The following is a 43,629-nucleotide window of genomic DNA, read 5'->3' as shown; positions in this document are numbered from 1 at the left end:
TCCCCATACCAGAAAGCCCGATTCGAAAGAGTCGGGCTTTTTGCTGTCCGTGAGATTTTTATGTCGATGGTAAAAAATAAATTTGTATTTAATTCGAATTAAATTATGCGTCATCAGGTCTTATTGCCTAGTGCGATAACTTTAACTTGGGTTAATATTCAAGCACTTAAATATTGACCTCTATTTTTGATTAAAGGCACTTTAATGCAAAATTCCTTACCAATTTATCCTATGCCAGAATTTGAAAATAAATGCTGCCCACCTGAATTATTGGCAGAAAAAGTTCAGTTACTGAGGCGCCCATTGGTTTTTACTAATGGCTGTTTTGATATTTTACATCGTGGACATGTGACTTATTTGGCTCAGGCTCGTGCTCTGGGATTAAGCTTGGTCGTTGCATTAAATACGGACGAGTCTGTTCGTCGCCTAGGAAAGGGGCAAGATCGTCCGATTAATTCATTGGCGCATCGCGCTGCGGTTATTGCAAGTCTGGGGGCTGTTGATTTGGTTACGTGGTTTGATGATGATACGCCGCTCAATTTAATTACCGTGATTCAACCTGAGGTGCTTGTTAAAGGAGGGGATTGGCAAGTAGATCAAATCGTGGGCAGCCGTGAAGTGTTACTACGGGGCGGTAGCGTGCATTCGATTCCTTTTTTATTTGATACATCAACAACCCAAACACTAAAGAAAATCAGAGGTGATGAATGAGTTTAAATACAGAAAATGTGTTGTTTAACGTCGTTAAAGATATTAGGCATTTGGGATTTTTTAGTACCGATTTTTTACTACAAGTAGCTGTTTTATTGTCATGCTGGGGTTTCGCTTTTTTGGTCGTAAATAGAACTAAAAGGCGTGTTGCGGCGAAAAATTTTCGTTGGAAGCTGGCTAATGATGGTATTCAGCGTTTATTGTTTCCAGTTTTAGCGCTTATTTTTGTTACTCTGGGCAATATTACATATCAATTATTTGAAGGACAAACGAGTTCATTATTACGCTTGGCTAATCTACTTATGGTTGGTTTGGTTAATATTCGTATCCTTGTTTATATTATTCGGCGGACGTTTGAAGGGGCAACATGGGTTCAGCGTTGGGAGCGATATATTTCAGCGTTTATTTGGATTGGCTATGTGTTGCATGTCGTTGGTATTTTGCCGCAAATATTAGATGCTTTAGATACTATTAGTTTTGATGCTGGAAAAGTTCACATTTCGATTCTCACCGTCATCCAAGGTTTATTGTCTGTTGGTGCGACTTTATTAATCGCAATGTGGATTGGGCGTTTAGTTGAACAACGTGTGATGGCCACCGATGTGATGGATATGAATGTTCGTGTGGTCCTTGTTAAAGTAATGCGATCATTGCTGGTGGTATTGGCCGTGCTTGCTTCTTTATCTATGGTTGGCATTGATCTGACTGTTCTATCTGTTTTTGGTGGTGCATTAGGTGTTGGTTTAGGTTTTGGTTTACAAAAAATTGCTTCTAATTATGTTTCAGGTTTTATTATTCTGTTAGATCGCTCAATTAAATTAGGGGATTTAATCTCAGTTGATAATCGGCAAGGAATTATTAGCGGCTTAACGTCTCGTTATATTGTTTTAAAAGCACCAGACGGTACTGAGGCTTTAGTTCCTAATGACACCTTGATTTCACAAACGGTGGTGAACCAGTCATATAATGATCGTTCTGTGTGGGTTGGCCTGCCTATTCAAGTGGCATACAATTCAGACCTTGATCAAGTGATGAATATCATGACCGAGATTACAAAAGATGAGTTGCGGATTTTAAAAACGCCTGCTCCGGGTGCGTTTGTTACTGCATTTGCCGATAGCGGCATTAATTTAACATTAGGTTTTTGGTTAGCTGATCCAGAAAATGGTCAGATGGGTTTAAAATCTGATTTAAATATGAAAATTTGGCGAGCATTTAAAGCGAATAATATTGAGATTCCTTATCCTCGCCGTGATATTACGATTTTGCCAGGGTCAATTTTGCCAAATTAAGATATGTAATGCTGTTTTTTTGATTGATGCTGAGTAAAATCTAGATTCTTTTTTAAAGTGAAATGGCATAAACATAGTACGAGGAATACAGTATGGAATGGCTTAATGGAATGATTGCTTTACCGTGGTGGGGCTATGTATTGGTTGTTCTCACGCTAACGCATATTACGATTGCATCAGTTACTATTTTTTTACATCGGCATCAAGCGCATCGTGCGCTGGATTTGCATCCATTAATGAGTCATTTCTTTCGTTTCTGGCTGTGGTTAACGACGGCGCAAATTACGAAAGAATGGGCGGCGATTCATCGTAAACATCATGCAAAGTGTGAAACGATTGAGGATCCGCATAGCCCACAGATATTGGGAATTAAAAAAGTATTTTGGCAGGGCTGGGAGTTGTATCGTGCTGAGGCGGCCAATTTGGAAACATTGCAAAAATATGGGCATGGTACGCCAGATGATTTTTTAGAGCGTAATTTATATTCGCGCTATGCATCGTGGGGGCCTACTTTAATGGCTGTCATTGATGTATTACTGTTTGGGGTCAATGGTATTTGGATTTGGGCGATACAAATGTTATGGATTCCAGTGACGGCAGCTGGGATTATCAATGGCTTTGCACATTACTGGGGTTATCGTAATTTTGAAACTGAAGATGCCTCGACGAATTTAATACCCTGGGGTATTTTGATTGGTGGTGAAGAATTGCATAATAATCATCATACGTTTGGTACGTCAGCTAAGTTATCCTACAAGTGGTTTGAGTTTGATATTGGTTGGTTGTATATCCGGATGATGGCTATTTTGGGTTTAGCAAAAATTCGAAAAGTCGCACCTAAATTAAAAATGGCTGACATTCGCCCTGAGCTCGATGAGCACGTAGTCCAGGCGATTATTGCGAATCGCTATGCAATTGCCGCGCATTATGCTCGCACTTTAAAGCAAACTGTTGCCGCAGAAATTGAACATTTATCGGTAACGGCGGCATTACCCTCAATGAATTTTGATATTACAAAGCGGATGAAGCTTTGGTTAAAGCAAGATGCAAAAGATACTTCGGCGAGCGATAAAATTCATTTGGAATTAATTTTGGCGCAAAGTAAAGTGCTAGATCAGGTGTATCAAATGCGACAAGAATTAACGCGTATTTGGGAGCGATCAACATTGAATCGTCATGAATTAATTTTGCAGTTGCAAGATTGGTGCGTGCGTGCCGAAAATAGTGGCATTCATTCATTACGTGATTTTTCTTTGCGATTGCGTGCGGTTGCTTAAAGAGTTTTTTAAAGCGTGTCATCATTGATTGAAGGCGAACCGTAGGTTCGCCTTTTTATATTTATTTTGGAGAAAAAAATGTCATCTATTCAGCGTTACCATGTTGGCCCTCGTCTTTGTGAAACCGTGGTGCATAACAATACCGTTTATTTAGCAGGGCAGATTGCTGAGGATTTAGACAAAGATGCCTTAGGACAAACGGTTGAAGTTTTAGCCTGCATTGATCGCTTGTTGGCAGAAGTAGGCTCAGATAAGACCAAAATTTTGCAGGTTACAATTTTTATCACTGATATGGCTGATTTTGATGCGATGAATTTAGCTTGGAGTGAGTGGGTCCCTCAAGGGCATACGCCAGCCAGAGCAACCGTTCAAGCTAAGTTAGCTGATCCCCGTTACAAGGTAGAAATGACGGTGATCGCAGCACTTTAAATTAGTTATTGTGCATAGAATGTAAGCCAATAATTGGGTAGTGTGATTCGGGTATTTCATGGTCTAACGAGGTTGCAGATGTCTCGAATTATGTTGGCGTACTTAGCAAGTTGGCAGCAATGTGATATCAGTGCTTTGCCGGTAGAAAAGTTAACGCATCTTTGCTATGCCTTTGCCAAGGTAGTGGATGGCGAAGTGATTGAGCAAGATGCTACTGACCCACAGCTTAGTGATGAAGCGTATTGTCAGAAAATATGTGCACAATTGCAGCAATTGAAACTTAGAAATCCAGCATTAAAAATCTTGATATCGATTGGCGGTTGGGGGGCAGATGGTTTTTCTGATGCCGCGTTAACCGAGACATCACGTGAGCAATTTAGCCGGTCGACACTGCGCTTTATGCAGAAATATCAATTTGATGGTGTTGATTTGGATTGGGAATATCCAAGCAATGCAATGGCAGGCATTAAAGCGCGACCAGAAGATCGGCAAAATTTTACTTTAATGCTGAGCTCATTACGGATTCATTTAGATGATGCTTCAGCGCAAATGGAACGTAAAACTCCTTATTTACTGACCATTGCGGCAGGAGTTGGCGCTTATTATTTAGAGGGCGTTGAGCTCGAGAATGTCGCGGTGCAGTGTGACTTTATTAATTTGATGACTTACGATTTTTATAATGGTTGGGCCACTCGTGCTGGTCATCACGCTAATTTATTGACCTCCGCGCATGATCGAACTGGTGATAGTGCTGACCGAGGGGTGCAGCTGTTTCTTGATCATGGTGTTGCTGCAGAAAAAATGGTATTGGGTTGCCCATTCTATGGCCGTAGTTTATTGGGTGTGGCAAGTCCAGGTTTAGGGGCAGAGGGGCGTGCGCAATCGAATGGTACGCATAGCTATTACGAAATTGCGAATGAGCTTATCCCTAGCGGTCGTTTTACTCGGCATTGGGACGAATCAGCACAAGCGCCATGGTTGTTTGATGGCGATGAATTTATTAGTTATGAAGATGTTGAGTCGATAGCCCTGAAAGGACAATATGTGAAACAGCACGGCTTAGCTGGCGCTATGTTTTGGGAATACACTGAAGATCAAAGTAACGTCTTATTGGATGCATTGTGGCAATCTTTACAACATTAATTGGTGGTATATACCTTTAGCCATTGTTTTGTAAGGATTTGCTTCATATACCTATGGAGTGATGATTGTGCTTAGCATACCGTCTGATGCAGTGATTGCGACGCCTTTTGGGCGAATTGGTTTGAGCTTGGCAGGGGACTCTTTAAGCGCCGTGGATTTTCTGGTTGCCGAAACCCCATTACAAGCGGGTCATCACCCCTTATTGCAAGAGGCAAAACGGCAGATTTTGGCTTATTTTAATGAGCCTAAATTTGTTTTTGATTTGCCGTATCAACTCAATGGTACGCCGCATCAACTGAAAGTCTGGCAGGCCATCGCAGAGATTCCGGCGGGTGAGGTACTGACTTATGCCGAGATTGCTCGGCGTTGTGCTTCAAGTCCGCGAGCCGTCGGTGGCGCTTGTGGCCGTAATCCCATGCCATTGTTGATTCCTTGTCATCGCGTGGTGGCAATGCATGGTCTTGGTGGTTTTAATGCCAACCGAAATGGCCTTGATTGGTTGCCAATCAAGCGCTGGCTATTACAGCATGAAGGTGTGATTGATGGCCAATAAAGCGCCTTTGCCAATGATCGCCGACAGTGAGATGGCGTTGATTAATCAGTTTTTAGACGCGATTTGGCTTGGAGACGGTTTGGCGAGCAATACGATTGAGAGTTATCGTCGAGATTTACTGATTTGGGCTGCTTGGTTAGCCAGTGAGCGTGCGCACAGTTTATTGAGTGCTGATCGCGATGCGATGCAGGCATTTTTAGCTCGGCAATCTCGCGATATGAAGGCCTCGACCTTGGCTAGGCGAATGGCCAGTTTGCGTAAATTTTATCGGCAAGCTTTGCTCAATGGGCAAATTACGGTAGACCCAACGGCTGAATTAACCTCGCCGCGTCGAGTTCGACCGCTCCCCAAAGCGTTACCAGAGGCGAGTATTGCGGCTTTATTGGCCGCTCCAGACGTCAATCTTGCGGCGGGTTTACGTGATCGAGCGATGCTTGAGCTAATGTATGCCACTGGATTGCGTGTGACTGAGCTGGTTGAGTTATCGGTAAATCAGCTTTTCCTACGTGAAAAATACATTCGGGTTGTGAATGGTAAAGGGGGAAAACAGCGTTTGGTGCCGATCGGCGAGTGGGCCGCACAATGGCTCGATCGTTATCTAACTGAGGCGCGTTTATTTTTATTAAAAAATGCTGCGCAAGCTACGTTGTTTTTAAATCAACGTGGTGAGCCACTTACTCGACAAGGTTGCTGGTTTATTATTAAGCAATATGCAGTACAGGCGAATATTCCGGCAGAGCTGCTTAGTCCACATGTTTTACGGCACGCATTTGCCACTCATTTACTGAATCATGGTGCTGATTTGCGAGTGGTACAAATGTTATTGGGGCATTCTGACATAACTACTACACAAATTTACACGCAGGTTGCATCAGCTAGGTTGAAAACACTGCATCAAACTAACCACCCGAGAGGGTAAATGATTTAATGTTTTATGCTAATCGGATAAGCTTTTAAGATTGCCAATCGGTGGCACTTACATTGGAGCATTAAGATGGATACAAGCTTGATTAGCAAATACCAAGATATCCTCATGGGATATGTCGCTGAGTTTGGTGTAAAAATTCTCGCCGGCATTGCTTTTTGGGTGATTGGGCGCTGGCTGATTGGCATGGTGGTGCGGTTTATTCAGGCCGGATTAGTTCGGCAGAAAGTGGATGCGACTGTTTTGCGCTATGTGGGCTCTGCAGTGACCGTGTTGTTGAATGTGTTGTTAGTGATTGGTATTTTGGGTTACTTCGGCATTCAAACCACGACTTTTGCGGCTTTACTTGCTGCCGTGGGTCTTGCAGTAGGGATGGCGTGGTCAGGGTTGTTGGCTAACTTTGCTGGTGGTGCATTTTTAATTGTATTGCGACCTTTTAAAGTCGGAGACATGATTACTGCGGGTGGGGTTACGGGTGTTGTACATGAAGTGGGGTTATTTTCTTCAACGATTATGACGCCAGATAATGTGCTGACTTTTGTCGGTAACAATAAAATCTTTACGGATAATATTCAAAACTACACCGCAACTAAATATCGTCGAGTGGATTTAAAAGCGCAGCTCTCAGGTGCTGCTGATGCAGAAAAAGCGATTGCCTTACTGAAAGAAGCGATCGCGAAGATTCCAAATGTGATGGTTGAGCCTGGTGTTGAGATTGAAGTGCTTGAGTTTCAACTCGTTGGCCCAGTACTGGCCGTGCGCCCATATTGCCATAATGATCATTACTGGCAAGTTTATTTCCAAGCAAATAAAGCGATTTTAGATACCTTGGCCACGTTTCCAGCGCCAACGCCATCGCATTTGGTGGTGGTTCAACAAAAAGAAAACACGGCACAATAAAACAATTTGCTACGACATAATAAAAAAACCCGCAGACTTTAATTCTGCGGGTTTTTTTATTACAAGAGAGCAGGTATTAAGCTGAAACCTTTTCTCGCTCAGGTAGATTGAGCAATACCTTGCCATCGCTATCAATATCAATGGTGACTTCCCCACCACCAGCTAAACGTCCAAATAGCAATTCGTCTGCGAGTGCTTTGCGAATGGTATCTTGAATCAACCTGGCCATTGGGCGCGCGCCCATTTGCGGATCAAAACCGTGTTTGGCAAGATAGTCTTTGAGTGCATCGGTGAAATGCGCTTCGACTTTTTTCTCGTGCAATTGCGCTTCAAGTTGCATAAGGAATTTTTCGACCACTTGCAAAATAATGCCATGCGTTAATGAGGCAAAAGGAATGATGGCATCAATACGATTTCGAAACTCTGGCGTAAACAGACGCTTTATTTCCTGCATTTCATCGCCAGCTTCTTTTTTATTGGTAAAGCCGATGGTGGATTTACCCAGCATTTCGGCACCGGCATTGGTGGTCATGATGATGACAACATTACGGAAATCAGCTTTACGGCCATTGTTGTCGGTCAGCGTGCCATGATCCATCACCTGCAATAAAACGTTATAAATATCGGGATGCGCTTTTTCGATTTCATCCAGTAATAAGATCGAGTAGGGATGTTTATTTACGGCTTCAGTGAGTAAACCGCCTTGTTCATAACCCACGTATCCCGGCGGCGCGCCGATTAAACGGCTAACGGCATGCCGTTCCATATATTCCGACATATCAAAACGAATGAGCTCGATGCCCATCGTATAGGCTAATTGACGGGCAACCTCAGTTTTACCAACGCCGGTTGGGCCAGAAAACAAGAATGAGCCGATGGGTTTGAGTGGATTACCTAAGCCCGCTCTGGCCATTTTGATTGATGTGGCGAGCACTTCAATGGCTTTTTCTTGGCCAAAAACGACATTGCGTAAATCACGTTCGAGTGTTTTTAGCGTGTCTTTATCATTGCTCGATACCGATTTAGGCGGAATTCGAGCAATTTTGGCAATGATGTCTTCGATTTCACCTTTACCAATGGTTTTCTTTTGCTTAGAACGCGGTAATATTTTTTGCGCGGCACCGGCTTCGTCAATCACATCAATGGCTTTATCCGGTAAATGACGATCATTGATATATTTTGCCGATAATTCAGCGGCAGTGCTCAGCGCGGCTTGGGTGTATTTCACGCCATGGTGCTGTTCAAATTTATCTTTCAAACCTTTTAAGATTTCAATGGTTTGTTCAATACTTGGTTCAAGCACATCGATTTTTTGGAAGCGACGTGATAACGCATTATCTTTTTCAAAAATACCGCGATATTCATTATAAGTTGTGGCACCAATGCATTTTAACGTGCCATTGGATAAGGCTGGTTTGAGTAGGTTTGAGGCGTCCAGAGTGCCACCTGAAGCCGCACCTGCGCCAACGAGGGTATGAATTTCATCAATAAATAGGATGGCATTGCGCTCGTCTGCTAATTGTTTAATCACTGCCTTGAGGCGTTGTTCAAAATCACCACGGTATTTTGTGCCAGCTAAGAGTGCACCCATATCTAGCGTATAGACCGTGGCATCGGCCAAAATGTCAGGAACTTGCCCCTCGACGATGCAGCGGGCTAAGCCATCGGCAATCGCCGTTTTGCCAACACCGGCTTCGCCGACTAAGAGTGGGTTATTTTTGCGGCGACGGCATAAAGTTTGAATCACCCGTTCAAGCTCAGCATCACGGCCAATAAGTGGGTCTATTTTCCCAGCTAAGGCCTGCTCATTCATATTTTGGGTGTAGCTTTGTAGGGCGCTGCCAGAACTGGCCTCTGTTTCGCCGTCTTCATTGGGCTCGGCGCGAGGCGCTGCTGGTTGGCTCGTGGTTGATTTACTTATGCCATGGGCAATGTAATTAACCACATCAAGACGCGTGATGCCTTGTTGATGTAAAAAATACACCGCATGGCTGTCTTTTTCCCCAAAAATTGCCACCAGCACATTCGCTCCGGTGACTTCTTTTTTGCCTGAAGATTGCACATGCAAAATAGCGCGCTGAATGACGCGTTGAAAGCCAATCGTGGGTTGAGTTTCCACTTCGCTGCTGCCAGATACCACAGGGGTATGCTCAGTGACAAAATCACCAAGCTGGCGACGCAGCTCTTCTAGGTTGGCGCCACAGGCTTTAATGACATCAATGGCTGAAGGGTTGTCGAGTAGAGCGAGTAATAAATGCTCCACAGTAATGTATTCGTGGCGCTTTTGTCTGGCATCCATAAACGCCATGTGTAGGCTTACTTCAAGTTCTTGGGCGATCATTGACTCACCTCCATAATGCATTGCAACGGATGCTGATGCGCCCGAGCATACTGTGTAACTTCAGCTACTTTCGTTGCCGCGATATCTTGAGGATAAACCCCACAAATACCACGACCCTCTGTGTGGACTTTCAGCATAATTTGGTTGGCCTTTTCGCTGGGCATCACAAAAAATTGCTGTAGTACATCAATCACGAAGTCCATTGGCGTGTAATCGTCATTGAGTAGCACCACTTGCCACATCGGTGGTGGGGCAGTACGAACTGCTGCGTCTTTGAGTTCGGTATCGTTCTGATGCTGGATCGCCATTGTTTTATCTTAGTCCCTTATTATTCTTTATTTTGGCGCTCACCACGATTTTTTCAAGCGTGAATGCAATACCACAGTGTGCCGCGTATCTATTATTTATGCTTGACCTTATGTGTCAAAGTGGCGTAAAAAGTTATACATGTTTGTTTTGGGATGCCCACGACAAACCGGTTTACCGATTTTGTACTTTAGTACGATCGGCAATTTATTTTATTTTTGTTATTCAGGATGTCCTCAACATGGCATTAGGTACTGTTAAGTGGTTCAATGATTCTAAAGGCTTTGGCTTTATTACTCCAGACGAAGGCGGCGAAGATCTTTTCGCTCATTTCTCTGCGATCAACATGCCAGGCTTCAAAACATTGAAAGAAGGCCAACGTGTCTCTTTCGATATCACTCAAGGTCAGAAAGGCAAGCAAGCTGGTAATATCCAAGCTGCTTAATTTTCGCTTTAAGTGAAAACAAAAAACCCGCCTCGGCGGGTTTTTTGTTGGAAAAAATATTTGGCGTTTGAACGTAAAAAACCCCTGCCATTGACAGGGGTTTGAGTGTCAAACACGCATTGTGTTTACATGCGAGCGATCATGGCTTTACCAAAGTCTGAGCAAGACACTTCTTGTGCATCATCCATCAAGCGCGCGAAGTCATAAGTCACCACTTTGTCTTGAATCGTTTTGCCCATGGCTTCGATGATTTTATCCGCCGCTTCATTCCAACCCATATGACGCAACATCATTTCAGCCGACAAGATAATTGAACCTGGGTTCACTTTATCTTGGCCAGAATATTTTGGAGCAGTGCCATGAGTCGCTTCAAAACAAGCGATATTGTCTGACAAGTTAGCACCCGGTGCGATACCGATACCGCCAACTTCTGCTGCCAGAGCATCAGAAATGTAGTCGCCGTTCAGGTTCAACGTTGCGATTACATCGTAGTCAGCAGGACGCAACAAGATTTGTTGCAAGAATGCATCAGCGATCACGTCTTTGATGACGATACCGTTTGGCAATTGCATCCATGGACCACCGTCGATCTCAACCGCGCCGAATTCATTTTTAGCGAGTTCATAGCCCCAAGTACGGAACATGCCTTCGGTAAACTTCATGATGTTACCTTTGTGGACCAAGGTAACACTGCGACGGTTGTTGTCGATAGCGTATTGGATGGCTTTGCGAACCAGACGCTCAGTCCCTTCTTTCGATACCGGTTTGATGCCGATCGATGAAGTTTCTGGGAAACGGATTTTAGTTACGCCCATTTCTTTTTGTAAGAATTCGATGACTTTTTTCGCGCCTTCAGACTCAGCATCCCACTCGATACCGGCGTAGATGTCTTCGGTATTTTCACGGAAGATGGTCATGTCAACGCGCTCTGGGTGCTTCACTGGCGATGGTACGCCTTGGAAGTAGCGAACTGGGCGTAAGCAAACGTAAAGATCCAAGTTTTGACGCAATGCCACGTTCAATGAACGGATGCCGCCGCCCACTGGCGTTGCCAATGGGCCTTTAATTGAAACCACGTATTCTTTTAAGGCATCGAGGGTTTCTTGTGGCAGATATGAGCCATCAGCGTACAATTTAGAGGCTTTCTCGCCGCAATAGATTTCCATCCAGTGGATTTTACGGTCGTCGCCGTAGCACTTTTTCACAGCGGCATCGACAACATCGATCATTACTGGGGTGATATCCACGCCAATACCATCACCTTCGATAAATGGGATGATAGGATTGTTTGGCGTTGCTAGGTTAGGAACGATCTTTTCGCCCCCTTGTGGGACTTTGATTAGACTCATCGGGCACACCTGTGAATTCAGTGGTTGAAAACGTTCACCGCAAGCTTATTAAAATTTTTGTCGCGGTAAAAACCGAACTATTATCACAGGTTTACCGCCATTCTGCCAAGATTTACTAGACAATTGTTGCCATGCCTAAATTGATTTTATTTAACAAGCCTTACGGTGTTATTTGCCAGTTTTCACCTAGCCCCCCGCACCAATGTTTGGCTGATTACGTTTCCGTGAAAGCTGTCTATGCTGCCGGTCGTTTAGATACCGACTCGGAAGGGCTGCTATTACTTACGGGTGATGGTGCTTTACAGCACAAAATTACCGACCCAAAGCATAAACTCGTTAAAACCTATTGGGTGCAAGTCGAAGGCATCCCCGACGATGCTGCGCTGGCGGCTTTGCGCGCGGGGGGCTTGGATTTGGGTGATTTTAAAACGCTGCCCGCCGAGGCACGTCTGATTGAGCAACCTGAGTTAATCTGGCCACGCGTGCCGCCGATTCGTGAGCGTGCCGCGATTCCAACATCGTGGCTAGAAATTAAAATTGCCGAAGGCAAAAATCGTCAAGTACGGCGGATGACCGCGAAAGTAGGGTATCCAACGCTGCGTCTTATTCGTTATGCGATAGGGGCTTATACCCTCGATGATATTGAATTAGGCAAGTGGGTCGAAATGAGCGTGCCTGCGGTGCATGTTCCGACACCTAAACCGGCCGGCAAACCAAAACAACGCGGCCGCCGTGGCCCGAATAAGGTGCGCTAATGCTGCAGAAAAAAATCTTTCGACGCAGAGACGCTGAGACGCAGAGTAAACGCCAGCTGGGTATGTGTTTCTGCATTGTCTCGCTGATTCCTGATGAAATTAGTGTTCATCTTTTTCTCCGCGCCTCTGCGTCTCTGCGTCGGATTTTCAATGCGAGGCCGATCAATGGCTAAACCCATCGCCCCGATTCCGCATAAAGACGGCATCGCGCCGAGTTTTGTTGGTCTGCCACAAGGCGACTGGCCGCTGGTGCAGGACTTTTTAATTGCGCGTTTTCCGCACGTTGCTGCGGACGATATTCGTGGTCGTTTACTGCGCGGCGAAGTTGTCGATGAAACTGGCACGCCTTATCGTGTCGACTCACCGTACCGCGCCGGTACGGTGCTGTGGTATTACCGCCCGCAGCCCGAACCGCTCACCGTGCCGTTTACTGAGACGATTTTGTATCAAGACGATATTTTGCTGGTGGTGGATAAACCGCACTTTCTGCCGGTGACACCGGTTGGGCGCTACGCGTTAGAAAATTTGCAAACACGCTTGCGGCAGCGTTTGGATAATCCTGACATTACCACCTTGCATCGGCTGGATAAAGAAACCGCAGGCGTGATTTTGTTTTGCCAACAGCCAGCGCATCGCCATGCTTATCACGCGCTATTTGAATCGCGGCAAGTGCAAAAAACCTATGAAGCCATTGCTGGGTTTCGCCGTGATTTAGTCTTGCCGTATGTACATCACAGCCGCATCGAAAATCGCGACGACGCCTTTACCGTGCAGGAAGTAGCGGGCGCACCCAATAGTGAAACGGCAATTGAGCTGATTGAACAACGTGGCGAATATGCGCATTACCGCCTTGCGCCACACACTGGGCGTAAACATCAGCTGCGTGTGCATCTGGCGGGCTTGGGGATTCCGATTGTGAACGATGCATGGTATCCCGAGCTGATGCCCGATAAAGGCAACGATTTTTCATCGCCGCTGCAATTGTTGGCCAGAACGATTGAATTTATCGATCCCGTTACCGGCGAGGCGCGGCAGTTTAGCAGTCAGCGCACCTTGGTTTGGCCAGCGCCGTCGATGATGTCGTAAGGCGCAATGATGCGCGTTCTATCGACGCTCAGGTTTTAGCTATTTTTTAAATAGCGATACAACGTCGGCTCGGAAATTTCGAGGATATGGGCGGTTTTGGCGACAAAACCGCGAATCGAAAACAAACCTCGTTGTTCTAAATCTTTAACGACCTGCGATTTTTCTTCGGCAGACATCCGCGATGGCGTGATTGGATATTGCTCCAGTACGCTTTGCAAAATATCTTGACCCACATCATCGACCGACATCGAGAGTGATTCTTGATGGCTTTGCTCCGGCTCATTGGGCATCAGTTTACGCAGCGCTTCTTGCACATCGAGCAGTCTTTTATCATCGGTATTGATGCACAGCATCGCGGCCGGCTCGCCATCCTCACCTTTAATAATCAGCGTTGAAGAGCGCAGTAACACGCCACGATGGGTTTTGCTACGGTAATTGAGTTTGTAGCTCTCGCCATCAGACTGCCGATATTCTTGCACCATGCGCAAAGCCAAATCCGTCGCGGGTGCGCCCACTTGACGCCCAGAAAGGTGACCATTACTTATCGCAACCAAGGAGGCATTGATATTGGCAAGATCGTGAACCACGACTTCAGAGTCTTCACCTAATACACCGGCAATGAAGTTCACGAGTAACTGGGCATCAATCTGTATTTTCATGGTGTAAGTGACTAAATGAAATTTATCTTGCTAAGATTCTAACAATCTTTTTAATAAAAAACCAATCAAAACAATGACTTTAAGTTAAAGGTGACGCGGTTTGTTTTTATTTGATGGCGCTGCGTGGCCTGTTTTAGATAAAAAACCACATTTTCTGTCAAAATATATCGAAATATATCCATTTAGAGATAGAATTGATAATAAATTATCATCATGATCGATTTTTGTTGAAAACGATCTAAGACTTGATATGGGTCAAATGTATTCGGTCTTAATCGCATTATCTTGATACTAAGAATCGGATTCAGAATAGGCCATCCATAAGATGGCATGGCGCTATCGATTGTTTGCTGCTGTTGTCGGCTGAACGCCTGCACTAGAGCGCAAGTTCTTTGCCCTTCATTCAGGTGCTGATGAATTAACAACGCTTTAATTTTTGTAAAAAGAGGCTCTAACAATGTATGACACCAGCCACGCTATATTTCACGGGGTATTTTTTGAGAATTTCTTATCAATCACCCACTATCAAACACTGATTGCGATTGCACTGTTGCTGGCGTCGTTCTGGGTATTAAAGCAATTACAAAACAAAAAAATTGATTTCTCTAAGCGCATGTTGGTGAGTTTAGTACTGGGCTCAGGCTTGGGTTTGCTAGTGCAAGCGTCGGTTGGGTTTCCAATGCAAGCCAATACGTGGATGCAAGAAACGGCGACCTGGTATGGCTTAGCAGGGCGCGCCTTTATTGCCTTTATCCGTATGCTGGTGATTCCTTTGATTTTTGTTTCCATCGTCAAAGTGATTCTGGATTTTTCGGGTAAAGAAGACTTACCAAAAATCGCTTTCCGTGGGATTTTCTGGTTGCTGTTTACTACTGCTATCGCCTGCGTATTGGGTATCGTATTGGCCAATGCATTTGGCTTGGGTTATGGCGTGAGTGCGGTGACGGGCACGGCAGAAATCAAGCAATACACCAATTTGGTCGATACGATTGTTCGTTTGATTCCAAGCAATATCGTTGTGGCGATGCACGGTGAAAATATTGTTGGCTTAGTGATTTTCTCGGCCTTGCTGGGTATTGCGGCAACCCGGATGGAAAAGAAAAATCCCGAAGTGATTGGCGCGTTTAAAACCTTGATTTTCGGCCTACATAAAATCGTGATGTCGGTGGCGATGACGGTAATTAAATATATGCCGTATGCCGTGGTGGCCTTGTTGGCTCGCACCATTGTCAGCAATGGCATCCCGGCGATTTTAGAAGTCTCTAGTTTTGTTGCTGCCATTTATATTGCGATGGCGTTGATTATGCTGTTGCACGTCATTATCGTGGCTTTGCATGGCGTTTCACCGGTGATGTTTGTTAAAAAATCAATCGGTACTTGGTTGATGGCGTTTACCAGTCGTTCTTCGGTCGGTACTTTACCGATGACGATTTCAACGCTGACTAATCGTATGGGTGTGAATAGTGGCACTTCAAACTTGGTGGGCTCACTCGGTAGTACCATTGGCATGAATGGCTGCGCTGGTTTCTTCCCGGCGATGATCGTGGTGATGGTGGCGCATATGGTGGGGATTGAAACCAATCTGCAGTTTTACATCATGATGTTGATTGTGGTGACGATTGGTTCAATTGGGATCGCCGGTATTCCAGGCACGGCCACCGTAGCGGCAACGATTGCCTTGTCGGGCATGGGCATGGGTGAACATTTTGCGCTGATTGGTATGGTGTTGGCGATTGACCCAGTGATCGATATGGCGCGTACCTTGGCCAATGTATCTGGCACCATGACTGCCGCCGTAGCGACAGATCGCGAAATGGGCTTAATGGATATGGATGTATTTAATGACCCCAATGCGGGTTTAGATGGCGAAGAAGCTTAAGTTAGACTGAGCTAAATCAGAGCGGCATGGGGGTATCGAGTCTCGATGCGACCTTGCCGCTCAAATTGTTTTTAAGGGCTCAATCGGTCAAACCGGTCAGTGTATGAATTGAAATCAGAGCCGATGGCTCGCAATCCATGGAGTAACACAATGAATTATTTAATCTTGGGTGCGAATGCAGCAGGGATGTCGGCGGCAGTACGAATTTTAAAGTTTGATAAAACCGCCAGCATCACAGTGCTAGAAAAGAGCGATGTGGTGTCTTTTGGCGCCTGCGGGATTCCTTATTATGTGGGGGGCGAATTTAAAGACATCGAGCAAATGACGGCGCGCTCTTTGGCGGAATTCACCCAAATTGGCATTGATGTGCGCTGTTTGCATACCGTAACTGGGCTAGATGCGGTCAGTAAAACCGTCACCGCCGTCACCGCCGCACAGCAAACGCAAACCTTTACCTACGACAAGCTGTTGATTGCGGTTGGCGCGTCACCCGTACAGCCACCGATTCAAGGTTTAAAGACACAAAACGTCTTCACCATGCACTCTAAACGCGATGCGCAGCTGATCGTCGATCAGCTCGAGCAAGTGCAAAACGTTGTCGTGATTGGTAATGGCTTTATTGGTCTTGAGGCTAGCGAAGCCTTGCGTGAGCAGGGCAAAAATGTCACTTTGATTGGTTTGTCGGGCCGGGTTCTGGAAACCATTTTTGATGCTGAAATCAGTGCGATTTTAGAAGACTCACTCCTGCGCCATGGCGTGAATCTACGCAATAGCGAAATGGTGACAGAACTGGTCAGCGAACAAGGCCGCGTGCATCACGTGGTGAGTAATCTGGGCCAATATCCCGCCGATATGGTCATCGTCGCGGCAGGGTTTAAACCCAATACCGACTTTTTAGCGAGCAGTGGTTTAACGTTGTCGGCGCAAGGCGCGATTGTGATTGATGCCCAGTGCCAAACCAATTTGCCTGATGTTTACGCTGCAGGCGATTGCGCGACAGTACCGCACCGCATCAGCGGTACGGCGTATATTCCATTGGCCACCACCGCCAATAAGTTAGGCCGTATTGTGGGTGAAGTGATGGCTGGGCAACCAAGCCAATTTGTGGGGACCTTAGGCTCAAGCGGTATTCGTGTGTTTGATATTGAAGCGGGCCGCACTGGAATTACTGAGTTAGAAGCGCAGCAGCAAAATATCGACTATCGCACCGTTTGGATTAAAGACAAAAACCACACCGATTACGTGGCAGCGCAAAGTGAAATGTGGGTCAAACTGATTTATGAGCGCAGCACGCGCCGTTTACTCGGTGGCCAAGTGTGCGGCGCTTATCTCGGTGGTGCGGTGCACCGCGTCGATGCTTTGGCGGTCGCGGTTTATAGCGGCATCACGGTTGAAGAGCTGGGCTTTATGGATTTCATTTACGCGCCGCCATTTGCTCGAACGTGGAATGTTTTGAATATCGCCGGTAACGTGGCTAAGTAAATCCGCGTTGTCCGTCGTAATGAAAAAAACCGCACCAGTTTAAAAGGTGCGGTTTTTTTATTGTTTGGGTATTGCTTGCTGGTGGATTTTCAATAAGGTCTACAGCGATATACCTATTCGGCCATGCGGCGGAAAACCCAACGTTGCTTCTCGCTATTGCTAGCATCAAAAGCATAGCCATCCAAATCAAAATGCTTAAGATCATTGGCGTGGGTAATGGCATTAAGCGCGGCGTAACGCACCATCAGGCCACGCGCACGTTTGGCGTAGAAGCTGATGATTTTGTATTGGCCATTTTTAAAATCTTCAAAAATCGGCGTAATCACTGGCGCGTTTAATTTTGCGGGTCGAATCGCTTTAAAATATTCTTCGCTGGCCAAATTAACAATCTCTTGTTGTTCAAGCTCATTCACCGCTGCGGTAAGGGTGTCGCCCCAGAAATCATATAAATTTTTGCCGCGCGGATTGTTCAGCTTGGTGCCCATTTCTAGGCGATAGGCTTGCATCAAATCATGGGGGCGCAATAGCCCGTATAAACCCGACAAAATACGCAGATGTTGCGCCAGATAAGCATGTTGCTCGATGGAGAGCTGCTCGGCAGCCAGACCGGTATAGACATCGCCCATAAAAGCCAATACCGCCGCTTTGGCGTTATCCGGATTAAAGTTGGCTTGCCATGAGTGATAACGGCCAAAATTGAGCGTGGCTAAAGGATCGGATAGCTTCATCAGTTGGGCAATATCGGCTGGCGTTTTTTGGCGCAAGACGTCGATTAATTGCTGCGATTGCGCTAAAAAATCCGGCGTCGTCTGCGGTAAACCTGCTGGCGTGGGGCGGGTGTAATCCAGCGTTTTCGCTGGAGAAATAAGCATCAGCACAACAAAATCCTTGAGGTATTGAGTTGTAGCCCATGATTGATATGGGCTACAGGGTCATACTATATTAACGAGGTTCGACACCGGCATCGCGTAAGCGCGCAGCCAATTCCATTGCGGTTTTTACCTGCATTTTTTCTAAAATCCGCGCGCGATGCACTTCGACGGTTTTCATCGAAATCGACAAATCATCGGCGATTTGCTTATTCAAACGTCCCGTCAAAATCAGCTTCATCACTTCGCGCTCGCGCGGCGTGAGGCAAGCCAAACGCTGATCAACCGCAGTCCGGGTTTGCCATTCTTCGCGGCTGAGCTGATCTTGCGATAAGCAGCTTTCGACTAAATCAACGATGTCATTATCAGAAAATGGTTTTTCGATAAAGTCGGCCGCGCCTTGTTTGAGCGCCGCCACCGCCATTGGCACGTCGCCATGACCGGTGAGAAAGATAATCGGTGGGCAATAGTTAAACGCTTGTAGCTTATTAAATAACTCCAAGCCACCCATGCCCGGCATCCGTACATCGAGCACCAGGCTGCCGTAATCTTCTGGGCGGTAGCTGGCCAATAAGTCTTCAGCGCTGGCAAAGGTATTGACTTGATGATTACGGGTAGAGAATAACCAAGATAGCGCGTCGCGAATCGCGTCGTCATCATCCACAATGGCGATTTTTCGGGTATTTGGGCGATCAAGGTTCATAAATTGAATGCTCCTGCAGTGAATAACGATGACAAAAGAAGTACGTCGCGATTAAGGTTCACACGCCAAACTCTCTTGCGGTAAAGGCAGGGTGAAGATAAAGCGGCTGCCGCCGCCTGGATTGGCTTCAACCCACAATCGACCTTGGTGGTGCTCGATAATTGAGCGACAAATATTTAAACCCATTCCCATCCCGGTATTTTTTGTTGTGTAAAAAGGTTTAAACAATTGTTCCATTTGTTCAGGATTAATACCAGTGCCGCGATCCGCAATAATGACCGATAAAAAGCCATTATTTGCATTAATGTTTAAATCTAGCGTTCGATTGGCAATCGGCGTGTCGTGCATCGCCTCAATCGCGTTTTTCATTAAGTTAAACATGACTTGTTCCAGCATCACCGCATCGGCATACACAATCGGTAAATCACTCACTTCGCCGATACTCAGTTTGACTTGTTGCTTGGCGACCTCGGCGGCGAGCAGCGTGCGCACCGTGTCAACTAAATCGGCCACCTCGCAGGGCTTGCGGTGCGGTGCGCGGCGTTGCACAAATTCGCGAATCCCGGAAATAATTTTGCCCGCCCGTTTGGCTTGGCCGGCCATTTTTTCGATGGCTTGATCTAGCTGAGCAATATTGGGCTCGGCTTGCGACAGCACATTGCGGCAGCCAGTGGCATAGCTGGCAATAGCGGCCAAGGGTTGATTGAGTTCGTGCGCCAAGCTGGACGCCATCTCGCCCATGCTAATTAAGCGCGTGGTTTGTTGTAATTGCTCGTTTTGCTGGCGTTCACGCTCTTGGGCATTTTTAAGCGCAGTGATGTCGGTGGCGATTTCGAGCCAAACTTCTGAGCCATCGACCCAGACACTGCTACGGCTTTTAATTTGATACCAGTGGCCACGATACGCGTCGAACCATTCGGTTTCGACCGGTGCGCCTTTACGGCGCGGCATATACGGTAAGGCGCAATAGCGGCCATGCCAATCGGGAATATTAAACGCCCGATCAAACTGCCGATTGGTGAGGAGCATTTCGCAGCTGGCCGCGTCGCTCACCGAAACAGCCGCTTCTAGGCCATTGAGTACATTTACAAAACGCTCATGCGACGCTTGCAGCGCATTTCGCTCGCGTTGTAATTCAGTAATGTCGTAAATCGAGCTAATCCAGCCGGTATGCTGGCCGTCACCATCAATCAGTTTGGCGGCGTAAAGCCGCACGTCAAAGCGTTCGCCATTGGCGCGCATAAAGCGCATTTGATAACCAGACGGTTCGGCGCGACCGGACAAAATCGCCCGATACACTGCGGTGCAGCGATCCAGATCCTCCGGTGGCCAGTAAGGCATGGTTTGGCTTTGCCCCATTAAGTCTTCTGCGCTATAGCCGACCATCTCGCAAAAGGCCCGATTGATATAAATTAGGTGGCCATCCTTATCCATCGCCCGAATGCCGGTGACTAAGGAGTTTTCCATCGCTTCACGCATGGCGGTTTCTTGCCGCAATTGCGCTTCGATATTGTGCCGCTCTTTAATGTGTCGCCGCAGCGCCCACGTTGAGGCGAGCATCAGCATCGAGAGCGCAATCACCGTGAGCGTGAGTAAGTATTGTTGCCAGCTGCGTTGCTGCTGATACACCGTCGCTTGCAGCTGAAATTGATTGGGCGGCAAATCAAAGCCGATGGCTTGGCTCAGGCCGGTGGGATCTAAATTGCGGTTAAATTTGCTGGCGATGGTTTCGCCGTGTTCAGTCAAAGAAATTTGATAGCGCTGGGCAATCCACCACGGCACTTGCTGCTGCAACAGGGTATTGAGATTGAGAATGGCCACCAAAGTGTGCCGACCATGAAAATTGAGGCGAACGGGGGTGACAAAGGCCAGTAAAGGCGTTTGATTTTGCCCTTGTAACACGGTACTAAATTGGGGCGCATTATTCACCAACACCACACTGCGCGCGGCAACCAGATTGCGATGGTTTTGCGGTGGCAAGAGGTCGGGACGATTGAGTGGATGTTGCCAGCGCACTTGATTGGTTTCATCGATGTATTCCAAGCTCATCACTTCGGGGGAGTCTTGTAAAATCGATAAATAGCGGCCACTAAATTCGGCGGAGCTTAAGCCATCCGAAACAATGATGTCGGCAAGGCCATCGAGCTGGTGCTGCAGATTATCCAGCCGATTTTTGAGCGCTTGCTTTTGCCACAATAGGTCTTGCTCTAGGGTGCTGGTGATCGTTTGGTCTTCTTTGTGCGCGGTTTGGATTAAAAACAGAGCAAAAACCAAGGCAAACAAGGCGGCGGCAAACGGGGTAATGGTGAGCAGCCAACGAGAAATCGTCGGCTCCTCGACACGGAACTGCTTTTTAGGCACTGGCTTTTACCTCGTTGCCAAGGGGGCGTTGCTGGATAAAGTCATCGATGCTTTGCAACACAGAGTGGGCAATATTGTCGAGTGCTTCGGTGGTTAAAAAGCCTTGATGCGAGGTAATCACCACATTTGGAAACGTCGTTAAGCGCGCCAAAATATCGTCTTTGAGCATGCTGTCTGAGAGATCCTCAAAGAACACCCCTTCTTCATGCTCATAAACATCCAGCCCCACCCCGCCAACATGCCCTGATTTGAGTGATTTAATCAGTGCCAGTGTATTAATCAAGCCGCCACGGCTGGTGTTGATTAAGACGACGCCCGGTTTCATTTGCGCCAGCGTGGTCGCGTTAATCATGTGGTGCGTGGTGGGAAATAGCGGTGAGTGTAAGGAAATAATATCGGCACGCTTAAATAGTTCTTCTTGCGTGACAAACTCACAATCCACAGCGCATTGCGCCGGGGGATAAGGATCATAAGCGAGCACTTGGCAGCCAAACCCGCGCGCAATGCGCGCCGTGGCCAGACCGATTTTGCCAGCGCCGACAATGCCAAACGTGCGGCCGTGTAAGTTAAAGCCTTCTAAGCCATCAAGGGTAAAGTTGCCATCACGAATGCGGTTAAAAGCACGGTGCGTTTTGCGAACCAAAGTCAGTAGCAGCGCAAACACATGTTCGGCTACGGCTTCGGGCGAATACGCCGGGACTCGCGTGACGGTAATGCCATGTGCGGCGGCGGCGTTTAAATCCACACCATTAAAGCCCGCGCAGCGCAAGGTAATGAGTTTGACGCCAAGCTGGGCGAGCTGAGCGATGGTGAACGCATCGAGCTTATCATTCACAAACGGACAAACCACGTCAAAACCCTGTGCTAAGGGGACGGTTTTGGCGTTGAGCCTATCATCAAAAAAAACGATGTCATGATCGAATTGAATATTGGCCGCATTGATCGCGGTCTTGTCATATTGCTTGCTATCAAAGACGGCGATCCGCATCGGTTTAGTCCTTAAAGTTATGCGTCACGGTGGCGTTCAGGTGAAAGCCTTGGTAGTGATAGCCATTTAATTTCTGGGCCAATACATCGCCCAGCGTATGTGGCGCTTCAGCTGGATATTGCACTAAGGCGATGACATTACGTCCAGCGCCTTCGCTGACGGTAATTTCAGTCGGAATCGGTGCGCCCAATTGCTCGACCAAGAGCGCAATCACATCTTCGCTGCGCGTTGCAGGAGGGAAGTTACCAATAATAATTTGCATAATGAATCACCTTAATTTTAATGGTTGGTCAGACGAACAGGAATGTGTAATAACAACTTTTTTCTTGGCGTTAGTACCGCATGCTTGCAGTGCTGCGTCGAGTCGATAAGCCAAGCCAGATCGACTCGATGCGTGATGTTTTTATTGTGCGGCAGGCACCTTGGCTAAGCGATGGCTGAGTTGCGTCGGGCTGTCTTTAAAATAATGCGCGTAATGGCTGGCATTACTCAGCACTTTTTTAACGTAATCGCGAGTTTCACCAAACGGAATGGTTTCGATATAAATCGTTGGGTCTAACTCGCGATCGGTACGCCATTTTCTGGCATTGCCTGGGCCGGCGTTATAGCCTGCGGTGGCTAAAATCGCGTTGCCGTTAAAGTTCTCTGCCCAATAGGCTAGATAGTAAGCGCCCATTTGCAGATTGCTGCTGACGTCGGTAATACCGGCGGGGCTAAAGTCGCTGATTTTCATTTTACCGGCGACCCATTTGGCGGTATTGGGCATCAATTGCATTAAGCCTGCTGCGCCAGCGCTGGAGCGAATATCGCTGATAAAGCGACTTTCTTGGCGGATTAAGCCATAAACCCACGCCGGATCTAAGCCTTGCTCTTTGGCGGCTTGCTCGGTTTCTTCGCGATACGGTGTTGGGTAGCGCAGCGTAAAGTCATGTATTTTTTGTGTGCGCTCGGCGGTATAAATACTGCGGTCATACATTTTATTTTTACGCGCTAATTCCGCTGCGGCCAATAATTGCGCGTCGCTTAAGCCTTGCATGGCGTAATTCCATTCGCGATTGGCTTCAACTCGCCAGTTTTGTTGATTCAAGCTCAAAGCACGCACCACGCCGGGTAGGGCGGCAACGGTATTGATGTCTTCGGGTTTGCTGGTATAGGGCGCGCGTGATTCTTGCAACATGGTGCCGAGTTTTTCTTGGGCTAACAGACCGTAATAATCAAAACCATCGGCTAATTTGAGGTAAATGGCATTGGCGGCATTGGTTTTGTTTTGTGCCTCATAGGCGCGTGCTAGCCAGTAGCGATAGGTGTTTTTATCTTGCGTTTCAGTTGGGAGTGCTTTGATTCGGGCTTCTATCGTTGGCCAATCTTCGCTACGCAGCGCCGAGCGCACAAACCACGCTTGGTCTTCTTCTTCCAAATCATTTAAATCGGCTTTGCCCAGCCAAACCGAAGCGCTCGGATGGTGGCGGCGTGCTGCGGTGAGTCCCAATTGTTGCCACGCAAAACGTTGATCGGCGGCGGCCATTGTGGGGCTGAGCTGTTCGATGAGTTGTGCTGCTTGTGCCGGGTTTTTTCTGCCAAGTAGTTCCAGTGCATACAGTTGCAATTCAAGATTGGCGCGACCGGCGGCGTTAAGCTGCAGCAATTGTTTGTCAGGCGCGCTATTGATCGCGGCGATGGTTTTGGCGGAAAACTCGCTTGAGCGATTAACCCGCATCGCCAATTGCCGGGCAAAGTCAGGACGATTGCCGGCCAAAGCTTGGCGAATCCGCCACCATGCATCGTCTTCATTGAGCGTGCCGTTGGCAAATAGGGCGTCAAAAATGGGATTACACGCTGCCGATTGCGGTTTGCCACTAAACCACAGTGCTTTATTGCTGCTTAATGTTGAGTTGTCGTTACGCGCCAGTGCCGCTTGCGTTTTGAGGCACTGTAATTCAGTGCTTGGCGCGTCGATTTTCGCGTATTGCGCTTCAAAAGCGGGCCAAGCTTGGCGGCGGGCTAATTCTTTAATCCAGTCATCACGAAAACGATTGGCCAGTGGCGTGTTGGCGTAGCGATTTAAAAACTGATTGGCATCGTCTTCGCTGATTTGTTTTGTTTGTAGTGTCAGCCAGTAGTAATTTGGATACATTTCTAACGGCTTGCCCTGATTGCTATCGCTGATTTGGGCGATGCGAGGTAGATCGCGAGCCCGAACGGCTTCGCGCAGTTCATCCAAATCAATATTGGCAAAAGCGCTGGCGCTGAGTAAGAGATGGCTACTGATAAGTAGGGTAACTGAGAGTGCGCGCATAGTTAAGCCGTTAAAAGTGGCGCGATTGAGCGCCTAAAAAGCTTAAGCATAACAAGAACGCCGACGCTCTGGCGCTGTTATCGGCAATATTTCTGAGTAAATGTGTAAGAGATCATCATTTGCGGCGCGGCGGGCTCATTTTGGGATTGCGATTGACGGGGCTGTGGCGGCAAAGGCGTGACTTTTTGCTGGCCAAGGGCGCAGTGAATTTGTCACGCTGCGACGCTCATTGCGAGCGAGCTGCCACGATGGTGGCAAAAACAGGTAGAATTCATTGATTAAAAGAACTGTGCCGTGCGCCAAGAATCCTATGCTGACTTTTCAGGAAATCCTTCTCAAGCTCCAAACCTACTGGGCTGGGCACGGCTGTGCCTTGCTGCAGCCTTATGATATCGAAGTAGGGGCCGGAACCTTTCACACCGCCACCTTTTTGCGCTCCATCGGCCCAGAGCCTTGGAATGCCGCTTATGTGCAACCTTGCCGCCGTCCCAAAGATGGCCGTTATGGTGAAAATCCAAATCGTTGCCAGCATTATTACCAATACCAAGTGGTACTCAAGCCATCGCCGGACAACATCCAAGAATTGTATCTAGGCTCATTGCAAGAGCTGGGTATCGACACCTCAGTGCACGATGTGCGCTTTGTTGAAGACGACTGGGAAAGCCCAACTTTAGGCGCTTGGGGTCTGGGTTGGGAAGTTTGGCTTAACGGTATGGAAGTCACGCAGTTTACTTACTTCCAGCAAGTGGGCGGTCTAGATTGCAAGCCGGTATTGGGCGAGATCACTTATGGTGTCGAGCGTCTAGCGATGTACCTGCAGGGGGTAGATAGTATCTACGACATCGTTTGGACGGTGTACCCGAATGGTCAAAAAGTCACTTATGGCGATATTTATCATCAAAACGAAGTCGAGCAATCGATTTATAACTTCGAGCAATCGAATGTGCCGTTTTTGTTTGATCAATTCAATCATTTTGAATCTGAAGCCAAACGCTTAATCGATGGTGGCTTGGCCTTACCCGGTTTTGAAATGGTGATGAAATGCTCGCATATGTTCAATTTACTGGATGCGCGTGGCGCGATTTCGGTGACTGAGCGTGCCGCATATATTGGCCGAGTTCGCAATCTAGCGCGTCTGGTGGCGCAAGCGTATCACGACAGCCGTGAAGCCTTGGGCTTCCCAATGTGCCAATTGCCGGAATAATCCACAGGGGCTCGCCATGTTGCTTCGTTGCAGTTTACTCAGCGCCGTATTGCTATTGAGTGCTTGCGATAAGAAATTTAACGAAGGCATGAAAGGCCCCGTTGCCGTGCCTTATGCCAACGCAGACTGGCGTAGTTATGGCAAAACCGCAGATTTTGAAATGCTGGTGGATGCCAATTCAGTCCAGCATGATCCGCAATATTCCGAAGCCAACTACACCTTTGTGTGGATGTTGCAGCGGTTTAATACCGATCAAAACGACGAAGTCGGCCAAGGGCAATATCGGCTGAAATATACGCGTTCAGCGATTCATTGCGATTCTGGCCGTATGGCAGGCGTGGCCGTGGCTTTACACGATAGCGAAGACGAAGAGCTCGCCCGTTATGATGTACCGGGATTTCAGTGGGAATTCACTGATCCGGCCAAAGACAGTTATGGTGCTGATTTTATTCGGCAGGTCTGCAAAATCATGAGCGACAAAGACGCCGCGCCGCAAGATGATGCCTAGGTGGTAGTCAACAGCCCGCTGGGCGATGAACTTAAAAAAGAGAAACAGCATGAACCCAACACTGCTTATTGAATTATTAACCGAAGAATTACCGCCCAAAGCCTTACCTAAATTGGGTGCGGTGTTTGCTGAAAGCATTTTTGCTGAATTACAAAAAATGGGCTTTGTGCCTGCAGATACGGCCTATGTTACGTTTGCCAGCCCACGGCGTTTGGCCGTCAGCATTCCTAATGTCTCGGCAGTGCAGCCTGAGCAAGCCATTGAAAAACGTGGTCCAGCGGTTGCCGCTGGTTTTAAAGACGGTCAGCCAACGCCGGCTTTATTGGGTTTTGCGCGCTCTTGTGGCTTGACGGCCGACGCCGTCAACAGCTTAGAAAAACTGCACGATGGCAAGCAAGAAGTGTTTGTTTTCCGCATGAGTAAACCCGGTCAAGCCTTAAACGAAGTGCTCGCTGGTATTGTGGCTGCGGCATTAAAAAAACTACCAGCGCCAAAATTAATGCGCTGGGGAGATCGTGACGGCCAATTTATTCGTCCGGTACATGGCTTGATGATGTTGCACGGCGAGGCGTTGATTGCTGGGCAAATTTTGCACCTGAGCTCACGACGCAGCACGCTAGGGCATCGCTTTTTATCTAGCGGTGAGCTGGTGCTGTCTAGCGCTGACGATTACGCGCGAATGCTCAAAGCGCAAGGTTATGTGATTGCTAGCTTTACTGAGCGCCGCGCTTTAATCGGTGAACAATTGCAAGCGGCCGCTGCGGCACTCAATGCCACGATTGCTGCTGATGATGCGTTGTTTGACGAAGTGACTGCCTTGGTGGAATGGCCTGTGGTGTTAAAAGGCGGCTTTGAAGCTGAGTTTCTCGATGTGCCGCAAGAATGCTTGATTTTGACCATGCAGCAAAATCAAAAATACTTCCCGCTGCTCGATGCCAATGGCAAATTGATGAATCAATTTTTGCTGGTATCGAATCTGCAAACGGCTGATCCTAGCCACATTATCAACGGCAATGAACGTGTGTTGCGCGCGCGTTTAGCCGATGCGCAATTCTTTTTTGAGCAAGATAAAAAAGCCAAACTCGATACCCGCGTCGGCAAGCTAGCCAATGTGGTTTACCACAATAAAATTGGCTCGCAACTGGAGCGCGTGCAGCGCTTGGAAAGCATTGCCGGTGAAATCGCCAAATTACTCGGTGCCGACGTCGGTAAAGCCACACGTGCGGCTTACTTGGCCAAGGCTGATTTATCGACCGATATGGTCGGTGAATTTCCTGAGTTGCAAGGGATTATGGGGCAATACTATGCCGTGCATGATGCCGAAGATACGAATGTAGCGTATGCGATTGCAGCCCATTACAAACCTAAGTTTGCGGGCGATACCCTGCCAGAAGGCGCGACAGCACAAGCGGTTTCTTTGGCTGATAAACTAGAAACCTTAGTCGGTATTTACGGTATTGGCTTGATCCCAACGGGCGACAAAGATCCATTTGCATTACGCCGCGCAGCGCTGGGTGTATTGCGGATCTTGCTCGAACAACCACTTGATTTGAAAGCATTGCTCAATATTGCTGAAGCCAGCTTCCCAGCGGGCTTGATTAAAGCCGGCACGGTGGAGGGTGTGTACGGCTTTATGCTTGAGCGCCTGAAAAATCTTTTGGCGGCGCAATACCCTGCGGCTGATATTGACGCGGTGCTGGCCAAATCATTAACGCGCTTTGACGACCTCACGGTGCGTTTGGCAGCGGTGGCTGAATTTAAAGCGCTACCTGAAAGCGCGGCGCTCGCTGCGGCAAATAAACGCATTCGCAATATTCTGAAAAAAGTCGAAGGCGATTTGCCGGCCTTAAATGCCGCTTTAATTGGCGCAGGCGCTGAACAAGCCTTGTTTGCTCAATTGCAAGCTTTGCAACCGGCGGTTGAAAGCGCTTTGGCGGTCAACGACTTTACCAGCGCACTGAAACAATTGGCGGCATTTAAAGCGCCAGTGGATGCCTTTTTTGACAGCGTGATGGTGATGAGCGACGATTTGGCCGAGCGTGGCAATCGTTTAGCATTGTTGTCGCAACTGGCTGATTTGATGAATCGCGTCGCCGAATTGTCATTGTTGGCCGACTAAATCCTGAAGGCGGATTGATCGTGCTACTGCGCGTTTGATCCGCTGATTTTATTGGTCTTATTCGTCGCGGATGACGAAAATCTCGCTCGCATATGCAAGGTTAAGGATGCAAAAAATGAAACTCTTAATTTTGGATCGGGATGGCGTCATCAATGCAGACAGTCCTGATTATATTAAGTCGCCCGAAGAGTGGCTGCCGATTGCCGGTAGTATCAATGCGATTGGTGAGTTAACCCGTGCCGGCTGGACTTTGGTGGTCGCGACCAACCAAAGCGCCATTGGTCGTGGCATGATTGATGTGGCCACACTCAATCAAATTCACAGCAAAATGCATAAAGCGGTGCATCACGCTGGCGGTCATTTGGACGCAGTTTTTTTCTGTCCGCATGCGCCAGATAGCGGCTGCACTTGCCGTAAACCGGCGCCGGGCTTGATTTTAGATATTGCCAAGCGCTTTCGTGTTGATGTCAAAGATTGCTATATGGTCGGTGATTCACTGCGTGATTTACAAGCGATTGCGACAGCGGGTGGGCGAGCTATTTTAGTCCGCACCGGTAATGGTATGAAAACCGAGTTGCGCGGGGATTTACCCGAAGGTACTTTGATTTTTGATGATTTGGCTGCGGCAGCCAATTGGCTCATGTATTCGGCAGATTAAGCGCCTGCCGCTTGTGCGACGCGCTGTGCCGCGTGGCGCAAGCTTTCGCTTTCTTTTTACTCGTGCTGATATTGCGAGTTTGATTTTCCATTCTGCTTTTTTTTCGCGAGTTTACGTTACATGATCTGGTTGCGCTCTATTTTGTACTGGTTGCTACTCATTATCATTACGCCGGTATTTACCGTGATTGCCATTGTGATTTTGCCGCTGCCAGCCGTGATGCGAAATCGAATTATTCGCTGGTGGTCGGTGATTTTACTCAAGTGGTTATACCTCACTTGCGGACTTAAATTTCGGGTTGAGGGTGCAGAAAACATTCCCGAAGGGCCAGTGATGATTATGTGTAAACATCAATCGGCGTGGGAAACCATGGCGCTGCAATTGATTTTCCCGCCGCAAGTGTGGGTGATGAAACGCGAATTACTTAAAATGCCATTTTTTGGTTGGGCTTTGGCAACTACCTCACCGATTGCGATTGATCGCGGCCAGCGCGCTGCCGCGCAGCGGCAATTGATGGAGCAAGGTAAAGATCGTTTAGCCAAAGGTTTGTGGATTGTGATCTTCCCAGAAGGGACGCGAATTAAACCCGGTGAGCGTGGTCAATATAAACAAGGCGGCGCGCGCTTGGCACTGGATTTGAATGTGCCAATTGTGCCGGTGGCGATGAATTCGGGTGAGTTTTGGCCGAAAAACTCCTTTTTAAAGTGGCCGGGAGAAATCACGGTTCGCATTGGTGCGCCGATTGCTTCTGAGGGTAAAAAATCCTTAGCGCTGATTAAAGAAGTCGAAAACTGGATCGAAGGGCAGATGGACGAAATCAGCGGCCGTGGCCCGTGTTTTGAGCAGAAAAAAACATAGGTATTCACTTGCAGTGCATATTTAAAAATAGCTCTGGCGATATACCCTATCAAGTGAAGCGTAGCTCGCGGCGGCGTAGCATTGGCTTGAAAATTGACGCGCAGGGTTTAACGGTGATTTTGCCGCAAAGTGCGGCCGAGCGTGAGGCCGAACGAGTGATCCAACTCAAGTTAGCTTGGGTGCGCGCTAAATTGGCCGAACGGCGCGATGCGCCAGCACTCGTGCCACCGAGCTTGTGCTGGGGGATACGTGTGCTGTATCTGGGCGAATCATTGGTGTTGCAACCGGCTTTACGCAGCCAACTTAGCGCTGGGGTGTTGTCGCTGTGCGCGGCCAATGAAGCCAAAATTGCCCCAGCTTTAAGCCGTTTTTATCAACGTGAAAGCCAAGTTTATTTTGCTGGGCGACTGGCATTCTGGTCGGCCAGTATGGCGCTGCAACCCAGAAAATGGCTGCTGTCATCGGCCAAAACCCGCTGGGGCAGTTGCACTGCGGCGGGTGACATTCGCTTGAATTGGCGCTTAATGCAAGCGCCAGCCAGCGTGATTGATTATGTGGTGATTCACGAATTGGCGCATTTGGCACAAATGAATCATTCCGCTCGCTTTTGGGCGATTGTCGCCAAGGCTTGCCCAAACTGGAAAACCGAACGCGCTTGGCTCAAGCAACATGGCGCTGCGCTGCTAGCTTGGGCTTAATTTGGCTTTGCAGTTTTAAAAGCGGACTTAGCCTCATCACTGCGCCGCGCGCATCTGCGCGGGTTTTAGCATTCAACCCTCGCCAATCCTCTGATCATCTTTCATTTCATTGTTTTAAATTGAGTTTCGAAGTGCCGCCGCTCGCCGAAAAATCAATGACGCCAGACCTTATTGACTGACTATTTCTTTGTGAGTGGTACGACCTCTGTGAGTGGCATGACCTCTGTGAGTGGCATGACCTCTGTGAGTGGTACGACTTCGACGTTTGCTTGTGGTGTAGGGCTTGGGGCATTGCTCGCAGGCTTAGATGCACTCATTGCGTCTATTGCCATACCCCCGGCAGCAACCGTTCCCGTTGCCACCATTTTGGTCGCATCATAGGCCAGACCAACGGCGCTGGTGGTCACGCCAACGGCAACTGAGCCGACTAAAGCGGCGGTCGTCACCACGGCGCAGCCATTGAGCAATAAGGCCAAGCAGAGCACGGCGGGTAATTTAAACACTGGGTATTCCGCTATCGTTAGAAAGGCATGGATTGTCGGCGACTTGGCGCGATTCGTCGAGATAAAAAAGCATTCAGTTAAATCATGCATGGGAGTAGATATTGCTGGGTAGATCTGGTTTAATCCATTGCGATTGATTTTAATGCTCGCTGCTTAAATAATTGGCGACGATGCTTTGCTAAACAATAATGGTTTTTTATTTAGCGATTTAATCGAATTTATTGAGATTCCCCGTTTTTGTTTTTGTAAAATTAAGCATTTAGGTAAGAATGAAAAAAATTCTGATTGCAAAACTCACCTCGCTGGGTGATATTTTATTTGTCATGCCAATGATTAGTGATATCCGGCATCATTTCCCGGATGCACAGATTGATTGGGTGGTGGATGCGCAATTTGCTGAATTACCAGCGATGCATCCGGCAATTAATCGAGTGATTGCCGTGCCTTTGCGCGGCCATAAGCGTAAATCAATCTGGCAAAATTGGCATGGTATTCAATCGGCAATTAAGCAATTGCGTCTTGAACATTATGATGTGGTTTTAGATTGTCATGGGATGATTAAATCGGCTTTATTGAGTCAAGTGGCTAAAGCCAAATTAATTATTGGGCCGCCCGATTATCGTTTAGGTGAAAACGCCGCGCGCTGGGCTTATCATCGGCAAGTGGTGCCTGATGCCAATTTGCCCGCAGTCGCTTGGTATCGCAGTTATGCCGCATTAGCACTGAATTATTCAATTGAAACTGAAATCGATTTTGGTTTGCAAGCCGATGAATGCTTACCGAGCTGGCTGCCGGCCAATCGCCCGTATGTAATGTGTTTTCATGCTGCATCCAAGGCCGAAAAAACTTGGCCAGTGGCGCAATGGCTGGCGGTATTGCAGCCCCTAGAACAGCAGGGCGTGATGGCGATTTTGCCATGGGGCACCGAGGGCGAATATGCGGTGGCTCAGCAATTGGCGGCGGGATTAACGCTGGCGATGGTGCCGCCTAAATTGACCATTGCACAGATTGCCAGTTTGATTCGCCATGCCGACTGGTCGATTGGGGTGGATACCGGCATGACGCATTTGGCCGAAAACATGGGCCGTGCCACCATTGCCCTGTATACGCAAACCGATTCGGCCAGCTATCACCCGGTATGGAATAGCCAAGCTTATGCTTTGGGTGGGCAAGGGGTGGTGCCACAAGCGAAGCAAGTGTTGGCCATTATGGGTATTGCTGCCTAAGCCATGTATTTAATGAGTTAGGCGGCAATACCTATCGTCCCATGCCGCCGACTTGCTGTGCTAAATAAGTGGCGTAGTTGTCGGTCATGCCGCCGATAAAATCCAGTACTCGGCGGTAGGCTTCGATTAAGGGCCATTCTTTTTTCGGCGCGTTGTAATCCATTAAATCAAGCACTCGGCGCATGCGAAACGGCATTTCTGCGCTGACGTGTTGCTCGTAGGCCGCGGTGCAAAAAGCACTGAGTAAGATTTCTAAGCAGGTAAATGAGCCGACTTCAATTTCAATTTTGCGTCGTTCGTTAAAAATTCGGTCGCGCGCCAGTTGCTTGGCTTCGGCCAGCCCCAATCGCATGCTCGGCGGGCAATCATTGAGTAAATCGCCTTGGTAAGTGCCAGCCATAATCCGGTCATAGTGCGTCATAAAGGTGGCGGCCACATCGCGAATACAGCGATCAATGGCTTTGCCGCGCAGTAATGAAATTTTGCGCCGGGTGGATGGCGCAGCCGCGACTTCGAGTTGCAACAGACTGGTTTCGCCGCCGCAAATCTTCATCAATAGCGGCTCAACCGTTTCATACGGCAGTGTGCCGATTTCAATGCCGTCTTCTAAATCCAAAATGGCATAGCAAATATCGTCGGCCGCTTCCATTAAATACGACAGCGGGTGGCGTGCCCATTTATTGGCTGCGATTAAAGGCAGGCCAAGCTCGGCGGCGATGTGTTCTAAGAGATTCAGCTCGGATTGATAGCAGCTAAATTTGCCTTTTTGTCCAGCATCTTCACTCGTCCACGGGTATTTGAGCGTGGTGCCCAGCGTGGCGTAGGTGAGGCGCAGGCCACCGTCAAAACGGTGGTTTTCGAGCTGGGTAATGATGCGAAAACCTTGGGCATTGCCCTCATAAGTCATCAAATCGCGGCGCTCGGCAGCGGTGAGCGTTTGCATTAAATACGCTTGCTCGGGGCGACGAAACCAGTCGCGAATGGCGTATTCGCCCGCGTGACCAAAAGGGGGATTGCCGATGTCGTGTGCCAAGCACGCCGCTTGTACAATGCCGCCCAAATCATAAGGACTAATTTGGCTGGGGAGCTGTCCTTGCAATTGCTCGCCGATGAGCACGCCTAAACTGCGACCGACGCAAGCGACTTCAATGCTATGGGTGAGGCGGGTATGGACATGATCGTTTTCGGTCATCGGATGCACTTGGGTTTTGCGGCCCATGCGGCGAAAGGGCGAGCAAAACACAATACGGTCGTGATCTTTATGGTAATTGCTGCGCCCGGCTTCAAAGTCGGGTAGGCGACCGTCTTGGACTCCCAGACGGTTGGCCGAGAGGAGTTGTTGCCAGTTCATCATGCGGCTTGCTCCATAGATTGGATATAGGTTTTAAACGCCGAGAGCGTTAATGGGCGGCTGTAGTAAAACCCTTGTATCGTATCGCATTGATGACGTTGTAAAAATGCAGCGCTTACAGCGTCTTCGACGCCTTCGGCGACGACGGTTAACTCAAGACGATGTGCGAGTTCAATGATGCTTTGCACAATGGCGGCGTCTTTGTCGGAATGGGCCATCGATTGAATAAAGCTGCGATCAATTTTAAGCTCATCAATCGGTAGCCGCTTTAAATAGGACAAAGAGGAATAGCCAGTACCAAAATCGTCCAAAGACAGCAGGCAGCCCATCTGTTTGAGTTGCTCTAATTGTTTCAGGGCGGCTTCAATATCGGCGATTAACGCGGATTCGGTGATTTCTAACACAAGGGTATTGGCTGCTATGCCCCATACTTCAAGCGCGTTGGCGATATACATCGCTAAATTTTTGTCGGCTAAATTACTTGGGCAAAGATTAAGACTCATACTACCGCGATAACCTTCGCTGCGCAGCACGGCAAATTGCCGCAGACCCGATTGAATAACCCAGCGGGTGAGCGTGTCCATTAGCCCCAGATGTTCGGCGACTTCAATGATGTGATCGGGCGGTACTTGGCCTAAGACTGCATCTTCCCAGCGCAATAAAATTTCACAGCCGATGACTTGCTGCGTTTGGCTATTGATTTGCGCTTGAAAGGCTAAATGAAAGCGATTTTGTGCCAGTGCCTCCCGGAGCGGTGCTTCGAGCCGTGCCAGTTGCTGGCCGAGCCAATCGCGGCTTGGGTCATAAACGCCAATTTGGTCTTGAGCAAAATCCCGTGCCGCGATCCGCGCAGAGTTGAGTAAATCTGGCATGTTTTCGCCATGCTCTGGGTAAATGGCAATGCCAATATGCGGATGCAAATGCTGCTGGGTTGCAGGCGCTTCACTTAATAAATACTGCGCACGATTGGCGGCCAATAAGGCGTGGCTGATTCCGGCGATATTGGGAATTAACAAACCCAGCGTTTGATGGTCAATATGAAATAATTGATCGTTGTCGCGCAGCATGGCGCGTAAAGCAGCGGCCATTTGCGCGACAACGGCGCTTTGTTTGGGGCGGTGAGGGCGATGGCGAACTTCGATATGCAAAATTCCGCAATAACGCCCGCTATCGGTGTGGGCGAGCGCGACCTTGAGTCGCTGGATGTGGCGAGTTTCGATCTCGTTAAGATCATCAACAAAAGCAGTTGTTGGCATCGGAATCAATTGTTAATCCAAAAAAAACTCACGGGGATCAATTTGATGCGCTCCACGCGGCAATTCTCGGCGAATATTGATCGGCAAACCACTGGGCAAGCTTGGATTGGTAATCAAGTCAAGGCTGTGCGGTTTGGCATAGGGGTGTTTGTCTGGCCCCAAAATAATCAGCAGTTTGGGTTTGAGGCGACGCACGCGGTTTTGGCCGATGACAATGCCCACTTCACCGGTCGATAGCTCGACCAAAGTACCAACGTGGAAAATCCCCACGCATTGTGAGAACTGCTCAATCAGTGCCGGATGAAAATAGCGTTCGCTCCACTTGTACATCAATTGCAACGCTTCATGCGCTGATTTGGCGTTGGAGTAACTGCGATCACTAGTGAGCGCGGTAAAACAATCCACAATGCCCGCCATACTGGCAAACATGCCGATGCGCTCGGCTTTGAGCCCCAGTGGATAGCCGCTACCGTCAAAGCGTTCATGGTGGCGCGCCACCATATCAAACACATCCAGCGGAATGCCTTCCATTTGCGACAAAATATCTAAGCTGTGATTCACATGCGTTTTCATCAGCATAAATTCGCCCGGGGTATAACGCCCCGTGCGGGTTAATAATTCGGGCGGCAAGCGCATTTTGCCCACGTCGAGCATTAAACCGGCCATGCCCAAGCTTTGTAATTCGGCGCGCGGATAACCCAAGTGACGACCAAAAGCGAGTAAATACACCGCCGAATCAATCGAATGGGCGTAAGTATATTGATCGCGATCTTTCAGTTGCGTTAGCCAAAGCAGCGCATTGGGATTGCGAATAATTGAGCCGACTAAATCGGAAACGACTTCATTAATTTCTTCAACGCGTGGCTGCAAGTCCTGGCGCACCGCCTCCATTAAACTAAGCACCAAACGCTGTGCGGTTTGATGCGAGCTGCTGGCGGTTTTGATTTCTTGTTCAACTGCAGCAGTGTCATCGTAAATGACAATCTCAGTGCTGAGCGATGGATCTTTGCTGGGCGGGTCGGCGCTATTGGATGATTGCTGACGCCAGTTTGAAAATAGTCTACGCAGTTCTCGTAGAATATTTAATTTTTCCTTACGCTGCTCTTCGTGAGACGCCGCAGAAATTAACGGGCTATGCTGAGCATGTCGGTGAGATTCGTGGATTGTTGACGGTGCGAGTAAACACGTCCACTGCGCAATCCCGCCAACAGAGCGATTCAGATCTAGCGTAATGTGTTCACAGTGATCATGGAGTAATTCGATTTGCTGCTGACTTTCAATTAAAAAGCCTTGCATTAAAAACGGCGTATCCAGCCAAGGGCGATCCAGCTCGCTGACGAAGTGCCCTAATTGTAGCTTGACAACAGGAATACGAATTTCCACTTACGAACCCATGCCGGCAGAGATGAACTGAGCAATTATATGCGTTTTGCATCCATTGCTTGCTGGATTCCTGCGAAAACCGTGTTTTTGCTGAAATGCTGCTGCCACAATGCGACATTTGTTGTCAGCATGGCTTTATTTCATCGATATCGATGCAGTATTGGTCGCCCCTCTGGGCGTTATCTTGTTAAAATATAGGGCTAATTGTATAGAGGATGATCATGGCATTGCTGGAGATCCGTGATGTAGTAAAACAATTTGGTGATTTTACTGCAGTGAACCACGTGAGTTTGTCCGTTGAAGCGGGTGAGTTTTTTACGCTATTGGGCCCATCGGGCTGCGGAAAAACGACGCTATTGCGGATGTTGGCGGGTTTTGAACAGCCCGATTCCGGTGAAATTATTCTGGATGGCGTCAATGTCGCGGGAGTTCCTCCCGAGAAGCGCCCGGTGCATACCGTATTCCAAAATTACGCTTTATTTCCACATATGACCGTGGCGCAAAATATTGCTTTTCCACTCAAAATGGCCAATGTGCCCAGTGAAGAGTTAAAACAGCGCGTAGCGGAAGTCTTAGAAGACGTGCAATTAACGCCTTTTGCTCAGCGTTTTCCGCATGAAATGTCGGGTGGCCAGCGTCAACGCGTTGCCATTGCCCGCGCCTTGGTCAATCGTCCGCGCTTACTATTACTCGACGAGCCTTTATCGGCATTAGATGCCAAATTGCGCGAAGAAATGCAAATTGAATTAATTAATTTGCAAAAAGAAGTCGGCATTACTTTTGTGTATGTCACCCATGACCAAGGTGAAGCTTTAGCCTTATCGCATCGAATTGCGGTGATGAATAAAGGGCAAGTAGCGCAGTTGGATGTGCCAGAAGTAATTTATAGCCATCCGAAAAGTCGCTTTGTGGCTGATTTTATCGGGCAATGCAATTTGCTCGACGGCACGATTGTAGGCATTGGCCATGATCGAATGCAAGTTGAAATTGCGGGCGTTGGCATTGCCGAAACCTTATTATTGCCTGATGCAAAAGTGGGTCAAAAAGGCACGCTCACTCTTCGCCCAGAAAAAATCAAACTTGCCGCGAGTTTGCCATTGGATGTGGCCGATGAAGTGCATTTCAAAGGCAAAGTACACGATTGCTTATATTTGGGTGACGTGACGATGTATGTCATTGAGCTAGAAAATGGCATTTTAGTCGAAACCATGTTGCCGAATTCTGCGCCAGGGCGAGCAAAATTCTTTGATGATAATGATTTGGTTGAATTGGCATGGCGTTATGACGCTGGCCATTTTATTTTGAGTTAAGCGATGGCGAAGAATAAATCACTAGGCCGTTGGTTAATTTCAGGCCCACCTTTATTATATCTATTGATATTTTTTGCTATTCCCACGTTAATTATGGCGTTTGCCGCATTCCGTTTTCCGGGGGATTACGGTGGTTTGCTGCCATTCATTGATATCAATCCAGAGAGCGGTAAAAATGAATTACTGATTCATGCCGGTAATTGGCAGGAATTTCTCACATTTGAAAATTTCTCACGGTTTTTTGAAGATACGATTTATGTTGAGTTGTTTATTAAATCGTTCTGGTATGCCGGTATCACAACGCTAGTTTGCCTTTGTATGTCTTATCCATTGGCATGGTTGATTGCACGCAGCCCAAAAAAATACCGTGATTTATTAATTTTGCTGGTTATTTTGCCGTTTTGGAGTAATTTTTTAATTCGAGTTTATGCTTGGATGATTATTCTTGGTCCGCAAGGTTATTTTGCGATGACGATTAATCAAGGCTTAGCACTAGTTGGTATTGCACCGATTCAATTGATGTACAGTCATTTTGCGGTGATTGTGGTGTTAGTTTACGTTCACTTACCATTTATGGTCTTACCTTTGTATGCCAACCTTGAAAAACACGATGTCGCCTTGCTCGATGCCGCACAAGATCTAGGGGCATCGGGCTGGCGGCGTTTCTGGAAAATCACTTGGCCGCTATCCCTCCCCGGGGTATGGGCAGGTTCAGCCTTGGTATTTATTCCTGCGCTGGGCATGTTTGCAGTGCCTGATTTACTTGGTGGTACCGATGGCATGATGATTGGTAATTTAATTAAACAGCAATTTTTAGATAGTCGTGATTGGCCATTTGGTTCGGTGCTATCGATAATGCTGACTTTAGCAGTATTGATGATGGCGGGTCTTGGCATGATGATTGGTCGAGGGAGGCAGCGTAATGCACTCTAAACAATCTAAATGGCTTTGGGCTGCGGCAATTTTTGTCTATGGCTTTTTATATGTGCCATTGATTATTGTCGTTGCTTATTCATTTAATGATTCAAAGCTGAATGCAGAATGGGTTGGTTTTACCTTTAAATGGTATGGCTTATTGCTTCACAATGAGCAAATGCTCGTGGCTGCGCGTAATTCACTCATTATTGCCGTGGTGACCAGTTGCTGTGCCACCGTGCTGGGTACTTTAGCTGGCTTAGCAATGCATAAATACAAGCTGCGTATTTTGCCGATTTTGGTGCTGACGCCGATTGCAATTCCTGAAATTTTAATGGGTGTTGCTTTATTGATCTTCTTTGTGATGCTCAATATGACATTAGGGCTGGTCTCGGTTACTTTGGCACATATTGCTTTTTGTATCGGCTTTGTGGCCATTGTGGTTCGGTCGCGTTTGCAAGGGATGGATGAAGCATTGGTTGAGGCGGCGCGTGATTTAGGAGCTAGTCCAATTCAAGCGTTTCGCTTGGTGACGATGCCTTTAATTATGCCGGGTATTATTGCTGGCGCTTTAATGGCATTTACTTTGTCGATTGATGATTTTGTGATTACATTCTTTACTGCGGGTGCCGGTGCATCCACCTTGCCATTGCAGATTTATTCAATGATTCGGATTGCGGTAACGCCGGAAGTGAATGCCATTTCGACCTTGCTGATGCTGCTCACGCTGACGTTGATTTTGATCGCTAGTAAAGTAGCGCCCAGTGCGTTGCGGGCTAAATAATTATATTTAAATACCACTGAATTTGGAGTCTTCAAAAATGAAAAAGCTCTTTCTGGCGTTAATGATGGCGGCGGGTGTTGCACAGGCCGAAGATGTTTTGCATATTTATAATTGGAATAACTATCTTGCGCCAGAAACAGTCAAACGTTTTGAAGCCAGCTGCAAATGCCGTGTGGTTCAAGATTATTACGGCGCAATGGAAGAGATGTTGGCCAAACTATCCGCTGGAGCCAAAGGCTATGATATTGCGGTTCCGACTGGATTTGCGATTCCACCATTGATGAAACAAAATTTATTGCAGGGTCTAGATTTAGCCAAAGTACCTAATGTTAAAAACATTAACCCTGCATTTATGAATAGTAAATTTGATCCTGGTAATAAGTACTCATTGCCTTATTCATTTACCACTACCTTATTGGGCTACAATCAAAATAAATTGAAAGAATTAGGCATTAACCCCGATTCATGGTCACTTATTTTTGACCCAGTAATTTTGGCTAAAATTAAAGGCAAAGTAACCGTATTAGATGATAGTCGTGAAGTCTTTGCTGCCGCGTTGATGTATAACGGTTATTCAGCCAATTCAGTTAATCCAGATGAGCTGAAAAAAGCGCAAGAAACCATTATTAAAGCCAAGCCATATTGGGCGGCATTTAATGGACAAAGCTATATTAAAGAGCTGACTGTCGGTAATATTTGGGTGGCTCATGGCTATTCTAGCGATATGTTTCAAGCTGTTGCCGATGCAAAAGCGGCTAAACGCCCATTTGTAGTGAATTACGGTTTGCAAAAAGAAGGCAATACCATGTCGGTGGATAGCATGGTGGTTCTTAAAAATGCACCACGCCCTGATTTGGCGTATAAATTTATGAATTTCATTGCAGAAGGTAAAAATGCGGCAGATTTAACCAACTTGATTGGCGTTGGTAATCCTAATTTGGCCGCTGTTCCGTTCGTGAAAGCCGATATTAAGTCAATTCCATCGGTATTTCCTGATGCGCAAGCGATGAAAAAATTGCAGCAGCTCAATGCCTTAGAGGGAAAGCAATTGCGAGAACTCAATAAATTGTGGACCAAAGTAAAAACGTCTAAATAAGTGCTATCAATATACCGGTTAACCTAGTTAGCCGGTATATTAGCTCTCTATGCCATCTATTTCTTCCATTCGCTTCTTAGCAAAAAAAAACAAACCTACCATGGTTTCTCCTTTTTTGTTTGCTGTTTCATTACTTCTCATTTTGATTGTCAGTTTGTATCCATTGAGTGGTTGGCGCTTTACGGGTGAGCCGATCACGGCTTTTTATACCTATCCATTACCCTATTATTTTACTGTATTTGATAATGCGATTAATATCTTAGCTTATATTCCATTGGGATTAAGTGCGGTGTTTTTCTTGCGTCGCTATCGTTTAGCTTTTTTTTATGCGACGTGTATTGGCTTTTTGGTTTCAATGAGTATTGAATTTGCACAGCAGTTCTTGCCGAGTCGCGTCGCATCCAATATGGATATAATGAGCAATACATTGGGTGGCTTTTTAGGTGCGATTGCGGGGGTTGTATTAAGTCATCGTTATTTTTTACGCCAATGGCTACAATTTCGCCATGATTATTTAGCACCGAGCGCCGTTGCTGAGTGGGGACTTATTTGGTTGGCCTTATGGTTTGTTACTCAATTTGATCCAAATTTGCCATTTTTAGGTGTGGTTGTGATGCCGCAAGGTTTGCCGCAACCATTTGTTTCACCAATTAAAAACCCGGCGTTATTTTTAAGGTTATTAGAGGGCGGCGGAATGATGCTGCATTTATTGGCCGTTGCTTTGTTTGTATCATTATTAGTGCGCTATCATCGTTATGCTCCCCGTGCAATTACGGGGGTATTGTTATGCGCTGTATTGCTTAAAATGGGCTTTGCGGGGATGTTATTGCAGCCGGAACAGTTTTTTGCATGGATTAATTTAAATATTGCTTTGGGTGGTATTGCAGGGATTGTATTTTTGGCGGTTTTTTTACGTTTTAATCGACGCTTGCGTGCATTGGTGGGTTTTTTGGCTTTATGCTCGGTCAATATAATTGCTTATTTATGGCCTTTATCGACCAATAGCAATAATAGTTTAGATGCGTATAAATGGAATTATGGCCATTTGCAGCATTTTAATGGGATGTCGAGTGCGATTGGCGATATTTGGCCTGTGGGCGCAATGCTATTTTTATTTTATTTTATGCTATTTGCGCCCGAAGATAATGATTAAAGTGCGCTACACCTGTTGAGGTATCACTGGATTATTAAATTGAACACCAGCTAATAATTTTTCATACATTTGGGGGTCGTGCCATTCGCGCTGGCATTGCTCAGAAAAAATCACATCACTGAGTTTGATGTCACCCATGCGTGGATTGTAGGCGTCATGTCGAAACGCTTGCGCGTAACCGGTTTCAGTTTCGTGTGCAATGATTGAATGCAGCCGCACATCACTTTCGCCATTGGCCATCATGGTTTGCTGCAAAAGCTGATCGATGATGACAAAAAACACCCGAGCAAATTGTTCGGCAGAGGGCGACACCGGCATTGAAATCCAGCGCGCTGAAAAGGTTTGGCAAAGTTGGATGTATTGCGCATCATCTTTATCCCAAAAACAAATCGCATGATCAAATGCATCAATCACATCTCGAATAGTGCCTTTCATTAAGCCAAAATCGTAGACCATTTGTCCATTGTCGAGTGCATCGGCTTCTAGCAAGACCTCCACTTTATAGCTGTGACCATGAATCGAAGTACGGCAACGCTCAGACGAGCAGTTGCGGACGATGTGCGCATTTTCAAATTTGAATAATTTACGAATCAACATATTAAGTGACCAATGAGTGAGCTTTATTTTGTTTCTAGATGATATCGCATTTGAGCAATGCGAGATCTAGCTTTTGATCATGACAATGCGCTGTGTGATACCTATTTCATCGCCCATGTAAGCATTTTGATTGACAGTTATTCTGTGTTTTTTTGCAAGAATTTTGAAAGTTAATCAGTTGTTGTGATTGTGATGATTTTTTTAATTTATAAAATCTGTCTGCAATTTGCCGCAGGTGCTATGAAGCATTTTACGATTTTAATCGCCATATTTGTTTGCTTTAGTTACATAAGGCATCGCTTATTTTTCGTTGTACTTAGTGATGTTGTTTTTTTATTTTTTATAAATCAATGGCTTATTGTCGATTTATTGCGTTGCGGGGCTTTTTCGTCTTTCTGGTTATGTAGTTTTATCACTGCGAAGTGACGTGACAGGCGATCGGTATGGTTTTGTTGTTGTTTGTCGTATTGACAATAGAATTCGCTTCAGTATTAATCAGTAATGTCGAAGTGAACCTCGTCATTGTAGGTTGACTGAGCAAGGGTAAATATCATGATTCTTACAAATTGATAACAGCCCCGTGCGATGGATAGGACCATTTTTTCTATCGCATGAATGCCAATTAATAATATAGGAGGAGACATCAATGTCCCATATCAATCGTATTGCTCTTGCCGCGTTACCTGCTGCGATTGCAATGATTTCAGTGAATGCAATGGCTGCATCTGCATGGAATAGCGCCAGTGTTTATGTTGCTGGCGATGTTGTTACTTATGCAAATAAAGATTACAAAGCCAAATGGTGGACTCAAGGTAATGTGCCTGGTGCCGATCAATGGGGTCCATGGGAGCTACAAGCGACGGGACCCACTGTTGCGCCAACCAGCACACCAAGTACCGCGCCTACTGCAACGCCAAGTACGGCACCGACAGCATCTCCGACAGCGCTGCCAACGGCTGCGCCGGGTAGTTGTACTTATGCCGCATGGAATAGTGCCACCGCTTACAATGGCGGTGCATTGGTGAGTTCAAATGGCCGTAACTATAAAGCGCAGTGGTGGACGCAAGGTAATGAGCCATCAGTGAATGTGGGCTCTGGCAAACCGTGGTTAGATTTGGGTCCATGTGCTGGCGCGACAGCGACGCCAACATCGACTCCGACAGCAACGCCAACCGCGACACCAACAGCGACATCAACAGCGACACCAACAGCGACACCAACAGCGACGCCAACAGCGACGCCAACATCGACTCCGACAGCG

Annotated in this window: 41 protein-coding genes; 26 read left to right on the top strand and 15 right to left on the bottom strand. The window is 47.2% G+C overall.

Going from position 1 to position 43,629, the window contains the following annotated elements:
- Nucleotides 1–204: 204 nt before the first annotated feature.
- The 8 genes from rfaE2 (at nt 205) to Q0V82_RS09815 (ending at nt 7,230) form a co-directional block, all read left to right on the top strand.
- Nucleotides 205–711 (top strand): D-glycero-beta-D-manno-heptose 1-phosphate adenylyltransferase, encoded by a 507-nt coding sequence (gene rfaE2 / locus Q0V82_RS09850; protein ID WP_297575272.1) that lies wholly within the window; start codon nt 205–207, stop codon nt 709–711.
- Nucleotides 708–2,003 carry a mechanosensitive ion channel family protein gene (locus tag Q0V82_RS09845; RefSeq protein WP_297575270.1) on the top strand — a complete coding sequence of 432 codons (1,296 nt, stop codon included), beginning with the start codon at nt 708–710 and terminating at the stop codon, nt 2,001–2,003. The genes rfaE2 and Q0V82_RS09845 overlap by 4 nt, the downstream gene beginning before the upstream one ends.
- A 92-nt stretch (nt 2,004–2,095) precedes the next feature.
- Complete coding sequence (locus tag Q0V82_RS09840) at nt 2,096–3,280, top strand: fatty acid desaturase (protein ID WP_297575268.1); 1,185 nt, start codon at nt 2,096–2,098, stop codon at nt 3,278–3,280.
- 78 nt (nt 3,281–3,358) lie between these two features.
- Entirely contained in the window at nt 3,359–3,709 is a 351-nt protein-coding gene (locus Q0V82_RS09835; protein WP_297575266.1) for a RidA family protein, read from the top strand.
- Between the two features lie 78 nt (nt 3,710–3,787).
- Nucleotides 3,788–4,852: a glycoside hydrolase family 18 protein gene (locus Q0V82_RS09830; protein ID WP_297575264.1), complete on the top strand. Its 1,065-nt coding sequence runs from the start codon at nt 3,788–3,790 to the stop codon at nt 4,850–4,852.
- Nucleotides 4,853–4,919: 67 nt separating this feature from the next.
- Nucleotides 4,920–5,405 (top strand): methylated-DNA--[protein]-cysteine S-methyltransferase, encoded by a 486-nt coding sequence (locus Q0V82_RS09825; protein WP_297575262.1) that lies wholly within the window; start codon nt 4,920–4,922, stop codon nt 5,403–5,405.
- Nucleotides 5,395–6,324 carry a site-specific tyrosine recombinase XerD gene (gene xerD, locus Q0V82_RS09820; RefSeq protein WP_297575261.1) on the top strand — a complete coding sequence of 310 codons (930 nt, stop codon included), beginning with the start codon at nt 5,395–5,397 and terminating at the stop codon, nt 6,322–6,324. The genes Q0V82_RS09825 and xerD overlap by 11 nt, the downstream gene beginning before the upstream one ends.
- A gap of 75 nt (nt 6,325–6,399) precedes the next feature.
- Nucleotides 6,400–7,230, top strand: coding sequence for a mechanosensitive ion channel family protein (locus Q0V82_RS09815; RefSeq protein WP_297575259.1), 831 nt, complete (start codon nt 6,400–6,402; stop codon nt 7,228–7,230).
- A gap of 76 nt (nt 7,231–7,306) precedes the next feature.
- On the opposite strand, the gene clpA is transcribed toward Q0V82_RS09815, so the two are convergent.
- Complete coding sequence (gene clpA, locus Q0V82_RS09810; RefSeq protein WP_297575257.1) at nt 7,307–9,571, bottom strand: ATP-dependent Clp protease ATP-binding subunit ClpA; 2,265 nt, start codon at nt 9,569–9,571, stop codon at nt 7,307–7,309.
- Complete coding sequence (clpS, locus tag Q0V82_RS09805; protein ID WP_297575254.1) at nt 9,568–9,879, bottom strand: ATP-dependent Clp protease adapter ClpS; 312 nt, start codon at nt 9,877–9,879, stop codon at nt 9,568–9,570. The genes clpA and clpS overlap by 4 nt, the downstream gene beginning before the upstream one ends.
- A gap of 239 nt (nt 9,880–10,118) precedes the next feature.
- Here clpS and Q0V82_RS09800 point away from each other — a divergent pair, with 239 nt between their 5' ends.
- Nucleotides 10,119–10,322: a cold-shock protein gene (locus Q0V82_RS09800; protein WP_173533122.1), complete on the top strand. Its 204-nt coding sequence runs from the start codon at nt 10,119–10,121 to the stop codon at nt 10,320–10,322.
- Nucleotides 10,323–10,447: 125 nt separating this feature from the next.
- On the opposite strand, the gene icd is transcribed toward Q0V82_RS09800, so the two are convergent.
- The gene (gene icd / locus Q0V82_RS09795) at nt 10,448–11,671 is read right to left on the bottom strand and encodes an NADP-dependent isocitrate dehydrogenase (RefSeq protein WP_297575252.1); all 1,224 of its coding nucleotides are present in this window, start codon (nt 11,669–11,671) and stop codon (nt 10,448–10,450) included.
- A gap of 131 nt (nt 11,672–11,802) precedes the next feature.
- Here icd and Q0V82_RS09790 point away from each other — a divergent pair, with 131 nt between their 5' ends.
- Together Q0V82_RS09790 and Q0V82_RS09785 are read left to right on the top strand one after the other, a co-directional pair.
- Nucleotides 11,803–12,426 carry a pseudouridine synthase gene (locus Q0V82_RS09790; protein WP_297575249.1) on the top strand — a complete coding sequence of 208 codons (624 nt, stop codon included), beginning with the start codon at nt 11,803–11,805 and terminating at the stop codon, nt 12,424–12,426.
- A 165-nt stretch (nt 12,427–12,591) separates the two neighbouring features.
- Entirely contained in the window at nt 12,592–13,512 is a 921-nt protein-coding gene (locus Q0V82_RS09785; RefSeq protein WP_297575246.1) for a pseudouridine synthase, read from the top strand.
- 35 nt (nt 13,513–13,547) lie between these two features.
- Here Q0V82_RS09785 and Q0V82_RS09780 read toward each other — a convergent pair whose 3' ends face one another.
- Nucleotides 13,548–14,171 (bottom strand): transcriptional regulator, encoded by a 624-nt coding sequence (locus Q0V82_RS09780; protein WP_297575243.1) that lies wholly within the window; start codon nt 14,169–14,171, stop codon nt 13,548–13,550.
- 457 nt (nt 14,172–14,628) lie between these two features.
- On the opposite strand from Q0V82_RS09780, the gene Q0V82_RS09775 reads away from it, so the two are divergent.
- A complete protein-coding gene (locus Q0V82_RS09775) occupies nt 14,629–16,050 on the top strand; it encodes a cation:dicarboxylate symporter family transporter (RefSeq protein ID WP_297575240.1) in 1,422 nt (473 codons plus the stop codon).
- Between the two features lie 150 nt (nt 16,051–16,200).
- Nucleotides 16,201–17,532, top strand: a complete 1,332-nt coding sequence (locus tag Q0V82_RS09770) for a CoA-disulfide reductase (RefSeq protein WP_297575238.1) — start codon at nt 16,201–16,203, stop codon at nt 17,530–17,532.
- A 113-nt stretch (nt 17,533–17,645) separates the two neighbouring features.
- Here Q0V82_RS09770 and yaaA read toward each other — a convergent pair whose 3' ends face one another.
- The 6 genes from yaaA to Q0V82_RS09740 form a co-directional block, all read right to left on the bottom strand.
- Entirely contained in the window at nt 17,646–18,410 is a 765-nt protein-coding gene (yaaA, locus tag Q0V82_RS09765; RefSeq protein ID WP_297575236.1) for a peroxide stress protein YaaA, read from the bottom strand.
- A gap of 64 nt (nt 18,411–18,474) precedes the next feature.
- A complete protein-coding gene (locus tag Q0V82_RS09760) occupies nt 18,475–19,104 on the bottom strand; it encodes a response regulator transcription factor (protein WP_297575233.1) in 630 nt (209 codons plus the stop codon).
- A 51-nt stretch (nt 19,105–19,155) separates the two neighbouring features.
- Nucleotides 19,156–21,465: a PAS domain-containing sensor histidine kinase gene (locus Q0V82_RS09755; RefSeq protein WP_297575231.1), complete on the bottom strand. Its 2,310-nt coding sequence runs from the start codon at nt 21,463–21,465 to the stop codon at nt 19,156–19,158.
- Nucleotides 21,458–22,453, bottom strand: coding sequence for a 2-hydroxyacid dehydrogenase (locus tag Q0V82_RS09750; RefSeq protein ID WP_297575228.1), 996 nt, complete (start codon nt 22,451–22,453; stop codon nt 21,458–21,460). Before Q0V82_RS09750 ends, Q0V82_RS09755 begins: the two co-directional genes overlap by 8 nt.
- Nucleotides 22,454–22,457: 4 nt before the next feature.
- Nucleotides 22,458–22,715, bottom strand: coding sequence for a hypothetical protein (locus Q0V82_RS09745; RefSeq protein WP_297575226.1), 258 nt, complete (start codon nt 22,713–22,715; stop codon nt 22,458–22,460).
- 141 nt (nt 22,716–22,856) lie between these two features.
- A complete protein-coding gene (locus tag Q0V82_RS09740) occupies nt 22,857–24,749 on the bottom strand; it encodes a lytic transglycosylase domain-containing protein (RefSeq protein WP_297575224.1) in 1,893 nt (630 codons plus the stop codon).
- 310 nt (nt 24,750–25,059) lie between these two features.
- Here Q0V82_RS09740 and glyQ point away from each other — a divergent pair, with 310 nt between their 5' ends.
- From glyQ to Q0V82_RS09710, 6 genes are all read left to right on the top strand, one after another.
- Complete coding sequence (gene glyQ, locus Q0V82_RS09735) at nt 25,060–25,953, top strand: glycine--tRNA ligase subunit alpha (RefSeq protein WP_182076293.1); 894 nt, start codon at nt 25,060–25,062, stop codon at nt 25,951–25,953.
- Nucleotides 25,954–25,969: 16 nt separating this feature from the next.
- The gene (locus Q0V82_RS09730; RefSeq protein WP_297575219.1) at nt 25,970–26,461 is read left to right on the top strand and encodes a surface-adhesin E family protein; all 492 of its coding nucleotides are present in this window, start codon (nt 25,970–25,972) and stop codon (nt 26,459–26,461) included.
- Between the two features lie 49 nt (nt 26,462–26,510).
- Entirely contained in the window at nt 26,511–28,580 is a 2,070-nt protein-coding gene (glyS, locus tag Q0V82_RS09725; protein ID WP_297575216.1) for a glycine--tRNA ligase subunit beta, read from the top strand.
- Nucleotides 28,581–28,695: 115 nt separating this feature from the next.
- Nucleotides 28,696–29,238 (top strand): D-glycero-beta-D-manno-heptose 1,7-bisphosphate 7-phosphatase, encoded by a 543-nt coding sequence (gene gmhB, locus Q0V82_RS09720; RefSeq protein WP_297575213.1) that lies wholly within the window; start codon nt 28,696–28,698, stop codon nt 29,236–29,238.
- Between the two features lie 120 nt (nt 29,239–29,358).
- Nucleotides 29,359–30,096, top strand: coding sequence for a 1-acyl-sn-glycerol-3-phosphate acyltransferase (locus Q0V82_RS09715; protein WP_297575211.1), 738 nt, complete (start codon nt 29,359–29,361; stop codon nt 30,094–30,096).
- 8 nt (nt 30,097–30,104) lie between these two features.
- Nucleotides 30,105–30,794 (top strand): M48 family metallopeptidase, encoded by a 690-nt coding sequence (locus Q0V82_RS09710; protein WP_297575210.1) that lies wholly within the window; start codon nt 30,105–30,107, stop codon nt 30,792–30,794.
- Between the two features lie 179 nt (nt 30,795–30,973).
- Here Q0V82_RS09710 and Q0V82_RS09705 read toward each other — a convergent pair whose 3' ends face one another.
- Entirely contained in the window at nt 30,974–31,297 is a 324-nt protein-coding gene (locus Q0V82_RS09705; protein ID WP_297575207.1) for a hypothetical protein, read from the bottom strand.
- Nucleotides 31,298–31,566: 269 nt separating this feature from the next.
- On the opposite strand from Q0V82_RS09705, the gene waaC reads away from it, so the two are divergent.
- A complete protein-coding gene (gene waaC / locus Q0V82_RS09700) occupies nt 31,567–32,523 on the top strand; it encodes a lipopolysaccharide heptosyltransferase I (protein WP_297575204.1) in 957 nt (318 codons plus the stop codon).
- Between the two features lie 31 nt (nt 32,524–32,554).
- Here the strand turns inward: waaC and Q0V82_RS09695 are convergent, their stop codons facing one another.
- Genes Q0V82_RS09695 through Q0V82_RS09685 form a run of 3 tightly spaced genes read right to left on the bottom strand, consistent with a single transcriptional unit; the run spans nt 32,555 to nt 36,513 of the window.
- On the bottom strand, nt 32,555–33,877 hold the full coding sequence (locus tag Q0V82_RS09695; protein WP_297575201.1) for a deoxyguanosinetriphosphate triphosphohydrolase: 1,323 nt from the start codon (nt 33,875–33,877) through the stop codon (nt 32,555–32,557).
- A complete protein-coding gene (locus Q0V82_RS09690; protein ID WP_297575199.1) occupies nt 33,874–35,130 on the bottom strand; it encodes a bifunctional diguanylate cyclase/phosphodiesterase in 1,257 nt (418 codons plus the stop codon). The genes Q0V82_RS09695 and Q0V82_RS09690 overlap by 4 nt, the downstream gene beginning before the upstream one ends.
- 12 nt (nt 35,131–35,142) lie before the next feature.
- Nucleotides 35,143–36,513 carry an HD-GYP domain-containing protein gene (locus tag Q0V82_RS09685; RefSeq protein WP_297575198.1) on the bottom strand — a complete coding sequence of 457 codons (1,371 nt, stop codon included), beginning with the start codon at nt 36,511–36,513 and terminating at the stop codon, nt 35,143–35,145.
- A gap of 221 nt (nt 36,514–36,734) precedes the next feature.
- Here Q0V82_RS09685 and Q0V82_RS09680 point away from each other — a divergent pair, with 221 nt between their 5' ends.
- From Q0V82_RS09680 to Q0V82_RS09660, 5 genes are all read left to right on the top strand, one after another.
- A complete protein-coding gene (locus Q0V82_RS09680; protein WP_297575196.1) occupies nt 36,735–37,823 on the top strand; it encodes an ABC transporter ATP-binding protein in 1,089 nt (362 codons plus the stop codon).
- 3 nt (nt 37,824–37,826) lie between these two features.
- The gene (locus Q0V82_RS09675; protein WP_297575194.1) at nt 37,827–38,756 is read left to right on the top strand and encodes an ABC transporter permease; all 930 of its coding nucleotides are present in this window, start codon (nt 37,827–37,829) and stop codon (nt 38,754–38,756) included.
- Entirely contained in the window at nt 38,746–39,522 is a 777-nt protein-coding gene (locus tag Q0V82_RS09670) for an ABC transporter permease (protein ID WP_297575191.1), read from the top strand. Before Q0V82_RS09675 ends, Q0V82_RS09670 begins: the two co-directional genes overlap by 11 nt.
- Before the next feature lie 37 nt (nt 39,523–39,559).
- Nucleotides 39,560–40,618 (top strand): PotD/PotF family extracellular solute-binding protein, encoded by a 1,059-nt coding sequence (locus Q0V82_RS09665; protein WP_297575188.1) that lies wholly within the window; start codon nt 39,560–39,562, stop codon nt 40,616–40,618.
- A 100-nt stretch (nt 40,619–40,718) separates the two neighbouring features.
- On the top strand, nt 40,719–41,771 hold the full coding sequence (locus tag Q0V82_RS09660) for a VanZ family protein (RefSeq protein WP_297575185.1): 1,053 nt from the start codon (nt 40,719–40,721) through the stop codon (nt 41,769–41,771).
- A gap of 6 nt (nt 41,772–41,777) precedes the next feature.
- Here the strand turns inward: Q0V82_RS09660 and Q0V82_RS09655 are convergent, their stop codons facing one another.
- Complete coding sequence (locus Q0V82_RS09655) at nt 41,778–42,368, bottom strand: 6-carboxytetrahydropterin synthase (protein ID WP_297575183.1); 591 nt, start codon at nt 42,366–42,368, stop codon at nt 41,778–41,780.
- Nucleotides 42,369–43,014: 646 nt separating this feature from the next.
- Here Q0V82_RS09655 and Q0V82_RS09650 point away from each other — a divergent pair.
- Nucleotides 43,015–43,629: carbohydrate-binding protein (locus Q0V82_RS09650; RefSeq protein ID WP_374758538.1), on the top strand; the 615-nt coding region annotated here is incomplete at its 3' end.

It is taken from the genome of uncultured Deefgea sp., from assembly GCF_947072475.1.
Lineage (GTDB): Bacteria > Pseudomonadota > Gammaproteobacteria > Burkholderiales > Chitinibacteraceae > Deefgea.
This window is presented reverse-complemented; position numbering and strand designations above follow the sequence as displayed.

What these genes read in the sequence shown, in the direction of transcription:
- rfaE2 (WP_297575272.1), top strand. Translation starts at nt 205, where the DNA reads ATGCAAAATTCCTTACCAATTTATCCTATGCCAGAATTTGAAAATAAA.
- Q0V82_RS09845 (WP_297575270.1), top strand. Translation starts at nt 708, where the DNA reads ATGAGTTTAAATACAGAAAATGTGTTGTTTAACGTCGTTAAAGATATT.
- Q0V82_RS09840 (WP_297575268.1), top strand. Translation starts at nt 2,096, where the DNA reads ATGGAATGGCTTAATGGAATGATTGCTTTACCGTGGTGGGGCTATGTA.
- Q0V82_RS09835 (WP_297575266.1), top strand. Translation starts at nt 3,359, where the DNA reads ATGTCATCTATTCAGCGTTACCATGTTGGCCCTCGTCTTTGTGAAACC.
- Q0V82_RS09830 (WP_297575264.1), top strand. Translation starts at nt 3,788, where the DNA reads ATGTCTCGAATTATGTTGGCGTACTTAGCAAGTTGGCAGCAATGTGAT.
- xerD (WP_297575261.1), top strand. Translation starts at nt 5,395, where the DNA reads ATGGCCAATAAAGCGCCTTTGCCAATGATCGCCGACAGTGAGATGGCG.
- Q0V82_RS09815 (WP_297575259.1), top strand. Translation starts at nt 6,400, where the DNA reads ATGGATACAAGCTTGATTAGCAAATACCAAGATATCCTCATGGGATAT.
- clpA (WP_297575257.1), bottom strand. Translation starts at nt 9,571, where the DNA reads ATGATCGCCCAAGAACTTGAAGTAAGCCTACACATGGCGTTTATGGAT.
- clpS (WP_297575254.1), bottom strand. Translation starts at nt 9,879, where the DNA reads ATGGCGATCCAGCATCAGAACGATACCGAACTCAAAGACGCAGCAGTT.
- Q0V82_RS09800 (WP_173533122.1), top strand. Translation starts at nt 10,119, where the DNA reads ATGGCATTAGGTACTGTTAAGTGGTTCAATGATTCTAAAGGCTTTGGC.
- icd (WP_297575252.1), bottom strand. Translation starts at nt 11,671, where the DNA reads ATGAGTCTAATCAAAGTCCCACAAGGGGGCGAAAAGATCGTTCCTAAC.
- Q0V82_RS09790 (WP_297575249.1), top strand. Translation starts at nt 11,803, where the DNA reads ATGCCTAAATTGATTTTATTTAACAAGCCTTACGGTGTTATTTGCCAG.
- Q0V82_RS09785 (WP_297575246.1), top strand. Translation starts at nt 12,592, where the DNA reads ATGGCTAAACCCATCGCCCCGATTCCGCATAAAGACGGCATCGCGCCG.
- Q0V82_RS09780 (WP_297575243.1), bottom strand. Translation starts at nt 14,171, where the DNA reads ATGAAAATACAGATTGATGCCCAGTTACTCGTGAACTTCATTGCCGGT.
- Q0V82_RS09775 (WP_297575240.1), top strand. Translation starts at nt 14,629, where the DNA reads ATGTATGACACCAGCCACGCTATATTTCACGGGGTATTTTTTGAGAAT.
- Q0V82_RS09770 (WP_297575238.1), top strand. Translation starts at nt 16,201, where the DNA reads ATGAATTATTTAATCTTGGGTGCGAATGCAGCAGGGATGTCGGCGGCA.
- Q0V82_RS09760 (WP_297575233.1), bottom strand. Translation starts at nt 19,104, where the DNA reads ATGAACCTTGATCGCCCAAATACCCGAAAAATCGCCATTGTGGATGAT.
- Q0V82_RS09750 (WP_297575228.1), bottom strand. Translation starts at nt 22,453, where the DNA reads ATGCGGATCGCCGTCTTTGATAGCAAGCAATATGACAAGACCGCGATC.
- Q0V82_RS09745 (WP_297575226.1), bottom strand. Translation starts at nt 22,715, where the DNA reads ATGCAAATTATTATTGGTAACTTCCCTCCTGCAACGCGCAGCGAAGAT.
- Q0V82_RS09740 (WP_297575224.1), bottom strand. Translation starts at nt 24,749, where the DNA reads ATGCGCGCACTCTCAGTTACCCTACTTATCAGTAGCCATCTCTTACTC.
- glyQ (WP_182076293.1), top strand. Translation starts at nt 25,060, where the DNA reads ATGCTGACTTTTCAGGAAATCCTTCTCAAGCTCCAAACCTACTGGGCT.
- Q0V82_RS09730 (WP_297575219.1), top strand. Translation starts at nt 25,970, where the DNA reads ATGTTGCTTCGTTGCAGTTTACTCAGCGCCGTATTGCTATTGAGTGCT.
- glyS (WP_297575216.1), top strand. Translation starts at nt 26,511, where the DNA reads ATGAACCCAACACTGCTTATTGAATTATTAACCGAAGAATTACCGCCC.
- gmhB (WP_297575213.1), top strand. Translation starts at nt 28,696, where the DNA reads ATGAAACTCTTAATTTTGGATCGGGATGGCGTCATCAATGCAGACAGT.
- Q0V82_RS09715 (WP_297575211.1), top strand. Translation starts at nt 29,359, where the DNA reads ATGATCTGGTTGCGCTCTATTTTGTACTGGTTGCTACTCATTATCATT.
- waaC (WP_297575204.1), top strand. Translation starts at nt 31,567, where the DNA reads ATGAAAAAAATTCTGATTGCAAAACTCACCTCGCTGGGTGATATTTTA.
- Q0V82_RS09695 (WP_297575201.1), bottom strand. Translation starts at nt 33,877, where the DNA reads ATGATGAACTGGCAACAACTCCTCTCGGCCAACCGTCTGGGAGTCCAA.
- Q0V82_RS09690 (WP_297575199.1), bottom strand. Translation starts at nt 35,130, where the DNA reads ATGCCAACAACTGCTTTTGTTGATGATCTTAACGAGATCGAAACTCGC.
- Q0V82_RS09680 (WP_297575196.1), top strand. Translation starts at nt 36,735, where the DNA reads ATGGCATTGCTGGAGATCCGTGATGTAGTAAAACAATTTGGTGATTTT.
- Q0V82_RS09675 (WP_297575194.1), top strand. Translation starts at nt 37,827, where the DNA reads ATGGCGAAGAATAAATCACTAGGCCGTTGGTTAATTTCAGGCCCACCT.
- Q0V82_RS09670 (WP_297575191.1), top strand. Translation starts at nt 38,746, where the DNA reads ATGCACTCTAAACAATCTAAATGGCTTTGGGCTGCGGCAATTTTTGTC.
- Q0V82_RS09665 (WP_297575188.1), top strand. Translation starts at nt 39,560, where the DNA reads ATGAAAAAGCTCTTTCTGGCGTTAATGATGGCGGCGGGTGTTGCACAG.
- Q0V82_RS09660 (WP_297575185.1), top strand. Translation starts at nt 40,719, where the DNA reads ATGGTTTCTCCTTTTTTGTTTGCTGTTTCATTACTTCTCATTTTGATT.
- Q0V82_RS09655 (WP_297575183.1), bottom strand. Translation starts at nt 42,368, where the DNA reads ATGTTGATTCGTAAATTATTCAAATTTGAAAATGCGCACATCGTCCGC.